Raw genomic sequence first — 57,671 nt, 5'->3', positions numbered from 1 at the left:
ATGTTACCATGTCACCGTATTCGGTAATACCTTGGAAACCAGCAACAACAACGATATTGCCTGCATCCAATGCTTCGAATACACGATTAGGATCTACACCTAAAATACGACCCTTATTAAAGTTATCACTACTTGTAATACCTGCTTGATCACCAGTTAAAGAAACAGCCTTTTGACCGCGTTCATTAAACGCCATAGCCATCAATGCAATCGTTACTTGTTCGCCAGTAGACAACAAGCGGTCCATTTCACGACCATATGGTTTAGATGTTACTTGTTTTGCCAAAGCTACCAAGTCATCTGTTGTATCCCCCATAGCAGATACAACTATTACAATGCGATCGTCCTCTTTCTTTTCATGAAGGACACGATCAACGATATTAAATATTTTTTCAGGTGTTGCAACAGAACTGCCACCAAACTTTTTGACGATTAATGCCACTATTATCCCTCATTTATCATTGTACTAAAAAATAACATGCATATACTTTACCACAAAACAAACCGCACTGTAAAGGGATATACAGGTATTTTTCCACCATAAAAGAACAAATTTCTTTTTATAGCGGACACATATTATATTTATAATCAATCGTTAATGTTCGTAACTTGTCATACGCTCCATACAAAAAAGACCAGCCCTAAGGCTGGCCTTTTACAGTTGAATACAATCTATTATTCAACTACGATAGCTTTTTCAGATTCCCATAAACCATGGATGTTGCAGTAAGATACAGCAATCAATTTACCAGATTTTTTCAAGGATACTGCCAATGTACCTGCGGAAACTGCATGTACAGGACCTTCGTTTGCTGTTGCACCGTCACCATGTACGTTGAAGGATAATTCGCCAACTTCATAAGGCAATTGAGTACCTTCAGCTACGAAGTACAATTTAATCCATTCAATGTGATGTTCTACAGTGTTTGGATGAGCAATGTCTTTACCAACGGATAATTTTACGTCGAATGCTTCACCTGCTTTTACTTTGTCAGCAGCTTCGATAACAGGAACGTGTTTTTCAGTAGCGAAATCGCCAGATTTAATGTAATCATGTACAGCCATAGTTAACCTCCTGGTTATAGTTATATACATACTTAATGTCTAAGAATATTAGCACCTTGTGCCTATGACTATATTATACATTTTCGATATAGTTTAGGCAAGGACTTTTTCGAAAATTTTCTATATTTAAAACTCAATTCCTTTTGCCGCTTTTATGCCTTTTTCGTAAGCGTGTTTTACTACGTTCATTTCGGTCACTGTATCAGCGATGTCGATGATTTCAGGTTTTGCATAGCGGCCTGTTAGGATAACATGTAGTCGTTCTGGTTTTTGTTTAAGCATATCTACAACGGAGTTAACATCGATGAGTTCATAGTTAATGGCATTGTTAATTTCGTCCATAACGATGAGATCCCATTTGTCGGAGTTGACTTCTTCTACTAGTGTTTTCCATGCTTCTTGAGCTGCTGCTTTGTGTTTTTCTAGTTCTTCTACAGTAACCTTATCTCTGTTGTAGTAAATAAAGCCTTTCCCCATGGATTTAATGGTAACCGCATCCCCCAGTTTTTTCAGACCTTCTAGTTCACCGTAACCATGACCACTTTTGATGAATTGTAAAATCAAAACTTTCAAGCCTTGTCCTACGGCGCGTAAAACAACACCTAAAGAGGCTGTTGTTTTTCCTTTCCCATTACCTGTATTTACGAGAATTAAACCACGTTCGCTCATTTCTATACTCCTATTATCTATGTCACACTATGTAGGGCTGCATCTATAGTTAATATAACAATTAAATACCAATATAATAGATTTATTTAGTATGACCAAAGGCTTCGCACACATCTACAAAATGCTTAGCTCCTTCAAGAGAACCAGCAAAGTTAAGATGTAGATAGGATGCTAAGACATTATCGGTAGCATACCCACCATCATAGGACTGCGGTTTGCGGCCCCCTTCTAAGTGAAAGGCCCAAGGGAAATCTTCAATGGTTGGTTCCATGGTGGAGAAATGGAATTCATGACCATGCAAAGCTGTTCCTGTATTGCCAAGTAATGTATTGCGTTTAGCCGTTGCCGTTACATATCCTACCTTTTGCAGTTTTTGTTGCATTACACAATTGGCAGGCACAACACCAACTGTATCAAACACATTACCACCAAAATCGTGAATGTGTTCACAAAGGTACATAAGGCCACCACATTCCGCATAAATAGGCATATGACGTTGATTGGCTTTACGGATTGATTCCTTCATGGCCGTATTTTCGGATAATGCCTGCAAGAACATTTCAGGGAAACCACCGCCAAATACGAGGCCATCTACATCAGGAATAACATTATCTTTTAATGGGCTAAAGTAAACTAGTTCAGCACCTTGTGCTTCAAGGGCAGACAAGCTGGCTGGATAGTAGAACGAAAAGGCTTCATCATAGGCAACGCCAATTTTTGTTCGTTTGGTAACCCCCTTGGTTGCATCAATCGGTGCCAGCATAGGTGCTGCACTAGCCGCTACCTTATAGAGTACCTCTAAATCTACCATAGATTCCACGGCATGCTGAATCGTTGCAATAGCCTCTGTAGGATCAACTTCTGTAACCGGTGTCAAACCAAGATGACGTTCAGGAGAATGCATGCGATCATCACGGCGTATAGCACCAATAACAGGAACGCCAATTTTTTCCATACCTTCGCGGACCATACGTTCATGATTATCAGAACCTAAACGATTCAAAATGACGCCTTTAAAATCCACATCCTTATCATAATCTCTAAAGCCCATGGCAATGGCTGCTGCACTTTCACCCATAGCCTTACAATCAATGACAAGTACAACAGGTGCGCCTAATTGCTTAGCGATTTGAGCAGTGCTACTCACACCTTCTCGACCACCATCATACAGCCCCATAACGCCTTCAATAATAGCCAGATCTGCATCGCCTGCCATGGATGCAAAAAATGTTGGCAATGTATCCGGGGGAACTAACCAAGAATCTAAATTGTAACTTTCACGGCCCGATGCAATTTTATGAAAGCCCGGATCGATATAATCCGGGCCCACTTTAAAGGATTGCACCCCATGGCCACTTGCTCGATACGCTGCGAGAAGGCCCGCAACAATAGTCGTTTTGCCGACACCGGAATTGGTACCAGCTATAACAACACGTGGAATGGGTACAGTATTCATATGTATTACCTCTTATTAATACTATCTATACGGCTTTCACTAAAATCATTCAGACATCAGAGTATAGTCAATTAACGATCTTTACGTTTTGCCAAAATTGTGGACAAATAGTTTAATTTCTTGTCCTTAGGCATATTATCAAGACCTACGAAAACTTGTTCATCAGGCAAGCCAACGCGAGAAATCATAACCGCGTCGTCAGCCATATTGTGTTTCAACAATACTTCTTGCACTTCATCAAAGTTTTTATACACCTTCATGATAACTGCATCATCGGCAACAGCCATAACAGCATCAATTTTTTCCTTAGGTGCAGTGGCTGGAACGATAGCCAAAACCTCTTCTTTTTCTACGATTGGATAGCCAAGATGGGACCCAATGGCACAGAATGCAGTGATACCAGGAATTGTTTCAATTTCAAAGCCTGTATTTTCAATCAAACGATATACGTACATATATGTACTATAGAACATTGGATCGCCAAGTGTTAAGAAAACAACATTTTTACCTTGTTCTAAATAAGATACGATAACTCGCTTAGCCTCTTCCCAACCTTCTTGTTGTGTAGCATCATCGAGCACCATTGGGAATACAACTGGAACGATTTCAGTATGTTCTTGAATGTATGGTTTTGCAATATTAAGGGCTACAGAACCATCTTTCTTTTCTGTTTTAGGTGTAATGATAACGTCTGCTTCGCCTACAATACGCGCAGCTTTCACAGTCATTAATTCAGAGTCCCCAGGACCAACACCTATGCCATATAATTTACCTTTCATGATGATTCTCCTATTCTATATTTCAATATGATTAACATTACTATTATACCTAATTTATTAAATATATTCAAAATGTTTGTGATAGTCTCACCTTATTTTATATTAGGTATCGCTGGTCGATGACTGCTCCGTTTACCATATATATCATCGATACAATCTTGAATATGTTGGCAATAGATATCTTGAATTTCTGTATATTCACCGAGGGCATGATGCATTTCTTCTACTTCATAACCAGCCTCTTTCAATACATTGACTACACTATCCTCTTCATCGCCAAATAAATCATTAAGCGCATGATCGCCAAGTACAAGGAGCAATGGGTGCACATAAATCTTATTAGGTTTCTTACCATCAAGCCATTCCCAAGGTACGGCCACATCCTCTACATAAGGAGCATTTTCCAAAGTGGCTACACGAACATGATTAAGGCCACTGCGAATCAATTGATATTGCAAATAACCATATGCAGAATTACCAGAGCCTAAACCACCATGACCAACTAATAATAAACCATCTTCATTACTGACGGATAAGGATGTAACAAATGTGTCGATTAAAATTTGATAATCATTCGGGTGTTCTTCTTGGCCCATATAGTATACCAATGGTCTGCCAACTCGCAATGTATTAAGTTCTTGTGCCCGTTCGTGATTTAAAATATTATGTTTCAACTTATCAAACTCTTCACCACCAGTGAAGTGCAATGGTTGTACATAAATATCTGTATATCCTTCACCAATGAGAGCATCTAATGCGCCTTGCTCTGTAGGAATTTCAATACCACGGTCTCGTAAACGCTTTACAATGATACGCGATGAAAAGGCTAAACGCACTTCATAATCTGTATATTTCTCTTTAATACGGTTTACAACAGCATCAATTTGATGTTCACGAGCGGAATCAACTGTTGAGCCAAAGGCCACTACTAATATAGCTTGTTTCATAACGGTCTCCTTATCAAATATAATTCACTATTCATCATACCACATGCATTGCTATAGTTGGATACCATCCCCCGTATAAAGGTAATATTATAATTAACTTTCATACCCATATAGATGGATAACAAAAAGCATCCGCCTCTAAAGGTGGATGCTTTTTGAAGATAGTGTGTATTTATGAGAGAGTTTATATACAACCTTACCAGAAGTAATTAAGAAATCATTCCTTGTGCTTCTATACGGGAAGGTCGAATAACAGTTTGATATGATTCGCGTTGAGAGCTACGTTTTCTATCAGACATACGAATCGCTTGACCTAAATGTTTCAAGAATAAATCTTGTACATATGGATTTTCACCTAGTCCTTCATTCCAAATATCTACGTTGTACCCTTGTTCTGTCAAAAGTGCATAAATAGAATCGGAACGATCACCGCCAAGATAATCCATTAAATGAGTAGAACCAATCAAAGCCAATGGTACAACGAGTACATCTTTATGACCCATTCTATCTACCAATGTTAAGGCCTGCTTAAATGTAGGGAAACCATTTGTAGTAAATACAGCTACATTAGGAGCAGAACCATACATAGCTTTCAATTGTAATGTGGAGAATTCCAATTGATTTTGACCATTTGCCATTAATAAAACGGATTTATTAAGAGATTTAGTATTAATATGACGCATGATGCCATCTAATGTAGCTTCATAATCATCAGCGTAATTTTTAACACCTAATGATGTTAATAAGGGTTTACCAATATTAACTTGAGAGAAATTATATTCACTGCTATGTAAGAACTTAAGTGCTTGCTTACGCATTTGTTGATAGCATTGATCCGCTACAAGAGTAATCGGTTGAATATATACCTCATCAATTCCCTTGCGGCTAAATTCTTGCATGACGTCGGTGAAAGAAGCAATCGTATCATCATATTTTTCATTCCACTTTTCCACTAATGCATCAGACAAAAATACGCGTCGAACCTCTACATCTCTGTATAAGGAACGAACTTTAGACTCTATAGTGCCAATGGATGTTTCCACTGCTTCTTTATAAATTGATCCAAAGGATGCAATGATTATACCTTTCATATGTGACCTCCATATACCCATATATATGAAATAATTTTCATAAATGAAAATTATTATCAACTACTATGTACTAATATATGTACTAATAATACAAGATTGGCGTATGAAAGTCAATGAGAAATATTATCATATAATTATTCACTATATATATTAGATTGTATTTAGGCGTTCACTCAGACTTACTTCACGTCGATTAAATAAGGAAAAATTAGGTGACTTAGCTTTCCAATATCCAGTAATTCGATCTCTCAACCAATCTTTTTCTTCACTTATTATATCGTCAGTACAAATGAAATTTATTTCACCAGGTAGGTTATCCCATAAAACTATATAATACACATGATTTAATATTATTACCTTCAATGCGATATCTACATCAATATTATTTCCACACCAATTAATAAATTTATCATTAACATTTTGTATATCTATTATAGGAGAATTTATTTGATGGGTAATCAATGTATATTTTGATGTAGCTGCCAAAAACTCTTCTTTGGTAAGCATTCTAAGATCTAAAGATGCATAATCCTCTATATTTTCAAACACTAAAGGACAGTTCATAAATTGCAACACAAAATCAGAGAATTCAATATAAATAATTCCATCACTAATTTCCTTTGTATAGGATAATATTTCAGTATTGTTTTCAATCAAATCCAACGTATAAATATTTTCTACAGTTTTATCTATACTACTTTTTAAAATTTTAACAGTTTCATTAGTAAAATTACTCTTTATCATTATTTACGACTCCTTATGATCAGAAAGGTGCAAATATCTCACTATGCTCCAACAGACTTCTTTCTCTTTACGAGTTTATAGCAACCACAAATCTATATGTCGCTATAAGTATAACTAGTAATTTTAAAACAAATGGCATCTCACTTTGTATCGACCACCCCACAAAAATAATATAAGCAAGTATGATGACTGCCCATTTGAACTTATTTTTATGGGCTATATTGATTCCCAGTAATTTACCATGCAGTCCTAATAGAATAATAGAATATATAAAAATACTTTTCTTTTTGATCCACATATTCTTAATGCTCGATTATATATAAGCTTATACAGTTTTCTTCTTCTATATACAGGTATTAAGAAAATACAAGCATATAAAAATGCAGGAAACATACCTTCTAAAACTGCTATAGAGAACTCATAATTAACATCTTGCAAACTACCTATAAAGAAGCCGACCAGTAAAATTAACGATGAAACCCATCTAAAACGTTGGTCATTTAAAAATCTTAATAATTGTTTCTCCACAGAAAATAAAATCCTCTCTATTAATTTAACATCTTATATAATTAATCATTTTAACAAAACAAAATGATAAATCCTATCATAAATATCGAATTACTTATAATTATACCGTCATAACCAATAAGAATATTTTTATAAAACATAAGATTATTCCTCATTTATTATGATTTTTTATAAAAAACGGTCGTATTATTTATACGTGTACAGGTATGGGGTTTATTGACATACATACCCTAGGTTGCTACGATAGATTATAGATAATATTGTTATGTCTGCATAGTCAGATGATGTTGTTTAATGAGGTGATTCACTTATGATTAGTGTAAAAAAACAAGCATTAACTGTTTCTGCTGCATTGGCGGCTTTCGCATTGACATTTGGTGCTCCTGTACTTGGTCACGCTGCATACCAATTAAATCCTGAAGTAAAAGACGCTACTCCAGCATTAAAAGAAGCTTCTGCAATCGGTGTTCGTACACACAATACTGAAGCTTTACAAAACTTGCCAAACAAAGATGCTATGGTTGTTATGAGCTTTGGTACAACTTATAAAGATACTCGTGCGAAAACAATCGATGCAACTGTAGATGCTATTAAAGCAGCTCATCCAAACACAAAAGTAATTACAGCTTTCACAAGCCATATTATTCGTGATCGTATCCAACAAAAAGAAGGTATTACTTACCCAACTCCTGAAGAAGCATTGGCTGAACTTAAAAAAGACGGTTACACTCGCGTTGCATTAGCATCCCTTGATGTAATTCCTGGTATGGAATACAACTACGATGCAGCAGTATATAATTTGTACAAAGATAATTTCAAAAAAATGACACTTGGTACATCTCTTATGTACTGGATGGGTCAAGAAAACCAAACTGACCAAGTTATTGAAACATTAAAAGCTGTTCAATCTCAATTCCCTAAATTAGGCAAAGAAGACGGTCTTCTTATCATGGCTCATGGTACTCCAGATCCTTCCAATGCTTACTATTCTGTAATTCAAGACCGTATCCATACTCTTGGTATGAAAAATGTATTCGTCTACACAGTAGAAGGTACTCCAAATCTTGAACAAGTTATCCCTCAATTAAAATTACATGGTATTAAGCACGTTACATTGATGCCATTCATGATGGTTGCAGGCGACCATGCAAACAATGACATGGCTGGTAATGAACCAGATTCCCATAAATCCATTCTTGAAAAAGAAGGCTTCAAAGTTGACACTTACATCCATGGCTTAGGTGAAAATCCTAACATCCGTAAATTATTCGTTGAACGTGCTAACGAATCCTGGGACGCATTACAAAAATAATCAATCTACAATTTAACTAGTATCGTTATATAACGTACATAGGAGTACATCATGAAAAAACTACTACTCTGTAGTCTTGCTTTGGTCATGATTGTACTAGCAATAGCTGGGTGTGGTAAATCCACATCCAGCTCTTCTGCTACTACAAAGGAACTCACATTTAATGGTGAAACCTATACTGTACCAAAGGATCCACAACGCATCGCCGTTCTTTCAAATTCTGTATTGTCCATGCTATACGCAGTAGATGGCAAGGCTATCTCCCGAGCTAGCACAACAGATAAACTAGCGCCAGAATTAGAAGCATTACCTGCATTAGGTCAAACGGCTAACATCAATATGGAACAATTGTTAGGTTTAAAACCAGATGTGGTATTGGGTTTGGAAAACCAACATAAAAAATATGAATCCCAATTACAATCTAACAATATTCCAGCCGTACTTTTCAATTACGATGGCATTAAGGATAATGTGCCAATGCTAACATTCCTTGGAGAGTTAACAAACCATCAAGATAAGGCTAAATCCGTTATTGCCACCTATGAAAGTAATATTCAAAAGGTTAAGGATGCCATTAAAAACCAACAACCTGCACGTATTGCTGTATTGCGTGCTACCGGTAAAGGTGTGACAGCTGAAACCGACGAAGCGGTAACTGCATCTATGGTCAAAGAATTAGGTATGACAAATGTTGTAACATCTCACCTAGATGGTACAACCAAAGATAAAACGGTACCGTATTCTCTTGAAACATTAACTGCTAATAACCCTGATATTATCTTCGTCGTTACCATGGGTAAAGAAGAAGAAATTACAAAGGCCATGAAGAAAGCTATGACAGATAATCCTGCATGGGCTAATCTTAAGGCTGTACAAAACAACCGTGTCATCTACTTACCATCTAAACTATTCCTACTTAACCCAGGTCTACAAACACCTGAGGCTATGGCTCGTTTAGTGAAAGAAGCATATGGCATTGATGTTACATTTTAACATATCCTAACATACTAAAGAGGGCATTCCCCATTTCGGGAATGCCCTCTTTCACTATTAGTCTAGCTATCTACTCAACTAAACCTTTTACGCGTACATATTGTTTATCATCAAAGGTATCGATTTGTACATCTACAGAGAATACATCTCTAAATAGTTCATCCGATACGATTTCTTTCGTGTCTCCAGCTGTCACTAAATGACCATCTTTTATAACAGCCATATAATGAGAATATTGTACGGCTTGCGTCAATTCATGGAGTACCATCAATACGGTTAACCCTTGTTCATCGTTTAATCGTTTTAACAATTCCATGATTTCTAGTTGATGGTTAATATCTAAGTATGTTGTTGGTTCGTCTAACACTAATAATTTTGGTTGTTGTGCTAAGGCCATAGCAATCCATACCCGTTGCCGTTCACCACCCGATAAGGATGGAATTAATTGATTCCGTAAATGATTCGTTTTGGTAATTCCTAATGCATAGTCAACGATTTCTCGGTCCTCTTTGGCCGTATTCTTCCACCAGGTTTGGTATGGATAGCGTCCACAATATACCAATTCTTCTACGGTCATATCCTTTGGCATATTAGGCACCTGTGGCAGAAACGCCATTTGACGTGCCAATTCATTTTGTGAATACGACTGTAATGGTTTACCTAAAATAGTCACACATTCACGAGGACTATGAATATATCCAATCATAGACCGTAAGAGTGTACTTTTACCACAACCGTTAGGCCCGATTAAAGTCGTTATTTTACCTACAGGGACAGATACATTAATATCATGTAAAATATGACGATTTCCGAGAGTGACAGATAACTGGTTTACATCAATAGCCGTATTCATTAGTTATCCCTCCTCAGTAGATATAAGAAGAATGGCGCCCCGAAGAATGCCATGATAATGCCAACCGGTACCTCAATTGGACTCCACATAACACGCCCTACCGTATCACTAACAACGAGGACAAGTGCCCCTAATAATGCAGAGCCTGGGAGTAAATACGCATAATCATTACCGATGATAAGTCGTAACATATGCGGTATAACGAGGCCTACGAAACCGATTAAGCCCGCAATACTAACGGCACCTGCTGCTAATAGAGCCGCAACAGCAGTCATAATAAACCGCGTTTGTTCTACCTTAAGGCCTAGCCCCTTTGCTGTTTCATCACCTAAACTTAAAATAGTAAGACGTTTGGCACCTAAACAGGCAAAAATAAGACCGACTAACGCGTATGGGAACAGAACCTCTACTTGAGGCCAACTGCGTGCAGCCAAGCCCCCTACCATCCAAAGTAAGGCTCCTTGCACACGATCTCCATAGAATACAAGCAGTGCAGAAATACCAGAGCCTAAAAAAGCAGCCACCGCAACACCAGCCAAGATGATACGGCTTGGGCGTACACCATTCTTCCAAGCAAGAGCATATACCATCAACGCCGCAGCCATAGCACCTATAAAGGCGACGAGAGGCACAATATGATCATAGCCAGGGAAAAGAATAAATATAATAACACCGGCAAGTCCGGCACCAGATGACACCCCAACAATTTGAGGATCTGCTAAAGGGTTCTTCATAACCGCCTGTAAAATGGCACCCGATACGGCTAAACAAGCACCTACCAATGCGGCAACAATATTACGAGGCAACCTAATATTCCAAATGATTTGCGATGCTGTATCTGTTAGCTCACTAGCCCACAATGTGTGCCAAATCTCCGATAGTGACACCGGTGTGGAGCCCCAAATCAGTGAGATAATCATGCTAGCTATGACAGCAATAACCAAGACAATAATAACTGATATACGAAATAGTTTTCGTTCATTCAGAGAGTCCACAGTAACCTCTCCTTTCACCAATACATGGTACTATCAGCACCCGTATTATACATATAAACCTCATAATAGATACAGTAAAACCCGAATCGCCAGCAGTATGCAACGATTCGGGTTACTTATTATTTAGATTCTTTGCCTTCTACGAAGAGCATATCGTTGCGTTTTACATCTGTGTAAAGTAATGCATTACATACGGATGCTGCAATTGGGCTACCACCCTTGTTACCTTTTACAGTGATATAAGGAACTGGGGATACTTCCATCAAATAATCTTTGGATTCAGCAGCGCCAACAAAGCCTACAGGAATACCGATGATAAGAGCTGGTTTAATACCTTCTTCAAGAGCAAGACGCAATACTTCGTACAATGCAGTTGGTGCATTACCGATAGCAACGATTTGGCCTTCTAATTGTTTGCCAAATGTGCGCATAGCAGCGATAGAACGTGTTACGCCCAATTCTTTAGCCATTTTAGCTACATTTTCATCTTTGATTAAGCAATGTACTTCATTACCACGAAGTTTAAGAGCTGGTTTAGAAATACCTGTGCGAACCATTTCTACGTCAGTGTAAATATCTGCACCATTGTCTAATGCTTCTATACCTTTTTGAACAGCATCAGGGCTCATTTTTACGAGTTGAGCATATTCAACGTCACCAGATGCGTGAACTGTACGAGATACAACGCGTACTTCATCATCGGTTAAACCTAAATCCTTTACATAATCGTAAATGATTTCCATACTTTTATCTTCAATGGCTTTAGGATTTTTAACGTAATCCATTAGTGTCCTCCCATAATTTGAAAAATTCATCATTCGATGATACCACAGGGCATTCTAGTTTCACCCGTGGACGATCGATAACAATAACGTGGATGCCAAGGTCGATGGCAGCCTGTAATTTCGTATCAGCACCACCTACGAGGCCAGAGTTTTTCATAACCACAACGCTCGCCTTTGTATCGTGGAACATAATACGGTTCATATCGTAAGAAAATGGACCTTGTACGGCAACGATACGCTTAGGGCTCACATTGAGGTCCTCCATCATTTGCAACACCTCAGCAGTTGGCAAAATGCGTGTCCATACTTCGCAGTCTTGTAAAGCTTCAGATTTAGCAAAGATGTGCATCGTTTTACTACCAGTAGTCAAATACACATGTTTGTTGTTTTCCTTTGCTAATGTACCTGCCAAATTAGCTGCTTCTATTTCATCCACTACGATATGCAACTTATCATAGTCTGGCAATGGTACCTCTTTTCGTTCAAACCGAACAAAAGGAATACCCACCACCTTGGCTGCATCTTGAGCCGTTGCGGTCACAATAGCCGCATATGGATGGCTTGCATCAATGAGTAGGCGCACATTATGCTCCTTAATCAACTGTTGCATAGCCTCTTGATCGAGGCGCCCCGTATGAACCGTAATACCGTCATGGGCAGCTAGTTCCGCCCCATATTGGCTCACGACAGTCACGAGAACCTCTTCACCGGTTCGTTCTTGGATATCTACCGCTAAGGTTCGACCATCCAAGGTACCAGCGATGACCCAAATCATAATTTGTAACCTCGAGGTGTAATCATGCGACCATTTTCAACATAGGTTTGGCTGTTACCAATGATAACAAGTGTTTGCATATCTACTTCTTCTTTTGTGAAGTTTTCAAGATCAGAAATCACCATATGTTGACCTGGACGACCTGCTTTTTGCACGATGCCTACAGGTGTTTTAGGGTCGCGGTATTTAAGAACGATTTCACGTACTTCATCTAAATGAGTTACGCGTTTTTTACTGCGTGGGTTATACAAGGAAATAACCATGTCCCCTTGTGCACAGAGGTCAGCACGTTTTTTAATTAGATCCCAAGGTGTCATCAAATCGCTAAGGGAAATAACGGCAAAGTCATGCATCAAAGGTGCGCCCAATACAGATGCTGCTACGTTTACAGCACTAAGACCTGGCACGATGTCCACGGAAGGGCGTTTGTCTGCTGGTACTTTGTTTGCTAATTCTAACACAAGGCCAGCCATGCCGTACACGCCGGAGTCACCAGAGGATACAACTACTACTTGGTGACCTTCTACAGCCAAATCGACGGCTTGTTGACAACGATCCACTTCTTGCATCATCGCTGTACCTACCGTTTGTTTACCTGCGATAAGGTCTTTAATCAAATCAAGATATGTTAAATAACCGACTACACGGTCTGCCGCTAAAATCGCTTCCCGTGCTTGTGGTGTCATAAATTCAGCGTCCCCAGGTCCAATGCCGATTACTTTGATGTTACCTGTGCAATGGCTACCGTTGTTTTGGGATACACCGTTTTGTGCTGTATTAATGTTTGGCTCTTGGCCGCTAGTAATGCTGTTGTCTCGCATACGTTTCCTACTCCTATTGTTCCTTTTACAAATGTGGATTCTTTTAAATCCTGTTCTTCTATAACGGGTGCTATCTCTTCTTGTGTGTAGAAATGAATAGCCCACCCTAATTCGTTTACGGCCTCTAATAGACCGACTTCATCTTGTTTCACGATAACCGATGCGGCTGTGACGATGCTTTTTGGTGAAAGCTTATGCGCCTGCAGAGATTGTGTAATGGCATCGAGTATGAGTTCCTTTGGCGTATCTCGGCGACAACCAATCCCCATCGTATACGTACGAGGGCGTAAGATGAGTTGCTCTGTATACTCAGGAATCATCTTATCTGTTATCACTACACGACGAACACCATCAGTCTCAGGCAATGTAAATACATCTACCACCTGAACCGTGCCATGCGTACCGATATGTGCTGTAGCAGATTGCGCTAAATGCTGTGCATTGACCAATGTGTTATCGATATAATAATTAACCGTTTCACCTGCGACGACAGCTGAGTTCACATCCACTAAGGTTTGGAAATCGTCGACCAACAGATGCTCGTGGCGCGCCAACACGTCAGGCGCTGGCAATCCATTAACATCCGTCGCCGTTGTAATAACCGGGTCCGCATCGATGGCCAGCGAAATGGACTGCGTCCATTCGTTGGCGCCCCCAAGGTGACCGGATAATAAACTGATGACATGATGACCGGCCTCATCCATTACGACGATGGCAGGATCCTTGGATTTATGTTCAATATACGGTGCAATCATGCGTACTACAATACCGAGTGCCATAATACATAATACTTGGTCATAATCCTTAAAAATCTGCCCTATATGATGTTTGAGAGAATCAAAATAGATAGCCTCACCACCAGAGGGACGGTTTTCTTTTTCATAACAATCCGCATGAGGGGCCACCAAAGATTTGATGCGTTGCCCCAGCCTAGCACCGCGTTCAGACACAGAAAGAATAGCTGTCCTATTCTTCTTTGCTCCTGTCATAGGTGAATCAGATTCTAGTTCTTTCATCACACTAGTCCTTAGCACTACGATACATGTGAGCAAAGCCCTTATCGTAAAGCTTAGATAATTCGTATTCGCTATCTAGTACATGACTAACAACGATCATAGCTTGACGTAATACGCCTTCTTCAGCCACGATATCCGCAATGGTTTCCAATGTACCGCGGATGATGCGTTGGTCTGGCCAAGACGCTTTCACTACGATAGCTACAGGTGTTGTTTTATCATAACCGCCTTCGATGAGTTCAGCTACTACCTTATCTAGCATTTGAACGCTAAGGAAGATACACATGGTCGCTTCATGAGCCGCCAACATGCGCAATTTTTCCTTTGGAGGCATTGGTGTACGGCCTTCCATGCGTGTAATAATGACGGTTTGAGATACATTTGGCAATGTGTACTCTTGTTTTAAGGCTGCTGCTGTAGCGAGGAACGAACTTACACCAGGCACCACTTCATAGGTAATACCCATGCCAGCCAAGGCATCCATTTGTTCTTGAATAGCACCATAAATAGCAGGGTCACCGGTATGTAAACGGACAACCTTTTTGCCATCTGCCACGGCAGCTTTCATAACAGCCAATACCTCATCAAGGTTCATAGTGGCACTGTTATGAATTTCACAACCTGGTTTACAAGCCTCTAAAATAGCAGGGTTTACCAAGGAACCCGCATAGATGACAACGTCGGCCTCTTGCACTAAACGATACCCTTTTCGCGTAATAAGCTCTGGATCCCCAGGGCCTGCGCCTATGATATGTACGTCAACCATATTACTCTCCTTCTGCGATACGCGTTGCAGATACAATAAAAATTGGACTCAATGGGTCCAACAAATGATATGGACCAGCCTTACGATAGCGGCTAATAGACATTTGGTAACCTTCATAGGTGAAAGGACGACCTTTCAACTCTTTTAAAATGGTATAACCCGTTTCCATCGTTACCGCCGTTACAACGAGGCGACCGCCTACCTTTAACAATCGTTGTACTTCATCCATAATGCCCGTCATACCGCCAGCACTGCCGCCGATAATAACCGCATCAAGCTCAGGTAAATCTTCCATACCTTCTGGAGCCTTGGATTTTATGACAGTCATATTATTTACATTGAATTTCTTCATATTTTCATGAATCAACTCAATGCCTTTATCAAAACGTTCAATAGCATATACATGACCTTTAGGAGCCGCTAATGCAGCTTCGATAGAAATCGAACCTGTACCAGCCCCCACATCAAGGACGATGCTATCTTCTTCGATGCGTGCCTCATTCATAACGGCTTTGCGAATCTCGCATTTCGTCATAGGCACGTCACCACGTATAAATTCCTCATCTGGAATTCCGAAAAAATGTCTCATCCTAGTACCACCATGACAGAATGTCCAAAGCCTTCGAGCTCAGTTAACACCTCTAGGGTAGAGTCTACGATTTTTTCATCATCGTAACTCAAGCGCTCTAAGGCTGCTGCTCTCGTTTCTTTTGGCCATCCTGCATCTATTAAAATACGCGCAATATGCGCTGGATTATATTCAGGATCCGTTAAGAATCCCATCTTTTTCCCCGCTTCATATACGAGTCTTTCAGGAGCTGGTTGGCGTCCGTGAAAGCTCATTAAATCCGCATCATGCCACACTTCGTTAAGGCGTGCAAAGGCAAATGTCATGGAACTAATGCCTGGCACCACTTCAATGCGTGTGGTAGGAAATTTCTTTTTCAAATACGGTAACAAGCTATAGTAGCCCGTATCACCACTGACCATAACCACAACATCATAATCGTGAAGTTCACGCTCAATTTGTTCGGATAACCAACTTAGTTTACCCGTTACAGGATATGTAATCTGACCGGGTTCTTGAAAGTCCTCCAAGGAGCGTTCACTACCTACCAAAACGGTAGCATGTTTAATTAAATCAAGGCCTTTAGGCACCACATAGTCAGGATTGCCCGGGCCAATGCCTACGATATACAAGGTATGTGCCAATGTTCTAGCTCTCCTATCTCTTTTGCATGCGTATCCATAGCCAAAATCTCACCCTTTAAGGTGGTAATAATGATACCTACCTCAGCCTCATTAGCAATATATCGTTCACTGCGCATAGATGCGCGGTCTACTACACGTTGGTATACACCAGTTAGGCCTTCTCGTTCTAATATAGGGAACGTGGATTCTGTAGTTTGGCAATTAAATAACTCTTCACACACCGCTTGGGATGCTCCTTCAAGAGCTGCATAAGCTACAATACTTTCCATGCGACCATCGCTCATGCGATTATGGGTATGGAAACTTCCGCTAGCAAGCTTAATGAGCTTACCGATATGACCGATGATCAAGATACGTTTAAAGCCAATATGAACGGCTTGCTCAAGCATAAATCCGATGAAGTTGCTGGTTTCAGCCATTTGGTTCTTATGGATACCAAGCACTTGTTCCGCTAAATCTTGACCGATACGCCCCGGTACCAGAACTGCCGTTTCGCAGCCATTGGCTTTCATTACCTTTAACTGAGGCACAAGAGAATTCTTAAACCCTTCTTCACTCATCGGCTTAACGATACCCGTTGTACCGATAATGGATATACCACCTTCGATACCCAGCGTATGGTTCAACGTCTTCTTAGCCAACACCTTACCATTAGGAACGCTTACTGTTACCGTCACACCTTGACCTTGCGTACAAAACTCTTCAAATACGAGTTTCATCATCGCTCTAGGGCCCGGATTAATGGCCGGTTGTCCAGGGGGCATGGCAAGACCGGGTTTTGTAACCGTACCGACACCAAAGCCAGCTCGAAAACGTAGCTTGCCTGTGTCATCAAGGGTCACCGTCGTTTCCACATCATTGCCATGGGTCACATCTGGATCGTCACCGCCATCCTTCATCACAGTCGCCTTTGCCTCTGTTTCGGATATGATTTCCACAGATTTAATAGGTACCTCAATGAATTGACCTTGCGGATTCTCAATGACAACCTTGTCCACAATATCGTGTTCTAAGAGGGCCAATAGACCTGCTTTCATGCCTGCCGTAGCACATGAACCGGTCGTATAACCACCCTTCATGTCCTCTACTCTCATAGCGCCTCCTACACCGATAGGGTTAGCGATTCACTGGAATCAATCTAACCCTATCTCTTATGCTTATATAATTAGGAACGGAAGTTAACGAATTGCAATTCAACCGGTACATCCAATTGTTTTAACATTTGAATAACCGCTTGCAAATCATCCTTATCCTTGCCAGATACGCGCACTTGATCCTCTTGGATAGACGCTTGTACCTTAAGCTTCATATTTTTGATTGCCTTTACTACTTCTTTAGCATTTTCTTTTGTAATGCCTTTTTTAATAGTAATCACTTGGCGTACAGTGGCACCAGCAGCAGGCTCAACCTTACCATAATCAAGGTTCTTAACCGCTACATTACGTTTAACCATTTTGCCTTTTAATACATCGATAATAGCGTTCAATTTATATTCGTCATCACCGATGATTTTAATGGTATCACCGTCAAGGCTAATTTCCGCTTTAGAACCACGGAAATCATAACGCGTACCAATCTCTTTCTTCGCTTGGTTTACCGCATTATCTACCTCTTGCATATCCACTTCGGATACAACGTCAAAGGAACAATCTTTAGCCATTTTATACCTCCTACACCTGAACCCGTTGGGCATGGGGTTCACGCATTATTTTCATCATCATCCACGTATTCATTGAATGGAATACATCTATATAATTATATCGTAAATTATCAATATTTACTAGGAATTCAAATAATTAGATTATGATGATTTTTCATTAATCTAAATACAATAATTATCTTCGTATCCTATTATCTTTATATAATCAACTAAAATACCCAATAGCAATATTTTAAAATCTATCACTATTGGGTATTAATACTACTTATATTTTATTTAATCGGTAAAACAATATTTTGACCAGTAGGTTTACTTGGATTCATAGCATTAGGCAAATCTTCCACTGTTGTATTTAGATCTGTATCAGTAGATACAAGAGCTACAAATTTTTGGCCAGGTTCATAGTAAATATTAGTCCCTTTCATGAACAAGCCACCAACCAAACTTACTGCAGCAGCAACGGCAACTGCTCCATTATCAGAATGGCCCTTTCCTTTAACTTCTGCAGTTAATGGAACATTTACACCATTAATAGTCTTAATGCTATCAATTTTAAACTCTAAACGACCTTTGCGTCCAAGCATACCATTTTTTCTTGCTTTTGTAATTGTCCCTAATACCTCTTGGTTTGCTGGAATAACAACTACATCATTGATTAGTAAATTTTCTATGGTCTTTAATCTAAAGGTATTTCCTTCTTTGCTTTTCTTAGAACTAATAGGATCGATTAATTCTAAATTTATATTTGTATCTTTAGGAATATACGCATGTCCAGCAGCAACAGATGATGTCTTTACAGTTGCCGTAGTTTCACCACTCTTTAACAACTGAATACGATTAACTCCAGATGGTAATTCTGTCTTAACTACAGATTCTTGCATCGCACTTGGTGCACTTGTATCTTCTGCTGAAGCAGTCAATGGTAATGCACAAGAAACACTAAGACAACCTACAACCAAAAGTTTTAATAATGCTTTAGATGTTTTCATATATTCCTCCAAAAGCAAATAAATTCACAAGACAATTTATAACTACAGTATAGCATATTATGAAAAATTAATGAATTCCTTCATTTATAGTTAAACAACATAATATACTAGGATGACCAATACAAAACTTTTATTATAATACAATCTATCTATAAAATCTCAATATCCTCATACTGTGGTTGTACAACCCACTCACCACGAAGATTTACAATTCCCCACTTACCTTGAGATTTTACCGGAGCAAAACCATGTTTAACGGGCATTGCAGAAGTGATCGTGTTATCACTAAATAATACTTTACCACTATCATCAATAAGCTTATAATCACTAGAAGTCTTATGTACCCAAGTATATGGTCCACTAAATTTGTTTATCCCCATATCTTTGGAGGTAGTCAAAATGACATTTCCTGTTGTCATATCGATTAACTGTTGATTATCACCACTCACGACAACCATATTAGTTAGGCTTACAAATCTAATAGAATCATAGGTAAACGGAATAACTTGTTTACCTGTATCCACGTCAAATACACCCGCTTTTTTATTATCTTTATTGATAAGTACTAACAATCCATTAATATCACTAAATTCACCTAAATCATAATTACCTGGTTGAATAATATAATTACCTTCACGATTTACGAACCCAATAAGACCTTGATTTTTCACAAGTGTACCGTAAGCAGTAATTGGCCAAACTGCATCATTTTTACTGTCGATAACAATTTTACCATCACGATTAATATAACCGCGCTTTACACCATCATATACAGGGTTCCATGCATCACCATAATAGATTCCGCCATGATTACTAAGGGTTATTCCTACAGCCATACTCAACAAGCCTCCAAGATTAAACTTGCTTATATGGCGTCGGAATTCTGCCAATCCATCATCATATGTGTCAATATCATTAGATGGTGCTTCAAATACAGTCTTACCTGTACCATCAATTGCTACATTTTTACCTTTAGCATCTTTTACAAAAGCACGATCTTCACTAAATTTCGTATATACTTCTTTAAATTGTGGTGCGATTACAGTATTACCTGATGCATCAGTAAAGCCCCATTTTCCTTTTACAGAAACGGCCGTATAAGAATCACTTGCATAGGTTTCCTTATGGTTTAACGAATTTTGATTCTTGTTTACAGTCTCATCATGATGATTAATAATTTGTTTAACCTGTTCATCTAAGGCATCTTTACCACTTGATAAAACGGTACCATCTACTTTAATATGTTCTAAAATTTTCTTTAACTTTACGAAGTATGTTCCGTCCTCAGCATAAGATGGATCCAACTCTTTATATTGTGGATCAAGCAAAACTTGACCATTAGTTCCTACAAGTCCCCATTTACCATTTTGCTTAACCTTAGCTAATTGACCCAGTTTAATAAAAGCACTATTACTTTCAGTAGCATCATCAATGTTTGCTTGGAGAGACTTAAATGCTTCTGGTGCTAATTTTTGAGTGGCTCCAATAATTGGTACGGCTACATAATCACCTAATTGCCCTACACCAACAGATACAGTTGTACCACTTGATTTAGTAGATACCTTTTCAGTTGTAGAAATATTAGTAGTAGATGTGGATGCACTATGTTGTTCACGTGTTACACGCGTACTTGTAGATGTTGGTGTATCATGATTTGTTACTGTTGTACTACTAGTGGATGTTGTACTAGATGCTGCAAAAGCACTAGTGGACATAGCCGCCAACACACATGCGACTAATAAAGATTTCTTGTTGAGTTTCATAAATCTCTCCTCTTATTACTCAAAGGTCTATACATATAAAAAATATATAAATAATTATTAATATAAATTATACTATACGAACCTTTATATATACAATAAATTGTGAAAAATTCTTCATCCATTATTTTTTTGCTATAATAGGACCTATGAAAACAGCAACCATAATCGACTTGATTGTAGATGCTAATATACACACGCAATCAATGAATCATATTATAAAACAACAGCATATTTCACAGCGCATGCGACGTCGTCTAAAAAATAATGGAATCATCACCATTAACGGACAATCGGCTACATGGGATACCCTTGTTCATGGCGGAGATCATCTACTTATGAAATTAGCACCTGAACAAGAATTTTCACGCACTCCAATGAATCTGGAAATCGTATACGAAGATGAGTATATCCTCGCTGTAAATAAAGCCGCCGGTGTTCTTATGCACCCTACCTCGACGGTACGCGATGGAACATTGGCAAATGGCGTTCTCTATTATTATGACGAAACTGAGCAGGCTCATGACTTTCACCCCGTCCATCGCCTCGATAAGGACACATCGGGCATCGTCATCATCGCTAAAACATCGGTAGTACAACACGCCTTTGATAAGCAACGCACAAAATTTCAAAAGGTTTATAACGCCATCGTTGAAGGCACTATGCCAAGTCAATCGCTAACCATTAATTATCCCATCGGACGTAAACCGGCTAGCATCATCGAACGATGTTGCACATTAACAGGCAAACCAGCTCGTACAGATGTAACGGTTCTTGCACGCCACACGGTGTCACAACTGGCACTAACAGATATGCATGCAAACACGCAAGAGGTTCTTACTCATGTGCAATGTGTATTGCATACAGGCCGAACCCATCAGATTCGCGTACACCTATCCCATTTAGGTTTTCCTTTAGCTGGTGATGATTTATATGGAGGTCATTTAGATCATATCCATCGTCAAGCATTACATGCTGGGTACCTAGCTTTCACCCATCCTATGACACAAGAGTATATAGAACTACGCGCCCCTATGCCAACGGATATGAAAGATTTACTATGTCTCTAACAGATTCATCTAGAAAACCTTATAAAATTGTGGTGCTTTATATCGTTTCTTGATATACTAACAATGAATAGATATGTATCATCATAAGTTGATGACAATACTTTCAAAATACATACAATCGGCTATAAAGCCAAGGAGGACAACATGCCATTAGTAACGACTACGGAAATGTTCAAAAAAGCTTATGAAGGCGGCTACGCAGTAGGTGCTTTTAACGTTAACAATATGGAAATCGTACAAGGTATCGTCGATGCAGCAAAAGAGGAACAATCCCCTCTTATTTTGCAAGTTTCTGCAGGTGCTCGCAAATATGCTAAACATATTTATCTTGTAAAACTAGTAGAAGCAGCATTGGAAGATAGCAATTTACCAATCGCTCTTCACCTTGACCACGGTGATTCTTTTGAAATCTGTAAAGATTGCGTAGACGGCGGTTTTACATCTGTTATGATTGACGCTTCTCACCATGATTTTGAAGAAAACGTAAAAATTACAAAACAAGTTGTTGAATACGCTCATGCGCACGGTGTTGTAGTAGAAGCAGAACTTGGTCGTTTGGCTGGCGTCGAAGATGACGTTAACGTATCCGATGCAGATGCTCGCTTCACAGACCCAGAACAAGCTGCTGAATTCGTAGCATTAACAGGTGTTGATTCCTTGGCTATCGCTATCGGTACAAGCCACGGCGCTTACAAATTCAAAGGCACACCATACCTTGACTTTGAACGTTTGGAAAAGGTTGGTAAATTATTGCCTAACTTCCCTATCGTATTGCATGGTGCTTCCTCCGTATTGCCTGAATTCGTAGCAAAATGTAACGAATTTGGTGGCAATATCCCTGGCGCACAAGGCGTACCTGAAGAAATGCTTCGCAAAGCAGCGCAAATGGCGGTTTGCAAAATCAACATTGATACAGACCTTCGCCTTGCTATGACTGCATCTGTACGCGAATACTTGGCACAAAATCCATCCGAATTTGACCCTCGTAAATATTTAGGACCTGCTCGTGACGCTATTAAAGGCATGGTAGCTCACAAAATTAAAGATGTATTAGGTTCTTCTCACAAACTATAATCTATGGCTAGTGGATTTGTAAAAGGAACCTTAATCTTAACCATTGCCGGTTTCGTAGTGAAAGCCATCGGTAGTATCAACTGGATTCTTCTCTCCCGTATCTTGGGCGGGGAAGGCATCGGGATCTACCAGATGGCCTTTCCTATCTATTTGTTATTATTACAAATTTCGAGCGCAGGTGTGCCGATTGCCATCTCTATTTTGACGGCAGAACGATTAGCATTACACGACTTTGGTGGTGCTAAACGAGTATTTAATATTTCTTTCACAATGCTGACCATTACGGGCTTTATCGCCAGCTTGGCCATGTACTTTGGCGCAGATTGGCTTATCTCTAGCGGTCTCATTGCTGAAAGCCGTGCCTACTACTCAATCATCGCACTTGCTCCGGCAGTATTCTTTGTAACGTGGATTTCCTGTTTCCGCGGCTACATCCAAGGTTATGAGATGATGACCCCAACGGCGGTCAGCCAAATCGTAGAACAACTATTGCGCGTTATCGTCATGCTCGGTGCAGCGGCCATCTTATTGCCATATGGCTTACCTGCTGCAGCTGGCGGTGCTAGCCTAGGTGCTGGCGTCGGAGCCTTTGGTGCCTTCCTCGTGCTCTTGTACTATTACTACAAATTGCCTAAGGCTAGTAGTACTGGTGAAAGCTACGATGGTCCACGCGAATCGGCCAAGGAAATTTTATCGCGACTGTTATCATTGTCCATTCCTATTTCCTTAGCCAGCATCATGTTACCATTAACGGCCAATCTTGATTTGCTCATCGTACCACGTCGCCTATTAGACGCTAATTTCCCGATGAATGAAGTAACAGAACTATTCGGTTATCTTACAGGTATGGCAGTGCCGCTCATCAACTTGGCTACCATTATTACAGCGGCCCTTGCTACGAGCATCGTACCAGCCATCTCTCATGCTTTTGCTAAGCGAGATCATGAAGGTATTTACGAACGTACTGCTGGTTCTATGCGCTTAACATTTATGGCAACCGTACCATTTACGGTACTATTATATGTACTTGCGGCACCAACTGTTACGTTGATTTACAATGCTCCTAAGGCAGAACTGGCAACACAAATCACAGCGTTCTCTATCTTCTTCCTCGGTGTACACCAAGTTACAACAGGGATTTTACAAGGCCTTAACAAGCCACGTATTCCGGTTATTAATATGGGGATTTCATTAGTAATCAAAGTCATCCTGAACTGGACATTAACGGCCATCCCATGGCTTGGTATCGGTGGTGCTGCCTGGGCAACCGTTGCTGATATTGGCTTTGCAGCCTTACTCAATTTGATTTACATCAAAAAATACACAGGCTACTTCCTCGATATTTCCCTTCTATGGAAAAATGTGGTCAGTGCCGGTGTCATGGGTATACTCATCTTCTTGAGCTACCACTACTTAATAGATATTTTACCAATGTGGGTTAACTTCATACTCACAGGTATCGAAGGCTTATTGCTCTACGTCATCATCATGGTTCTCTTAAAAGGACTTAATAAAAATGATGGGGCTAGCATGCCACTCATTGGTAGATTTTTTAGATAATTACATATACAAATAGTAAGAGGACCGACTCATTTGAGCCGGTCCTCTTTTTACTAAGCGATATATATGCATCGCTTAATATAATCATATAGAATCACAATCTATAATAATTTATTTTTTCTTGTTCAATTGTTCTGATATGTTTCGTTCAATTAAAAACTTTGGCATGCCTAAACCCAATTTAAATCTACCATAATCCTCTTTATTATGCTTATAATCTACATATTGAACGATATCACGTAATTTAAAATTGCTTACATGTACATCATGAGGTTTGACCATATAGTGAGTATAAAGATGCGTATCATCAAATACAGTCATCACAAACAAAGTATCCTTTTCGCCCTTAACTTCATAATAAGCACCTGGTAAAGCATCATTCCATACGGTAGCAAATTGAATAGACTTACCTTCATTTAATCGATCTGCACCAACAAATCCAATTAAAGAATGGTTCATTATATTCTGTTTCTTTGGATCGTCTCGTTTAAAAAGAGGTCTAACAGAAATAGACTCTTTAATTTTACCAGACTTAAAATACTCGACTTGGGAACCATTTTTAGTGATTTTTGTACCTAAGGATTTACTATTTTTTAAAATTCTGAACGTAAAAGGTCCTCTATGTACTTCAGAGGTATATTCTAATATATCACTAGCAGGTTTTACCGATGGCAATACGATGTTCGCCAAACCATTCATAGTTGCTTTGACTAATGTATCATCACCTTTAGAACTTATCTTTTTAACTACCCCTTTGGGAAGCATATACCCAATATGATAGGAAATCGTCGGTTGTTTTGGCATAGTAAAATTGATTGTTCCTTCTACCAAATCATTCTTATATACGATTGAATCCCATGTAGCCTTTTCAATGGTGGGATATGTAAAAGTATTAGCACCTAACACCTTTTCACTAATTTTTTTATTACCTGCTATTGGATTATATTTTTTATAAAATACTTCTTTCATAGCATCAGAATTCAGCTTACTATATGGAATGTTCGTATCTTCCCAATTATCACCCTTAGGCTGTGGTCTTAACTCATAATGCCACTCCCCATTATAGGTCATTACTCCACCTGCACTGATTAATTCTTTATGCTTCCCCATACTTCCCTTAGCCTGAGCTACAATGCTTGGTTGAGGTATAGTAAATTTTATATTCGCTCCGTTTTCTTTTAAGATAAACACAGTACTAGAGTATCTAACACCATGATTTAATTCTCTTGTATGATATATATCCATTGGTGTTTTCGACATATCATAATTAGGAATCGATTTATTATCTCTTGTAACTTTCTCTACAATTCTTTGATCCATTTGTCTAGATTGTGAGGTATTTTTTCGATAATTTTGATATTCATCAGCAGGTATAGATGCATCGGCGCCAGGAATATTTACATCTATCGCATAGGACTGTCCCATGCCAAATGTTAATCCAAGTAAACCTAATGCTATTACACGTTTCCAGTTCATACATTCTCTCCTCAATTTATACTCTACATTCTAAGACTCATTATACCTAATTATTAATTTTTTATCAATTTTCTATAAATTCATTTTAGAATCATCCAGTATTATCTATATTTACACAAACGCAATTCCTACTTGCATAATATGTTATAGTATATTATAGGAAAATGAATTATAATTATACTGTACTTGATGTACAGTATTTTACACATTGAGGTGATAGTATGAAAAAACCATTAATCGGAATTTCCGGCAATACGCTACGCGATACCAGTGGCGCTTATGTCGATTTAATCCGTTCTTACGTAAATCAAGATTATGTCCGTTCCATCGAGGAAGCGGGCGGTATTCCTATTATTATTCCTTTCACGGAAAATTTAGAGCAAGCAAAGGAAACCATCAATATTGTTGATGGCCTACTCCTTACAGGTGGTCATGATGTGTATCCGCTCAATTATGGCGAAGAGCCATTGCGAGGCATTGGTGATGTGTTCCCTGAGCGCGATCAATTTGATTTCGCCTTGCTTGCAGCAGCAGAAGCACGAAATATTCCTGTATTCGCCATCTGCCGCGGTTGCCAAATCGTGAATGTCTATCGTGGTGGTTCCTTGTACCAAGATTTGCCATATGACGAAAATTGCACGATTAAGCACAGCCAAAATCAAACGCCTGCATTACCTACGCATACGGTGGAAATTGAACCTGATTCTAAATTAGCGAAAATCATCGGCACAACTACATGGATTACAAATTCCCATCATCATCAAACGTGTCGTAATATTGGTGAAAGCTTAGTTGTTACAGGCCGTGCCAAGGACGGTACAGTAGAGGCATTAGAGGATACGAGTCGTCCATGGTTTGTAGCGACTCAATTCCATCCAGAAATGATGCATGTAAAAGATATTCATGCTAAAGCATTATTTAAAGCCTTCGTAGATGCTACTAAGGAGGCCAACTAATGGATAAGAAAAGTAAATTTGGATTTTGGAGTATCGTACTCCTCGGTATCAATGGTATCGTTGGCACAGGGATTTTCCTATTACCGAATAAGGCCTATGCCATCATTGGGTCAGCCAGTTTAGGTGTCCTTTTATTTGATGCGGTCATTGCAGGATGTATTGCCTTATGCTTTGCAGAGGCAGCTAGCCTTTTCACACGTAATGGTGGTCCTTATCTATATGCCAAACATGCATTAGGTGACTTTTGGGGATTTGAGGTAGGCGTCCTTAAATGGATTGTAACCGTTATTGCTTGGGCCGCCATGGCCGTCGGCTTTGCCACAGCATTAGGTGCAGCAGTGCCAGCCTTAAGTGGCGATTTTGCAAAGGATGTCATTTCCTTCATATTAATCGTAGGCTTAACAATCGTAAACATATTCGGTGTTAACGTGTCTAAGTTTGTTAATAACTTGATTACAATCTCTAAATTAGTACCTCTCGCCCTATTTATCGCTATTGGTATATTCTTTATTAACGGCGCTAACTTTACACCGGTATTTCCACAAGATACCTATGTAGATGGATCCTTTGCGCAAGCAGCTGTTCTTCTCTTCTTTGCTTATACAGGGTTTGAGGTTATCGCTATTGCCGCAGAGGATATGAAGAATCCTAAAAAGAATTTACCGCGTGCCATTATCATGTGTATGCTACTCGTATCAGTCCTATATGTGGCCATACTTTCCGTATCTATTGGTGTTCTAGGATCTGACCTTGCTAACACAAAAGCACCAGTACAAGATGCTTTCAATGTAATTGTAGGTCCAATTGGCATGTATATTGTATTGGCAGGCACATTAATTTCCATGGGCGGTATTAACTTTGCCGAAGCCTATTACGCCCCTCGTATCGCAACATCCATGGCCGAAGACGGCATGCTTCCAAGTGCCTTAGCTAAACGCAATCGCTACAATGCACCATATGTAGCAGCGATCGTCACCGCTATTGCCAGCGTACTACTCGCCTGGTCCGGTTCATTTACAACCCTTGCTGCTATTAGTGCGGTATCCCGTTTCACACAGTACCTACCAACATGTTTAGCAGTCATTATATTCCGTCGTAAATGGGCAGATAAAGAACGGTCCTACACAATCCCTGGTGGTTACACCGTTCCAATCATCGCCATTGCTACATCCCTTTGGATGCTAGGCCAAGCCCAAACAAACCAATTACTTTGGGGTCTAGGTGGCTGTATCGTCATTCTTCCGCTCTACATTTGGTACTGGCGCAAGAAAAAGGCTGGTATAATCAAAGAAAAAGAAGATATCTAATTACATTTTTGTATACAAAAGAGGCAGGAGCTCGCTCCTGCCTCTTTAAAATTAGAACAGGCCTGTTCTATCTCTAAACACACCTATATAAGGCCTCCATAAAATTAGTACAGGCCTGTTCTATTTCTCAACATACCTATATTAGGTCCCCGAAAAATTAGTACAGGCCTGTTCTATCTCTAAGTACACCTATATAGGGTTTCATAAAATTAGTACAGGCCTGTTCTATCTCTAAACACACCTATATAAGGTCTCCCAAAAATTAGTACAGACCTGTTCTATCTCTAAGCACACCTATATAGGGTTTCATAAAATTAGAACAGGCCTGTTCTATTTCTGAACATACCTATATAAGATCCCCGAAAAATTAGAACAGGCCTGTTCTATTTCTGAATACACCTATATAAGGTCACCCAAAAATTAGTACAGGCCTGTTCTAATTTTTATGGACATGTATGATGTACCGATCAATAATCCGTAAAAGGTTCTTCTTCTACAGGTTCGGTCAAATCTTCTTCGATATAACCGTATTCATCAATGGATTCTTCTTCGTCGCGCGTATCAATGTATATACTAATAACAGCTAATGCGCCATGTTCGTTAAGGCTCACGATAAGGCTCATAGGGCCATAGACCAAAATAAGATTATCGTCTTCATCACGAATGATATGTGGCACGGCAGCAAAGTGTTGATTCATAAGTTGATCAAAGTAGTCCTCTACATCAAGGCCATTTTCTAGTGTAATAGATTCTGCATCGCCTTTTTGGAACACTACCTTGGTATCTTCATCGATGAATTGGTAGAAATCATCGATATCAAAATTATCAGTTTCAAGCCATATGCTGAGGGCCGCAATCCAGTCTTTCACAGTGTGCGGCACAATTGGGAAACGATATGGTGTTTCATCTAAGGATAAACGAAGATCATCGTATTCAAACGCATAATTTTCTTGGCTAGAAACGATACGGTCAATACGGCCATCTTCATTGATATCAACAAACAACATATACGCGTATTGGTCGCCTTCTTCATAGGCAACGGTCAAACCGTGACGGCCCTCATGAAATAAGGCGCCTTCTTCGTATACCGCTGTAATATGCATCACACGACAGATAACAGGTACATGGTCAGATTGGATGGAATCAACCATGGCCGTTAAGAATTCTAAGCTTTCACGTTTATTACGAGCAATAATGCCTCGTCCCGTAGAAACATATTCGCAATCATCATCGAGTATGGCTTCAATACCATGAAGATTTGCGGATTCTAACGTGGCTTTCATCAATAATAAAGATTGTATTTCAGTCATACTAATCCTCCAAAATTTTTTAACTAGTATACTAATTGTATCATAGACTAATTTAAAATTCTCGGTTCATGTCATATAATGGAATAAGATTATATAGATTTTGGAGGTCCCCATGAAATATACAACTATCGTATTCGATTGTGACGGCACATTGCTAGATACGTTAACAGATTTACGCAATGCGGTGAATTATGTATTGTGCGCTCATGATTTGCCAGAACGGTCTGTTTCCGAGGTGAAAGCAGCCCTTGGCAACGGCGTTGCACATTTGATGCGTCAATCACTGCCAGATTCCATTTCGGAGGCTGAATTCAACACCTATCTCGACGAATTTAAAGCATACTACGGAGAACATTTACAGGATTACACCGCACCATATCCTGGCATGCTTGATGTATTAGACACATTACGTGCTAAGGGATATAAACTCGCCATTGTTTCTAATAAAATCCAAGAAGGTATTACTCCATTAAATAAGGAATACTTTGGTGATCGTTTATCAGTAGCTATTGGCGAACGCCCTGGATTACAGCGTAAACCAGCACCAGACATGGTACTACAAGCATTAAAAGAATTAGGTTCCACACAAAGTGAATCCATCTACATCGGCGACTCGGAAGTAGATGTGGCGACAGCTAAAAACTCTGGCCTATTATGTATCGGCGTTACATGGGGCTTTAGAGACGAACAATTGCATAAAGATTTAGGCGTTACACATATTGCCCGTAAAGCAGAAGATATTGTAACGATTATCGAAGCGCTTAATGCATAAGAAAACGACTAGTACCATATACATATGTATATGGTACTAGTCGTTTTCTTATAAAATTAATGATATTATATCTAATTAAACTAAAGATTTACGAACCTCATTACATAAATCTATACAAATATCCACCTCTCGGCCCTTAAGCCCTAATGGTATATCTAATACTAAATCTAAACCATAATCTTCAGAAAAAGAAAATCCTGGTCCTACCCGTTGTAAAGCATCATGAAACTCTTGTAACTGTTCTGGGATATTAATTAGAGCCTTAACTAATTCACTTCTCCTTGGTCCTAAATAAACAGTAGCCAAATCGTATAAATCCCGAGGATGTAAAGATGCACCTCTAAAGAAAACCTTCTTAGTTACAATCTCTATATCATCATCCACAAATATATTCTGATTAAATACATGCCGTTCACTCTCCATAAATCGATCCTTCTACAGTACTAACAGCCGGGATATGCTTTACTTTGTTATATAATTGTTCCATTTCGAATGGTGTAATATTTTGTTCTACCATAAATTTACGTCTATTTTCTGGTTTTACCTCTCTAAAGAATTCAATCACATATCTCTCAAATTTTCCTAATTCTACACCTGATTTTATTAAATTAACAAAATTAACTATAGGTAAACGTTTATAACGAATACTAATTTCACGCTCTACAAATTCGGATACTGTTATCTTTGGAACAAACGCCATGAAATCACCTCTTTTCTAATTTAATAATATATCCCTATTAATTTAATAATAGCTTCTTTAAATATTATAGGTCAACTGTTACTCCTTATTTATTCCATTATACATCAAACTAACATACGTTTAAAATTCAAATAAAAATACCACATTATAAAAATAAAATCTTCTTATAATGTGGTAATAATTAATCTTTACATCCCAAACAGTGTTAATATTTCCATAATAACTGGTATAACGAATACGAACAATACGGAGCTAATGGTTACGAGTCCTGTGGCAAATGGCAAATCAGAACCTGCTTCATTCGCTACGATTGGCAATACGGCGATTACCGGTCCTGCAGATTGAACGATGAATGTAACGACCGCAACGGGATCCAATGTAATGCCCATGAGGTATTTTGTAGCATATATAACGCAGAACATGATAAACGGTGCTACGGCAAAACGGCCAATGATACCACCGATAGAGTCCTTATTTAAACGCATGCTTTTAAGGCCCGCATCATGTAATACGATACCAATATATAGCAAGGATAATGGTGTTACCATATTTCCTATATAGTTCAACGTATTATGTAATACCGTTGGCAATGGAATCTCAGCATATAAGAATATTAACGCCAAGAAAAAGCCCAATAATGGCGGTGGCAATAATTTTTTCCAAGAAAACTTGCGTACCAAGGTGCGAAAGCTTTCACCATGGCTAGCACCATTCGTAGGCAACGGATCAGCTTCAATGAGGAATACGCCGAACATCCACACGGATATGGTGTTGCCGATGTAGTACAGCAAGAAAAACGGTAATGCATCAGGCCCAAACAATGCAATCTGTACAGGTAGTCCAATAAATAAACAATTATCGTTAACTACCATGTTAATAAATATGCCACGCCGTCCCCGTGGGACATGTACAATTTTCATCATAATAAACGCAATGATGTATGACACTACATAGGTCATCATCACGACAAGTAATCCATACCGCAAGTCCCACAAATCCGACGTTTGCACATTGTGAAGCACGGACATAAATACGCCGACCGGCAAAATGACGGACATGATGAGCCTCGATAGATTCGAGCTAAATGTATCATTAAACATGCCCCGCCCTTTTAAGAAATATCCAAGAGATATGAGCAAGACGATAGGCATGATACTTTGTAATGAAGTAAGAAAAACCATATAACCTCCTACATACTTTATATGTAGTATATCACAAAAGAAGACCCCCGAGTTTCGTAACTGAACCAAAATCTACTGTGCCCATACATTTCTCCAATGGTCAAGAATTATGTTAAATCCATATGCAATACCCAATTTTTAGAGGAATTAAACCAATAAAATCGGCTACGATTTGTAACTATCCTTGTAAGTACTCACTTATCTAATTATGCATTTTAAGCATTGTTACCATTACCTATGGTGTTGATTCAAAAGTGTGATGTATGTTACATTTATGAGGCAGTGCTTTCATGGCACCTATAGTTGTAGTTAGTTGATTGAGAAATGAGGAACACATGGAAAAGGAAATTAAACGAGTTGAAATGAGCGAAAATGTTGCTGACCCGACAGGTCTTGGTTTACTTGGTCTTGCGATTGTATGCTTTGTAGTATCTACATCCCGCGTTGGCTGGTCTGGTCCAACAACATCTGTTATTGTCCCTTGGGCTGTTTTATTAGGCTCTTTAGCACAATTAATAGCGAGTTATTTTGATTTCAAGAAAAATAATCCTTTCGGATCTGTTGTATTCGGTGCATACGGTTTATTCTGGTCCGCCATGGCCGGCGTTTGGTTAATCCAAATGGGCTCCTTCGGTCCTGAAATCCAAAAAGGTTTCGATGTAACACAATTGGCATTCGCCTTTGTGGGCTTCTTAATCTTCTCTATCTTTGGCACCATCGCATCTTTGAAAACCAACAAAGTTGTATTCGCTATTATGCTATTAATCTGCTTTCTATTCTTCGGTCTTGCAACAGACCTATTCTTAGGTGGCAAAACAGGCTTCTTCGCCCTTGCAGCATGGTCTGAATTATTCATCTCCCTCTTGGGCTTCTACGGTTCTGGTGCCGTACTTGTAAACAAGGTATTTGGCAAAACTGTATTCCCTATGGGTAAAAGCATCCTATAATAGTTGGAAAACTAGATAATACAATTAAAGGTCTATATATTACTGAGTTGTAATATATAGACCTTTTTCATTACATATGTACCTTTAATTTATTTATAGCTAAACTGCGCATCCATAATCATTTCTCGCAGTTGCTCAATGCGTACACCATTTGGCAATCTATCTCTATAGAACTGCAATTTATAATAGTATCTAGTTCCTTCATAATCAGTAACTAATACCATGTCCGTCCTATTCTTTAATGGCCAGCCATACATAAATTCAGCTAGTAAACTGCGCACACCATCATTATTAACCTCTATTACATCATCCTTAATAGGCAATACCATCTTAACAGTCGGTTCAGGAATCGTTCTATCTTTAACAAGATTCTTAATCTCATTATCCAAGGACATACTACTATCATCAATAGATTTAGCCTTAACATGCATAAATACCCCATCAGAGGTTCTAAACACCCTACCATCAATATCTTTTGTTTCGCCCTGCGTTTCAATAGCATCCTTTAATACGCGGAATTGATATGGTCCGAAGAATTTTGTTTCTGTAAAAGCATCTAACGATTCATCATATTGACCATTATGCTCATTCGTAACACGTATCATTGGTGTTGTATCAATTGCTTGTGAAAGCACTGGTGTCGCTAGCAATACCCCAAGGCTGATAGCATATATAATTCGTTTCATCTCTACGCCCTCCACGATTATCGATGATACGGATAATCCTGTTCAATATCCTCTCTATAATCATCTTTATACCGGATTTCATCAATCTCTGCTGGAGTCAACACACGACCTTCAGCATCAACATATTCACGAAACTCATTAAAATATACCCCTTCTATATCTGAAGGTTCTAATTGTGGTTCATACGATTCAATATTTCCGTATGTACGATTAACTTCGTCTAATATGCGATTCTGTTTCTCTATATCCGCATCACTATCTGTTTGATTATTCGATGATCTAGATTTTGCAATAAATGCAATGACGATGACGGCAATAACTAAGTACAACATAGGCATCTCCTACAATATGACTACTATATTATTAATTGTAACATATTGGGTTATATAAATTTAAAAATCAAGTAAAAAAGGTTCCTATTGGTCACCTAGGTGACTATTAGGAACCTCTAATCTATTTACTTTTACACTTGACATCGTTATATTGAACTTGAGGCCTCTAAATGGGTCCAGTCTTTGCTAATCTTCTAGAGATTGGCGGTGATCAATATGAGTACATACAAAGTATTATCGTTAATGATTTCCTTTGGCATACTTGTAGCGACCATTATCATGGCTGCAAAGTGATTGACCTCTAGCTAAAAGCTAGCTTTCTAATCGTGGCATGAAAAAAGGCCCGACAGAGAAGTCAGACCGTTTCTTCAATTTTTTACTTTAGAAGCGAAGTCTGGCGTCGAAACCATTTATGCCTCACTTTGATATAAATTATATCATATTTAATGAGGGAAAGAAATCTCATGTGATTTCTTTCCCTATTAATATCTATTATTTATTTACAATCAAGTTAAATACGTCAATAGCATCAGAGTTTTTACTATGTGGTTGTAATACATTTACATCGATTAACATATTACGTAACTGTGCTTTTGTTATACCTTGATCTAATTTTGTATATTCAATAACATTAATAAATCTAACCTTATCATTTTGTGTGATAAATAGCATTAGACCACTACCATCAAAAAATTCTTGTTCAAGAAAAATCCCAGGACTACCATCATTCCAAACTAAGTTGTAATGATATGATTTGATAGTATTAGAATTCTCTGTACTGTCTTGCCCCAAAGAAAGTATATCATCAACATAACCATACGGATCCTCACTATTACTTGTAGGTCTGCTAACATAATCTACATGCTGTAAAATCGTATCATTATAATTATAGACTTTAATTTGATGTCCTTCTAATACTTCATCACTCACTAAGCTATCTTTTAATACCCTATACGAAAATACATTAGTATCATTTGGTATTATCTGTTTAGAATATGCATTCATATCGGCTAATGGAGTTATAGATGGTAATACATAATTAACTAATAATTGATTTGCTATATCTGAAGATGGATGATTATCCGCCTTAGGTTCAATAATAAAACCTAAACGATATTGAACATCAGGTTCCTTTTCATAGACAAATCTAATCATATTACTCCAGTATATATCTTTCGACTGTTTTTCTTTAAAACTAGCTTGTTCCCAATAGGAATCTCTTAATCTAGGATAAGTAAAATCTGCCCCCTGTACTGAATCTTGCTTTAATACCATAGTGGACTTTTGATTTTTTATACTCCACCATATCCGGTTTATTTTTACTAGCTTCATATGACTCACTCACCATCTTAGTCTTATCTAATTTTATATATTCATCTGAAAAGACATAATTTTCATAAGCATTTGAAGCAACACTTGGGTCTGCACCAGGAATATTTATATCGATAGCTTGAGCAGATAAACCAATAGAACTCAATATAATAGAACTTAATAATAATCGCTTTAGCATATACATATCTCCATACAATACTAGTTTTAATCGTATTGTAACATATTAAGTTGAGTGAATTTATGAAAGTCAAGCAAAAAAGGTTCCTATTGGTCACCTAGGTGACTATTAGGAACCTCTAATCTATTTACTTTTACACTTGACATCGTTATATTGAACCTGAGGCCTCTAAATGGGTCCAGTCTTTGCTAATCTTCTAGAGATTGGCGGTGTTCAATATGAGTACATACAAAGTGCTATCTTTAATGATTTCCTTTGGCATACTTGTAGCGACCATTATCATGGCTGCAAAGTGATTGACCTCTAGCTAAAAGCTAGCTTTCTAATCGTGGCATGAAAAAAGGCCCGACAGAGAAGTCAGACCGTTTCTTCAATTTCAATTACTAGAAGCGAAGTCTGGCGACCAAACCATTTATGCCTCACTTTGATATAAATTATATCATATCTAAGCACGGAAGGGAATTGAACAATTTCCTTCCGTGTTTCATTTATAAACCTTCGTGGTACATACGAATAGCATAAAACTCTTGAAATACAGGTGGTTGATCCTCCATAAAATTTCTCATAGAAATGAGTCTACGTTTTCCTACACGTCTATCTAAAACTGCAAAGATACGTACAATTAGATTATCACTAACCAAGCTCTTATCTATGTTTTGATTCTCAAATTCATCAAAAGCCTGATAAAAGCATCGCTGATCAAATACGCCTAATTCTAGTGCTGTATTGTCTATAAACGGAAAACCTTCATGCATTCTCTGTTCATAGGTATCATCTTTAGGAAACAGATGGGCCTTCACATATTGATTCCAATAATTGCCTTTTATAATTTCCTTACCATTATATCGTATAGCAGCCCGCCCCTCATGATCAGGCGATTTACTATAAGTGGTAACAAAATATTGAATATATCCTCGCAAGCTGATAGCAAGATATTCTGTTTCTAACTTATGCCGTATTCCAGACCACGTAGCCATAGGATTCACACCTCAACACACGAAACAAATATACACATTACTTAAAAGGATAATCCTGCTCATAGTCCTCTTGATAATCTAGTTTATGACGAACCGCATCAACTTCATTGGGACTTAGTACATTTCATATTACTATTATTGTATCATAGCAAATCTACTTCACCCTTATAGGTATCTCCTAAGTTTGCAATCTTAGCATCTGAAATAATACTATGCAATAATCCCTCGTTCACCATCTTCTCTAACTAATAACGTAATTACATATTGTGTATTAGGCTCATTCGGCAAAGCAAAAGAAATATCATTGGCCACAAAACTTGGTTTTTCCTTTGTTTTCATAGTACTCCAACGACCATTTATAATATTCGCTCTTTTGAAAGCTGTAAATGGCAATGTATAAGACAGCCCACCTTCTGGAGTATGCATATGTATCTCTGTTACAGCATTATATTGGGCTCTAGATATAGAATAGTTTAAATTTCTACGTTTGACATCGCTATATTGAACTTAAGACCTATAAATGGGTCCATTCTTAGCTAACTTTATAGAAATTGGCAGTAAGATTTCCATCAATTGAATCATTAGTATGATATAATATTAGATTATTAAGTTATGTATTTGAAAGGAGAATTATATAATGCAACAATCATGGAAAATTGCATTTGCCTACATAGGTGTTATTGTAGGTGCAGGACTCTCGAGTGGACAAGATCTTCTACAATATTTTATAAGTTTTGGCCAAATAGGTCTTATTGGTGTTCTATTACTAGGTCTATTAAATGCCGCATTTGGTAAAATCATGCTTTCTTTGGGGAGCTACTATCGTGCAGACAATCATGAAGAAGTTTTTACACAGATTTCCCATCCTATTATTACAAGAATACTTGATTTTGTACTAATCTCTGGTAGCTTTATTATGGGATTTGTTATGATTGCTGGCGCAGGCTCAAACTTAGAACAACAATTTGGATTCCCTTTTTGGCTTGGTGGATTAATTTGCTCACTTTTAATCATAACCGTATCATTTATGAACTTTGACAAAATAACCAGTGTTCTAGGTGTTTTTACTCCTATCATGATTGTTATGATATTCATCATTACAGGCTACTCTTTTATTGGTAAAAGTCATGATTGGACTACATTAGAGGCTATAGCCCACACAATCAAACCAGCCACAAGCAATGTATGGTTTTCTGTCATTAATTATTATTCTCTATGTGCTATGACAGCTGTTTCTATGGCCTTTATTTTAGGTGGTTCTGTTGTTCGTATTGGTATTGCAGAAAAAGGTGGCACTCGTGGTGGCCTATTAGTCGGATTAGTTGTTTTTATAGCTGCTATCTCTATTTTTGCAAATCTAGATACAGTAAAAGATGCAGATTTACCGATTCTTGCTATTGCTAATCAAATTCATCCTTGGCTAGCATATATATATGCAATCACAGTCTTTTCACTTATTTTTAATACAGCATTCTCTCTTTTTTATTCTATTGCTAGACGTTTTGCCAACGGCAGCACAAAAAGAATGAGAATTGTTATTATTTCTGTAGTAATCATAGGATATATATGTAGTTTCTTTGGTTTTAAAGATTTGATTAGTATCCTCTACCCAATTCTCGGTTATATGGGACTATTACTCCTAATTATTCTTATTTATGGCTGGCTCCGTGATCGTAAAGATATCATTATGGAAAAACTCTTCCGAAGAAAGATGCTCCATTTATCATTAAAAAAACATAGTCCTCACAAAAATCTTTCAGAAAAAGAACGCGAACTATTCCATACATTAGGTGATATTAGTCAAGCAGATACAAAATCTCTTAAAGAAGATATTCATAATGAAGCAAAAGAAATACTTTCAAATACGGAAACAGTTCAAGAGCTAAAAGACTATGTAGAAGAGCATCTCTCAATAGACGAAGAAGTTATACATCAAAATATCAATATTCTACAAGAACAACAGGAAGAATCAAAATCAACTGAATCTTCTAAAGATAGACCTATCAAAAAGTCCAATATAAATAACAATGAAGTAAAATGAACAACGAGGAAATAATGACAGGTGTGGAATTAGAAATTATACTAAAAGCTGGAAAAATACTACTTAGCAGTGGCGCCGAAATCAGTCGTACAGAGGATACTATGAACTACATAGCACGAGCTATGAATTTTAAAGATTTAGAAGCCTACGTATCCAATAGAGGTATTTTTGCAACTGCTAAGAAAGCTGATGGAACTGAAATTACTCGTATTTGTAACGTTCCTGAAGTCGATATTAACCTCAGCAAAATTGAATCTGTTAATGCTCTCTCCCGACGTATCACACAAAAAAATATTACTATTGAGGAGATTGAAAGTGAACTTAATCAAATTGATACCATGTCAGACTATTCTTTTTTTTGGAGATTAGTAGCTTATACGTTAGGAGCTTCGGGCTTTAGCTATGCAATTGGTAGTTCTATAACAGACTCTATAATTGCCGGTATTATAGGTTTGGTATTAGGTATCTATGTGTGTTCCATCAAACGCATACTTAGCTCTGATGTATTGATTACCATTTTAAGTAGTATTCTAATAGCCTTATTGGGTAATCTCTTTATCCACTTTGAACTAGGATCCAACCTATCAGTTATATTACTAGGAGCCATGATTGACATTGTTCCCGGAGTTCCTTTCGTCAATGCTATTAGAGAGTATAGCCAGAATAACTATAATACAGGAATAACCCTTATGATGGGCGCGTTACTTACCTGTATTTCAATGGCTGTAGGGGTCGCAGTAGTACAATCACTACTCTTCAACACACAAATGATTCCTCTTTATACCTCTAATTTAGATACTAATTCCTTAACCTCTATGTTTATGCGTAGTATAATGGCTGGTATTGGTACTACAGCATTTGCAATCTTATTCCGTGTAGCTAAACAACATTTTATCGATTGTACAATATTAGGATTTATCTCATGGTTCTTGTTCTTAACATTATCTTCACTACAGTCTAATGTTATGCTCTCCATATTCATCAGTGGTTTTATCATCGCCATAGCATCAAGAATATTGGCTGTTAAACGGAAATGCCCTGCTATAGTTTTCCTAATGACTAGCTTATTCCCTTTACTACCAGGGCTCAGCTTTTATCGATCCATTTATTATATGCTAATGGGACAAGAAACTATTGCCATTAGCTTCGCAAAAGAATCCTTTTTGATAGCTTTTACAATTGCTATATCTATCGTAATTGTAAAACATATAAAACCACCACGAATCAAAAAATACACTTATAAGTAATATAACCCTATAATAAATTCATGTAAATTAAAGCATTCTGTAATAGTTTAGTAACATAGTGACTTATATCACCGACAAAATATATTGTCAATTGGTATATTTATTTCATCTTCCTACTGGGCTGACGGATACGTAGAATTGACTACATGCACAGTAGCACACATCGTGTGATAGCCGACCGTCTGGGCAAGCTTTTGTTCAGATGGTCTTTTTTTATTGCCATCTCATAGCAAATGCTTCTTTATCAATTTTTGATAATCTCACGTATATGAAAGGAGTTTTTTTATGAGAAATCGTTGGCTTATCGCACTTGCAGCTATTGGGCTGCACATATCCATCGGTAGCGTGTATGCATGGAGCGTGCTCACGCGCCCTATCATGGTAGATATGGGATTTACCTTATCACAAACAACCTGGACTTTTTCACTAGCCATTCTAATGCTTGGTCTATCTGCAGGTTTTCTTGGATCCTTTGCAGAGAAGATTGGTCCTAAAAAAAGCGGTCTCCTCGCCATGTTATTTTGGGTAGCAGGTCTATTCGGTACAGCCTATGCACTTAGCATCCATAGCCTTACCTTACTATATCTATTCTACGGTATCATTGGCGGTATTGGACTAGGCATCGGCTACATCACACCAGTTTCTACGCTCGTAAAATACTTTCCAAATCGTCCTGGATTTGCTACCGGATTAGCTATAATGGGATTCGGATTTGCCTCACTTATTGCAGGTCCTCTTATGCAGTACCTTGTGGCTCATGTGGGCTTAGTAAATAATTTCATTATCCTTGGTATCACATATCTTATAGTTATGAGTGCTTCTTCCCTTTATTTGAAAGCACCTACGCCAAAAGAACCGACACGCTCTAATCAAGATAAATCTACCATGTACGTACATAATCACGGTATGCTAGCTAATGATGCTATGAAAACATGGCAATTCAGTGCTCTATGGTGGGTCTTCTTTATTAATATTACCTGCGGTATTGGGCTCCTATCTCTAGCATCCCCAATGGCACAAGAAACCATTGGCATGACACCAGCAGCTGCGGCCTCTCTAGTCGGTATTATTGGCATTTTCAATGGTGGTGGTCGCATTCTATGGTCCACTATCTCTGATTTCCTTGGACGAGCACAAACTTATATATTATTCTTTATCATGGAAATCATTGCCTTCTATTTACTGTCCCAAACCAATAGTGCATTAACATTCCAGATTTTAATACTCCTCATTATTACCTGTTACGGCGGAGGCTTCTCCTGTATGCCAGCATATCTTGCAGACCTCTATGGTATACGTCAACTCTCTACCATTCACGGCCGTATCCTAACAGCTTGGGGCTTAGCCGGCATCGCTGGTCCCATGATTGTATCGTACTTCCACGAAGCCGGATATGGCTATTCCATGGCTTTAGTGTGCTTTGCAGTTTTATTTGTATTAAATACAATAATTGCTATAGTCTTAAAAATGTATGGCAAGAGGGACCTTCATAGCTGACATCTACATTTAAACATGAAAAAAGGCCCGACTGTGAGGTCAGACCGTTTCTTCAATATTAAAATTCGAGAAGCGAGAGCTGGCATCCGAACCATTTATGCCTCACTTTGATATCAATTATATCATAAAAAATCTACTTCGCCCTTATATGTATCACCCAAGTTTGAAATTTTCGCATCAGAGGCGATTCCTGCTAGTGCTGGCAAACTCTTTCGATTTGCATCATATTTATAATAGATTGTATGTATATAAAGATTATGTGCATCTTGCGTGCTAAATCGCCATTCACTAGTACCATCTTCATATTCAAATGTTACCAGCACGCCAGGAACACCATCATTCCATATATACGTATGGCTACCACTACGCATATTCTTTCTAGTTTTTAACTGTGCTTCAGAGATTGTGACAATGTCAACAAGATTAGCCCAGATTTCCCCCTTATGCTCAACAGGATATACTTCTATCATCTGCGAAATACCTGTAGGATCCTTATATATTTTAATATGCTCATTACCGGATGCTTCCTCAACGGCATCATTTAACACCCGATAATTATAGTTATTAAAGCTTTCAAAATGACTATCCTTATTTAACCGTTCTAATGAAGTAATATTAGGCACAATGTAATTAGCAATAATATCCTCTATGCCCCGTTTACCAATACCTCGCTCGCCATCCTCTCTAACCATCAAGGTAAGTACATATTGCGTATCAGGCTCATTATTTAAGGCAAAAGAAATATCATTCGCTACAAAGGTAGGATTGCCTTTAGTTTTCATGGTGCTCCAACGGCCATTAATAACCCTTTCCCCTTTGAAAGTACTACCATCAATACTGGATATATCAAACTGATCTTGATTCATATGTGACCATTTTTCCTGCAATGCAGAACGCACATAGCCTTGCTTTAATTCATTATAGGGTTTGCCCAAATACTGAGCACTTTGCTCATACGGATGATTATCCACAACTAAACTAGTATAAATAAAAGGATGGTTAAATGTATACACTAATGTATTAGTATCTTTCACATTTGGAATAGGTGCAGATTGTGTGCCACCTTTGAAAGCTGGAAACGGCAGTGTATAGGAAAGCCCGCCCTTATCAGTATGCATATGGACTTCGGTTACAGCATTATATTGGGCACGCCACATAGAATAGTTTAAATTTCTACGCTGCTCAGCATTCATCTCATCAACACGATATAGCAATCTAGCCGCATCACTAACCTCCGCAACACTAGTAGCATTATAGATTCGTTCATTAAGAATACTATCCATCAAATCATTCTTATAAAAATCAGCACTAGAATGCTTAGATTTTGCATTATACCCAGGCAACTCATTAGCATTGCTGCAACCACTCAAACACAGTATAGCAATCAGACCACCGAATAACAAAGATTTTCTAAACATAAGATCTCCTCAATACACACTAACTATATTTTGTATATTGTAATGTACTTATATAGTAATAAAATGATAACAAAAGAGGTTCCTATTGGTCACCGGGGTGACTATTAGGAACCTCTAATCTATTTACTTTTGTTATTAACAAGACTATATTGGGCTTGAGGCCTCTAAATGGGTCCAGCCTTTGCTAATCTTCTAGAGATTGGCGGTGATCAATATGAGTACATACAAAGTGCTATCTTTAATGATTTCATTTGGTATACTTGTGGCGACCATTATTATGGCTGCAAAGTGATTGACCTCTAGCTAAAAGCTAGCTTTCTAATCGTGGCATGAAAAAAGGCCCGACATTGAGAGTCAGACCGTTTCTTCAATTTTAAAAATCAGAAGCGAAGTCTGGCGTCCAAACCATTTATGCCTCACTTTGATATAAATTATATCATATCTAAACACGGAAGGGAATTAGACAATTCTCTTCCGTGTTTTCATTTATAAACCTTCATGGTGCATACGAATAGCATAAAACTCTTGAAATACAGAAGGTTAATTCTCCATAAGTTCTCTCATAGAAAGGAGTCTACGTTTTCCTACACGTCTATCTAAAATGGCAAAAATACGTACAATTAAATTATCACTAGACAAATTTTTATCAATATTTTGATTGTCAAATTCTTCAAAAGCCTGATAAAAACACCGCTGATCAAATACGCCTAATTCTAATGCTGTATTGTCTATAAACGGAAAACTCTCACGCATTCGCCTATCATAAGTATCATCCTTTGGGAATAGATGCGCTTTCACATATTGATTCCAATAATTACCCTTAATAATTTCCTTCCCATTATATCTTATAGCCGCCCTGCCCTCATGATCAGGTGATTTACTATACGAGGTAGCAAAATATTGAATATGGCCTCGCAAACTAGGTACTAAATATTCTGTTTCTAATTTATGTCGTATTCCGGACCATGTAGACATACTATTTACTCCTATCGGGCTACATGAGAGCCATTTGTTAAGCTTAATAGATCATCTAACTCTAATGCATTATCTATTCTGTATTGCACTTCCTCTTTCATATTTTTCCCTTTTAAACACATAATCGAAATGTACATTCTTATATCATCATTTTTGTACATTCTTAGAGTATCATTTACACCTTAAAGAGACTCTTACAAAATTAGTCTAAAATAAAATATAAAATTTATTATAACCCTGATACAACAAAAGCCTATCTAAATAAATATTCAAATATCAAATTTAGCTTTTCCTGAGAATAGATTAATAATATTTAAAAGATTACCTCTTGTATTACTGTCAATATTAAAATAATTTAACATCAAATTATCTATACTGTTCTTACTAGATAAGTAATTAATTTCATGATTAAATAATTCGTTGTAACAATACTCTAGTGCTCTCTCTAATAACTCTTCTCGTTCAGAAGATAAATCTTGATTTGCTGATAAAATGAAAAACAATGCACTTCTTCTAAATCTATCTTTTTTTAATAGTCCTTTTATAATCTCATGTTTCTTTCCCGAAATAAAATCTTTAAATTCTTCCACAGAATAAAGCTTTAAAGCTAATAATATAGGGGTAAAAACGGCATATAAAGAGTCTAATTCCTCAGAAAAATCATTATTTTGATATATAGTATTTATATAGCTATGAAAGGCTATATTAACCTGTTGATTAAAACGTTGAATATCTCTTAGATTAAATTCAAAATATTTGGCACATGCTATAGAAATATCATCAATACGGTCTGTCCCTGTTTTCTGCCATAGGTATTTATAATATTCATCTGTAGAAATAGTTGGTACTGTAAGTCTTAAATCTATAAATCGATCTAAATACTTCCAACCATTGAAGCCATCTCCATAATATTGCTTTATACAGTATTGAAATTCACTTAAGTTTGTAGAAAGCACAAAAATTACTTTATCATTATTAAAATAATGTTTTATTATCTCAAGTAGTTCAACAGCAAAACTAGGCCTACAGCGGTCAAGTTCATCTATAAATACAACTAATTTATCATATTGACCCTCACATATATAATCTATAAAAGAGTCAACTTGATTATCCATTTGTTCTATAAATTCCAACTCTGAAAACCGCTCCTCATCATTAACTCCACATAGCTCTTTGGATCCTTTAAAAATCAATTCCGCATCAATCGGTGTAACCCCTTTAACAATATGTGAAGCACCTTTTAGTAGTGATTTTATAAAACTCGTCTCTTCTTTAAAATAATCAATTCCACCAAAAGTAAGTATCATGGTTCTTAGTAGAGTAAAAAAAGGATTATTAGACTTATCATGCTTCCAAGCATCATAATAAAAGGCTTTATATTTATGCCCTATAAAATTGTCTAATTTTGGAGATGTGCTATTTAATACAGTTTTAAAATCACTAGTAATATTTTCACTAGCAGAATCTAAAAGCCATTTTACCTGATGAACAAAATGCGTTTTTCCACTACCCCATTCACCATCTATAGCTATAACTCCACCCTTCTCAATATTTAATAACATGTAGATAAAATTATGAATATGAGTATTTCTATTAAGAGTATTATTGATATAACTTTTACGTAAATTTTCTGCAGAAAAATCACTTGTATGCTTTTGTATATCCATATAGACCCCCTTATATATGGCTGCTAGTAAAATACCTATTTTATGCAGGCATTACTTTTTATCTGCTCAACTATATTTGCAATTTCTTCTATTTCAACAGGCTCAAAAAGTTTCCAAAAATCAAACGGTCTATCAAGTGGAGGTGCCGTTAACATATCCAGAGATTCCATATATCCATTAACCGCAATATAGTTAATAACTTGTTTAATAAAGTTAATTTGATCACTATTCATAGACTTGGTATTAATTAAATCTGAAAAGGCTTCTTCAGCAGCTTGTGGGCTCATCTTTACAATATCTCTAACAACTAGTCCAAACTCTTTACCTTTAAAGCGTTTTTCATAATCATCTTTACTACCTAATTCATGAATAAAAATATATTCCAATGCTTTATAGTCTTCTTCATTAATCGGATTATTATTAATAAGTTTTTGAATGGTTGGATGATCTTGATGCGTTAAGAAATATGACTCAACTTTTTCTTGATAGCTTTCGAAAACTTCAGGCATAAGAGTATCGCCTTCTCTAGTTAATAATACTGAGTCTGTAATTGTTGTTACAATAACCCTTCTTTCTGCAACATCAAGAAACTGAATTAAATCTCTGAGTTCTTTTCGTAGATGATTTAGCTGTAATGCATCAACAATTTGCCAATATGTATCTTCTTTTATTAACTTCAAAAAATCTTGTTTTTTTCTAATTTGTTCGATACTAATTTTTTGTAATAAAGTATTCGAAAGACTTATTACACGTTTTTTAAAATAGTCAAGAGATTGACCATTAAAGAGATTTAAAATTCCTTCGTATACAAAGTTGTCAAATCCTCGTGCCAAATTCTCTTTAACATCAGCACAAATTAAAGGGGCAATATAAGTAATTAAGTCATGCTCATCAATCTTTGATAAATAATCAAATGACGTTTTTACACTATATTTATCTACATATTTTAACTGTAAACGGACAACCGGTTTTGTTACTTCTAAATCAGTAATTTCTTTATAGCACTCATCTACAAGTTCTGAACGCCAGCTTTGATATTCTTCACTGCCATATTTTTCAGTTTGTAGTCGTGCAATAATTTGAGCACGCTTAGCAAAGATTCTTTCACCTAATGTAGCACTATTCCCTTTTACTTCTACCGTATTTTTTTGATTTCTAAAATACTCAAAATTTTTACAGTAATCAAAGATATAGAAGTACTTCTTACCTACATAATCACCATTATTTTTATCAAAAAACTCCATTTCTGGACAGAGTCGAGTGCCACGACCTATCATTTGCCAGAATTTAGTCTTTGATTTTATACGTTTAAAAAATACCAAATTAACACATGCTGGTACATCAATTCCCGTGTCTAACATATCGACTGAAATGGCTATATCCGGTTCACCATCTGAAAATTTAAACTGGTCGATTAAATGTAATGCATGTTGATCAGAGCTAACAATAACACGTGCTTTCTTCCCTTTTGAAGAGCGATATAACAAATTAAATCTCTCTTCAATTAAATAAGCATGCTTTTTATTCTGAGCAAAGATAATTGTTTTACCTAAAGAATCTCCATTATGAGTCTTTATACCATTCTGATCCAATTCTTTGAGAACATGATCTATTGTATCTGTACTATAAATAATAGAATTTACTTCTGTAGCAGAATAATCGCCTTGAAATTCTCCCGCTTGCTCCATAGCTTCATCTTCTAGTCGTTCCTGGTCTTCTTTTGAAAGTTCATCATAAACAATACCATCGGATAAAAACTTTGATTCTATCTCAAAGTTATAATATGGAACTAAATAATTATCTCTTATAGCCTCGTCATAGCTATATGCATATGTAGGAACTCCGTTTTCAACCTCAAAGAAATCAAATGTATTTCTATCCACTTCCGATTTAGGTGTAGCAGTTAAACCAACAAGAATAGCATCAAAGTATTCAAATATAGCTCTATATTTTTTGAAAATACTCCGATGGCTTTCATCTACTATAATTAAATCGAAATGACCAGGTGTAAATAAGCGTTTACCTTCTCCATCGAGTGACTTTTCAATGGCATTTAATATTGTAGGATATGTTGAGAAAACTATACGGGCATTTTTATCATCTTTGCTTTCACAAAGATTACATAACGATGCAGACGGTAAATGTTCTCTAAAAGCATCATTCGCTTGACTTACTAATGCAATTCTATCTGCTAAAAATAATACATTCGTCACTTGGTTACTTCGGAAAAGCACATCAACTAAGCTTACTGAAGTTCTAGTTTTACCTGTGCCAGTTGCCATAACAAGTAAGCTTCGTCTAACCTTATTTTCAAGATTTTGACAAACAGCCCTAATCGCTTCCTTTTGATACGAGCGTGCTGAAATATTATCATTAATTGGAATAGTACTTAAAATAGGCTTATCTAGTTTTCTACGTACAATAAGTCGTTCTAGATCACTTACACCATATACACTACTTACACGCCGCATATTCCATTCAAAATCATCCCACATATGTGTCTCATATCCATTTGATAGGAAAATAATCGGACGTTGCCCATATTTACGTTCTAATGCATTTGCATAAGCTAATGCCTGTGTCTTACCATCATTTATATTGCGGCTAGTTTTCTTGGCCTCTATTAATGCGAGTGGCTTACCATCACGCCCTATTAACACATAATCTACACTAAGATTTGAACCACCTGGAATGTATGGATTTGCGACCTTAAACTCTTCAAACACATTTTTATTAGGGCCTTCAAACTCCCACCCCATTAATTTAAGATCAACATCGATTATACATCTACGTGTTTCAGCTTCTGTTTCAGGAACTTTAGGTAAACTACGATTTACAATATGCTCAGATTTAGAGGCAGATAATAACTTTGAAAGCTTTTCAATTTCTAAGTACAGATTGTCAATTTGTTGAGCATTTTGAGCAATTAAACTTTCTTGCTCTTTGATTTTCTTAACATCTACTGGAACTATAGCCTTAGGAATTGCACTCTCATCAAATGTACGCTCTACATAATTATAACCATAACAATAATCAATCCATTCAATAAAATTAAATAATGCTTGTAGTGAAATAATCGCTGTTCTTGGCAAAATTTTGGTATCAGAATGGACAGCCAAATTCCCCATTTTTACAATTGGTTGTAATTCACGCCACAAAGATTCAGGCAACTCATCTTTAAAGGACTTAGCATGTAACAGTGATTGAAGATTATCTTTATAAGGCATAATTATGCTAGTATCCGCTGTATATACCCATTTGACAGCTAATTCTAACGCCTTACGACAACCAATTGCACACATAGATGGTGATGAGTGAAATACACGCTCCGCCTCAATAGCTGCATCTGCAAAAACTTTATATTCAACTATTTCATTAAGAAAATCAAAATTAGCCATATATAATCCCCTATACATATAACTTCATCTGTTTTATATAATACTTAGTTTAATTATACACCATTTAAGCAAATTTCAATTTGTTGATTTGCGATAAAAACTGAATATACTGATTCTGTAATTCGATTGGCGGAACTATAATTGGAAACAATTCAATATGAGACTTATTTAATTGGCGTTTATCAATTCCACCCACGCATACTGTTCTAATTAGATTTTTATACGCCTCACTTGTTAGTATAGACAGTATAAAGTTTGGATTATACTCCGCCTTCAATCTAACTAAGTATACATGTCCATTTATATTTGCTTGAAAATCAGGACCAGTATATAATGCACATCGTCCTAAACTACTGTTCTCTGTATTAAAGCGTCCTGTTTTCGTAATCAATAAATCATTTTTTCGTAACCTTGTTTCTTTCATCTTTTCATTAAGTGATTCACTAATATGTACAACATCATCTAAATCCAACCTATTATTCCAAACATTTTGGCTTCGAATAAACAATACCCCATGATTAATATAGACTCGACTTCCACCTTGAGGAGTATTTCCACTCGTTATTTTAATAGATATCTCATGCAAATTCATAGAAGCCCATTTTTTATTATTAATTACTGGATCACCAAACATTTCTACAAATCGGGATTTGACAATATCATCAAGTAACAATAATTTCTTTTTATTGTTATTAATAATACTACTTAATAAGTTTAATTTACGCTTTATCACTCTTTGTATAATAATATCTTTATTTATTGATATCTCAAAATCAGAAAACTGTGTTTTATTAATAATTGGTACTACTGCAGAATTACAAATTCTCTGCAGCCTATCTTTATTAAAAAGTAAATTATAAGCAATATACTCTATATCATAATGAGGTTTAACATTTAGACTATTAATTTGCTGATTAAATGCTACTTTTTGAGACGTTATCCCAACTTTACCAATTATTCCAATACAACTAACTAAAATACAATTCGATCCGACTATTCTTGCTTTTCTTTCGGCTTTATTAGATATAAAGCTATTTGCTTCCAATTCAAAGTGACTTTTAAAACTATCTGGTTTTATAAACGGAATATCATTCGAATCATAATATTCATTAACTTTCATACTAGGAGTATTTCCTGTCATAATATCAGCCAATTCACCAAGTTTAATTTTCATTTATCTCACCAAATATGAATTTGATTATCCAATAAATTTTCTATGAGATATTTTTACATTGGATTGATTAACCATTGCATAATGCATTGTGGTATCAATTTGTTGATGCCCTAATAACTTCTGTACTTGTTCAATAGGCATGCCTTTATCAATAGCCCTTGTTGCCATAGACCGTCTAAACTTATGAGGATGTACCCTCTGATCTAATAAAGCTAATCGGCCTAACTTTCTAAGTCTTATTTCTACACCACTAATTTTTAATCTTTCAAAAGGACTATCTAAGGTAACAAATAAGGCTTCATTATAATCATTTCTTTGTTCCAAGTATCGTTTAAGATGAACTTTAGTTTTAGCATCAAAATAAACCTTACGTTGTTTGTTTCCTTTACCATAAACAATACATTCTCTTTCTTCAAAATTAATATCATTTATATTAAGGTTTACTAATTCGCCTACCCGGATACCTGTTGAGTATAAAAGATCTATCATTGCTAAATCACGAATATGTAAGCATGAATCTCGAAGTTTTTCAATACATTCTTCTGATAAAGTTTCTTTAACTTTACTACCAGTTCTTATTTTATGAATCCGTCTAATCGGACTTTTAATTATATAATCCTCCGCTTCAAGCCATGAGAAAAAACTTGAAAGATTTCTTCTAATATTATCTACAGTGGTTTTACTACAATTATTAATTAATTGATATTCTGCTAAATAAGCTCTTAACTCATCAGTATTAACCTGGCGTAATGGTGTAACTATTATACTAAGCATATGCTCAATAGTAGCTTTATAATAAGCTAAAGTTCGTTCTGAACACCCTTCAATCCTTTTAGCAGAAATAAACATATCCATATACTCAATATTAGTATATGGATATGTTTGATTATTTTGTGTATTTAATTTCTTCTGTAAAACAATTTGTAAAGTATATAATTCTTTAGCAGACAAAACTTCACTCATATCATGTAATATATCATTGATTAATTGTTGCATAGGTATACCTCTTTTCTTTTTATATTAGTATACCAAAAGAATATTAGCCAAAATATTCTTGCATTAATGAGTCCATTAAGAGTTGAGCCTTATCAATAGACTTTTGAACATCAGCTTTCAATTTGTTGATTTGTAAAGCAAATTTGATAAATAATTCTTGTTCTTCTTGTGAAGCAATAATAGGTATCAACATGTTTTCTAGGTGAGATTTAGAAATAATCCCCTTTAAACTCATTTCCACATTAGCTATGATACTAGGCTTAAATAATTTTAATAACCAATAAATATATAATGGATTAATATTATTTTTCAAAACTATAGCGTTAATCTGCTGATTAAAGGCCACAGATCTATCACAAATTCCAACATTACCTATACTTCTTATACTTCCTGCTATACATGTCATAAGCAAACTATCCTTAGGTGCAACTCGCCCCTTTGCTGCACCTTGTTCAGACAAAAACTCTTTTGCCTGAGAAATATATAAATTAGTACTAATAATATTATCTGACTTTATCCATTCAATATAATCCCCATAATATTCAGGTGATTTTCTACTTGGCGTATTGCCAGTAATGATTTTTGCAATAGAGGAGAATTTAACACTTTTATTGAGTGCCACCATATTCGGATCTCCAAACATTTCAACAAATCGGGATTTGATAAGTAAATCATATTGTTCTAAAACTTTTTTATATGTCCTTAAATGGCTATCAATCAACTCTAATATTTGTCCAATATGTTTTTGCTCACTATATTCTCGTACTTTAACTTTTCTTTTTTTATAATCTTTAAAATATATATGTGGAATTGTTGCTCCTGTATTAGCTTTACCTAAATCTAAATATTTAATAAGATAATACAAATACTTTAAATCAACATTTTCTTTGGGAAATATATATTGAATGGTACCAATAACAGACGAATTTGCAGGCAATTGCATAACCCGACCTACACCAGCGCCATCTTTAATAAGACCTAAATAAGGCTTGCTTTGATGAAAAAAGTCAACTTTAGTTATTTCACCAGGTGCACCATATACTGGATAAATACCACTATCAAACACTAAATCTTTTTGAGCTAAATTTGATAATCCTTTATCACATAATTCAGCCAATTCTATAAATTCCATTCATCTCACCAAATATGAATTTATTCATTTAACAATCGTTCTAGCTCAGCTGTATCAGCTATGATTTGTTCATTTAATGCTTTAATATTAGCTAATATTTCGCTAGTTGGAGGATATTCGACCGGGATATATTCAATCTCTTTATATTTATTAATAGATAAATCATATCCATTATCCACGATTTCTTGTTTAGGCACTAAGAAGCTTTGTTCAGTACGCTTCCGTTCACTTTCACTATCAATATGTTCAAAACGATCAATAATATCAGCAATGTCATTGTCTTCAATAGGTTGTCGCTTATCATCTAAACTAAAACCATCTGCTTTCATATCATAAAACCAAACATTAGTAGTTCCACCAGCTTGAGTTTTCGTAAAAATCATAATTGCTGTAGACACTCCTGCATAAGGTTTAAAAACCCCCGAAGGCATAGATATAATAGCACGCAAATGATGATTCTCAATAATTTCTTTTCGTAGAGCTACGTGTGCTTTAGATGAACCAAATAGAACTCCATCAGGTACAATACAGGCACAAGTACCACCTTTTTTCAAAATTCTTAAAAATAGTGCCAGAAATAAGAGCTCTGTTTTTTTTGTGTTATTTGTAATACTACGCAATTCATCGTTAATTGTTTCTTTATCTAAACTACCTTTAAATGGCGGATTAGCCAAACAAATAGTATATGCATCATGTATAGTATTTTGTTTTGATAAACTATCTTTATAATCAACCTGAGGATATTTGATAGAATGTAACATTAAGTTCATTGCAGAAATACGAAGCATTGTTGTATCTGTATCAAATCCACTAAACATATTACTTTCATAATGTTTCCAATCAGCTTTGTCCATTTTTTCACTATGATAAGCTCGAACATATTCCGCAGCAGACACCAGAAATCCAGCTGTACCACAAGCAGGATCACAAATTATATCCTGTGGTGTAGGCTTTAATAATTTGACCATCATTTCTCGTATATGTTTTGGTGTTCTAAATTGTCCATTCGTTCCAGCCGTAGATAATTTTGAAAGCATATATTCATACAGGTCACCTTGCATATCTAAATTCGCAATGTCATGAGTATATAAATCATCTAATCCAGTGATAATTTTTTCAAGCACTTGTGCAGTCGGAACTATAAATGTAGCAGTAGACATATGTTTAGAAAAGAAATCAAAACCATCCTTTGTTTCATCCGTATCAGGAATTGGTATTAGCTTGCCATGTTCATCAAAATCTGGTAACTTCCCATGCTTCATAGCCTTAATCGCTGGGAATACAAAATTAGAAACAATATTATAGATTTCATCAGCATTTCTAAATTTAAAATTACTCCAACGCATAGCTTGTCCAATATCCGACTCTGGAAAAATCAATTCCACATCTGCACCAAGTAAAGTCTTATTCCGGATATTATTAATTTCTTGATCATCTAATGCACGTATAAACATTAAATATGTAATTTGCTCAATTACAGATAAAGGATTAGTTAAGCCTGCAGCCCAGACATTCTCCCATATCTTATCTACTTTATTTTTAATTTCACCAGTTATCATATGCATTCCCCTATAAATAGATTACATGTTTCTTTCATAATAACATAATTTTTATCCTAATAATATCCATTAAAATAACTAGCTATAAACTTATTAATACACGCCTAATCAGTCAGTCATTTATAATACACCATAATATATAATATTATACAAATAAAATACCACATCATTCAGAACCCAAAATGCTCTATATGATGTGGTATTATTTTCTTTACGATCTATTTCATCACTATATACAAAATGTAATACTACTTTTCGGATTCTTCAATTTCGGAAAACCATATTTCTCCAACGCATGTAAAATCTTTTGAATAGTCTCTTTGGTATTATCTTTAGACACAGGTATAGAACTTACGATATATATGATTCCCTCAGCTTTTGCAGGATAAATACTTACAACACAATCATGACTATGTATGATGCGAAGCAGGTATACATCATAGGTAGACTCAATATAAAAATCAAACTCCTGATTTTCATGTATTACATCAGGTATGTCGTGTACTAGCGCTACTATACAATCAGATATCTGAAAAGAATCTTCATCAAAATGTACTCTAAATTATGTTTTCGTTTCATTCGTTCAAGTCGTTCCTCTATCATGTTTCACCACATCACTAATTAGTCGTCCTAAATCAATAGCATTTTTAGATGTAATAACAGGTTTACCAGTTCTAGCTTCAATCGATTTACGTGCATCACCAGCAATAGAACCACCATCTTGAGCAACTTGTTTATTCTCGTCTAATCCTTGAGGATTAATTGCCTCTGCAATATCCTTTGTAGCCGTTTCGGCTAACATATTTAAGATAAGTTCTGTAGTAGACATATTATCTCGTAGATTTTCTTTTTTTAGCCCCTTAAAGTCCTTATATTCTCTAGTCGTCATTCCAGACCAAGCTTTAGAGATTTCATTCGTTAGGATAGCATATTCATTACCAGCTTTAACACCATGATCTTGCCAAGTATCAGTTAATTCTTTACGAACCTGAATGGCCTGTAATCGTTGATTAATCCATTCTCGGCTATAACCCTTACGCACATATGATTCTAAAGCTCTATCAATCGTGAGTTCCGGATCAATGATTTCATCAATACGCTCTTTACCAACTTCGGCCAACCACATTTTAAACGGTTCCGCTTTAGGAGAAGGCACAGATTGGATTATACGAAAAATACCTTGCATATCGGCAACATCTGTTAATCGCATTTTACCATCTGGAGCTTTCAATTTTAACTGTCGACAAATTGTCGACAGTTCACTTTTCTCTTCTTCTGACATACGTTTTTTCACACGATACCAATAGTCACGCGGATTATTGCTTTCAGTCAGAGAACCTATCATATCAACTACACTAAAATACCACTCTTCCCTTTCATTATCCCACACAGAACGAATTTGACTACCTTCAAATATCTTTACATCATCACTCATACATCTTCCTCCTCTCTTTAAATACAAATATATGTTCTATATTATTATCTATAGTATACGCCTTTTAGCATAAGAAATAAAGATATTTTCTAGAAAAATAGAACTCTTTTTTAACTTTCATCACACATAAAAAGCTCTCTATCGCGAGGTATATACCTCACAACAGAGAGCCTATAGTTACATGAAAAAATCTAACCTATGGTGAGAGTCACTTCACAAGGTATTTTTAAATTCCTTACATTATCTATTATTTCGTATTCTTAATATCAACCGTCGCCATGTCTTTTGGCATCTTAGCCCCAAGTCCACTTTGGAATGTGTTATAGTAGTCCTTATTGTTATTAGTGTCTACATATTGCACAATATCTCGCAAATCTTTTTCGACCAAAGAACTCGTATTATAGGTCATAATAAAGTGATTGTATACATATTGTTTATCATGGGATATTAACATATATATCGTTGTTTTAGGGCGCTTAATTTGCATATATACGGATGGCATAGCATCATTCCATACGGTAGCAAATTGGATTGGCTGGTGCATCGAATACTTGTCAGTTAGAATAATACTGCGTACAGCTTTCGGGAAAATCTTCTCTGGATGTTGTATATCTTCAGCCTCAACTGGCATAACCATGATACCTTCTCTATACTGATCGCTATCGTATACGTACATGTACGAATCATTTTTATCTTCCCGAATCATTTTACTTGTTTTTAGTGTTAAGAATGTAAAATCATTAATTGTTAATGCTTTGCTTTTTGAAAATATATCCTTCGCTGGTTCAATGGATGGTAATACATAGTTTACCAACGGAGACATTATCATGTCTTTAGTCTTATCAACACCTTGAGCTTTTAACACGCTAAACTGTTTTCTAGGCATAAAATTATAACCCACATGATACGAAATCGTCGGTGTATTCTTCATCGTAAAATTAAGGCTCCCCACCATTGGTGCATCCTTAGCATACGTGATATCCCATGTCGCTTTTTCAACCGTAGGATACGTAAATTTACCAGCATATAATGAATGGTCATCACCACGAAATACGCCAGCTGTTTTCTCTGCGATAACTTTCATATCATCAACAGTCAATTTGCTATAAGGAATCTTACTATCCTCCCAATTATTGCCTGCTGGTTGATGACGCAATTCATAAGCCATCATACCGTCGGGGCTCATAATCATTGCATTTCTGAAAGCAGGTGTACCATCTGCAATCTTCTCAGTATTCCCATATCGACTCGAGTAAGGCATGGTGAATTTTACATTGGCTCCATCCTCTTTCAAAATAAATATTGATGAAGAAAAATCTAATGCATGGTTCAACTCACGATTTGAATAAATGATATCATTTAAATCAAATTCGCCATTACCTACCACTTGTTTGGGCATATATGTTTTTATATCCTTTTCAACATCCCGTTCCATTTGCTGCGCATCCGCATCAGTCTTGCGATAATTCTGATACGCATCCTTTGATACAGTTGGATCTGCGCCAGGTATATTAATATCAATTGCATGACCACCCAATGTAACACAACTTAAACAAAGCGTAGCCATCAATACACGTTTCATCATAATAACGCTTCCTTTCACATAAACTCTCTCAAATAGTATATATATATAGAATATCATATTTCGTTTGACTTATAGTAGTATAATATAAGTATAGAAACTAGGAGGTGATTACTATGAAATTTACTAAACGTATACTCATTATGACTGCTTTAGCCGTGACTGCTGTAGTGTCCACAGGATTTGCTTATGATTATGTATGCAATAATTCTCAGTACAATTGCAATACTAACACACAATACAACTGCAATAACAATGCTAACTATGCACCATGTAACAATAACAACCAAAACTATTGCGGTCCAAACTCTAATACTAGGGGATGCGGCGGATATAGAAGATAAGATATTAGACATGACAAAAGCCTATAGTACGATTTTCGTGGGTTATAGGACAAAAAGTGTGTGTGACTAATCCCAATAAGTTGGAAAATCTGTAGACATATGTAGCTCATTCCAAACAGGAGCATCACCCCA

Annotated in this window: 57 protein-coding genes and 1 riboswitch (1 of these 58 running past the window's edge); of the genes, 15 read left to right on the top strand and 42 right to left on the bottom strand. The window is 36.7% G+C overall.

Annotated elements, in window-relative coordinates; translation table 11 throughout:
- The 8 genes from HMPREF1151_RS03425 to HMPREF1151_RS03390 form a co-directional block, all read right to left on the bottom strand.
- Positions 1-442, bottom strand: the 5' portion of a protein-coding gene (locus HMPREF1151_RS03425; RefSeq protein ID WP_005379181.1) for an aspartate kinase. 788 nt of this gene lie to the left of the window's left edge; the window shows 442 of its 1,230 coding nt (coding positions 1-442); the start codon lies at positions 440-442; its stop codon lies beyond the left edge, outside the window.
- A gap of 233 nt (positions 443-675) precedes the next feature.
- Positions 676-1,065, bottom strand: coding sequence for a class II SORL domain-containing protein (locus HMPREF1151_RS03420; protein WP_005379218.1), 390 nt, complete (start codon positions 1,063-1,065; stop codon positions 676-678).
- Between the two features lie 126 nt (positions 1,066-1,191).
- On the bottom strand, positions 1,192-1,734 hold the full coding sequence (gene cobO / locus HMPREF1151_RS03415) for a cob(I)yrinic acid a,c-diamide adenosyltransferase (RefSeq protein ID WP_005379263.1): 543 nt from the start codon (positions 1,732-1,734) through the stop codon (positions 1,192-1,194).
- 82 nt (positions 1,735-1,816) lie between these two features.
- A complete protein-coding gene (locus tag HMPREF1151_RS03410; RefSeq protein ID WP_005379270.1) occupies positions 1,817-3,190 on the bottom strand; it encodes a cobyrinate a,c-diamide synthase in 1,374 nt (457 codons plus the stop codon).
- Between the two features lie 71 nt (positions 3,191-3,261).
- A complete protein-coding gene (cobI, locus tag HMPREF1151_RS03405) occupies positions 3,262-3,969 on the bottom strand; it encodes a precorrin-2 C(20)-methyltransferase (RefSeq protein WP_005376046.1) in 708 nt (235 codons plus the stop codon).
- A gap of 92 nt (positions 3,970-4,061) precedes the next feature.
- Positions 4,062-4,916 (bottom strand): sirohydrochlorin cobaltochelatase, encoded by an 855-nt coding sequence (locus HMPREF1151_RS03400; protein ID WP_005379229.1) that lies wholly within the window; start codon positions 4,914-4,916, stop codon positions 4,062-4,064.
- 209 nt (positions 4,917-5,125) lie between these two features.
- A complete protein-coding gene (locus tag HMPREF1151_RS03395) occupies positions 5,126-6,007 on the bottom strand; it encodes a sirohydrochlorin cobaltochelatase (RefSeq protein WP_005379180.1) in 882 nt (293 codons plus the stop codon).
- Between the two features lie 150 nt (positions 6,008-6,157).
- Positions 6,158-6,751, bottom strand: a complete 594-nt coding sequence (locus tag HMPREF1151_RS03390) for a hypothetical protein (RefSeq protein ID WP_005379221.1) — start codon at positions 6,749-6,751, stop codon at positions 6,158-6,160.
- 838 nt (positions 6,752-7,589) lie between these two features.
- On the opposite strand from HMPREF1151_RS03390, the gene HMPREF1151_RS03380 reads away from it, so the two are divergent.
- The gene (locus HMPREF1151_RS03380; RefSeq protein WP_005379176.1) at positions 7,590-8,591 is read left to right on the top strand and encodes a sirohydrochlorin cobaltochelatase; all 1,002 of its coding nucleotides are present in this window, start codon (positions 7,590-7,592) and stop codon (positions 8,589-8,591) included.
- A gap of 51 nt (positions 8,592-8,642) precedes the next feature.
- The gene (locus HMPREF1151_RS03375) at positions 8,643-9,584 is read left to right on the top strand and encodes an ABC transporter substrate-binding protein (RefSeq protein WP_009661242.1); all 942 of its coding nucleotides are present in this window, start codon (positions 8,643-8,645) and stop codon (positions 9,582-9,584) included.
- A 70-nt stretch (positions 9,585-9,654) separates the two neighbouring features.
- Here the strand turns inward: HMPREF1151_RS03375 and HMPREF1151_RS03370 are convergent, their stop codons facing one another.
- From HMPREF1151_RS03370 to HMPREF1151_RS03310, 13 genes are all read right to left on the bottom strand, one after another.
- Positions 9,655-10,437 carry an ABC transporter ATP-binding protein gene (locus tag HMPREF1151_RS03370; RefSeq protein WP_005379227.1) on the bottom strand — a complete coding sequence of 261 codons (783 nt, stop codon included), beginning with the start codon at positions 10,435-10,437 and terminating at the stop codon, positions 9,655-9,657.
- On the bottom strand, positions 10,437-11,432 hold the full coding sequence (locus HMPREF1151_RS03365; RefSeq protein WP_005379268.1) for an iron ABC transporter permease: 996 nt from the start codon (positions 11,430-11,432) through the stop codon (positions 10,437-10,439). The genes HMPREF1151_RS03370 and HMPREF1151_RS03365 overlap by 1 nt, the downstream gene beginning before the upstream one ends.
- A 119-nt stretch (positions 11,433-11,551) precedes the next feature.
- Positions 11,552-12,217, bottom strand: a complete 666-nt coding sequence (locus HMPREF1151_RS03360) for a precorrin-8X methylmutase (protein WP_005376263.1) — start codon at positions 12,215-12,217, stop codon at positions 11,552-11,554.
- Positions 12,204-12,992 (bottom strand): precorrin-6A reductase, encoded by a 789-nt coding sequence (gene cobK, locus HMPREF1151_RS03355; RefSeq protein ID WP_009661287.1) that lies wholly within the window; start codon positions 12,990-12,992, stop codon positions 12,204-12,206. Before cobK ends, HMPREF1151_RS03360 begins: the two co-directional genes overlap by 14 nt.
- On the bottom strand, positions 12,989-13,678 hold the full coding sequence (gene cobJ / locus HMPREF1151_RS03350) for a precorrin-3B C(17)-methyltransferase (RefSeq protein ID WP_005376261.1): 690 nt from the start codon (positions 13,676-13,678) through the stop codon (positions 12,989-12,991). Before cobJ ends, cobK begins: the two co-directional genes overlap by 4 nt.
- 29 nt (positions 13,679-13,707) lie before the next feature.
- Complete coding sequence (locus HMPREF1151_RS03345) at positions 13,708-14,829, bottom strand: cobalt-precorrin 5A hydrolase (RefSeq protein WP_009661123.1); 1,122 nt, start codon at positions 14,827-14,829, stop codon at positions 13,708-13,710.
- A gap of 4 nt (positions 14,830-14,833) precedes the next feature.
- Positions 14,834-15,595, bottom strand: a complete 762-nt coding sequence (gene cobM / locus HMPREF1151_RS03340) for a precorrin-4 C(11)-methyltransferase (RefSeq protein ID WP_009661195.1) — start codon at positions 15,593-15,595, stop codon at positions 14,834-14,836.
- 1 nt (position 15,596) lies between these two features.
- Entirely contained in the window at positions 15,597-16,184 is a 588-nt protein-coding gene (gene cbiT, locus HMPREF1151_RS03335; RefSeq protein WP_005382722.1) for a precorrin-6Y C5,15-methyltransferase (decarboxylating) subunit CbiT, read from the bottom strand.
- Positions 16,181-16,807: a precorrin-6y C5,15-methyltransferase (decarboxylating) subunit CbiE gene (gene cbiE, locus HMPREF1151_RS03330; protein ID WP_009661150.1), complete on the bottom strand. Its 627-nt coding sequence runs from the start codon at positions 16,805-16,807 to the stop codon at positions 16,181-16,183. The genes cbiT and cbiE overlap by 4 nt, the downstream gene beginning before the upstream one ends.
- The gene (gene cbiD / locus HMPREF1151_RS03325; RefSeq protein ID WP_009661161.1) at positions 16,783-17,901 is read right to left on the bottom strand and encodes a cobalt-precorrin-5B (C(1))-methyltransferase CbiD; all 1,119 of its coding nucleotides are present in this window, start codon (positions 17,899-17,901) and stop codon (positions 16,783-16,785) included. The genes cbiE and cbiD overlap by 25 nt, the downstream gene beginning before the upstream one ends.
- A gap of 71 nt (positions 17,902-17,972) precedes the next feature.
- On the bottom strand, positions 17,973-18,467 hold the full coding sequence (locus HMPREF1151_RS03320; protein WP_009661289.1) for a YajQ family cyclic di-GMP-binding protein: 495 nt from the start codon (positions 18,465-18,467) through the stop codon (positions 17,973-17,975).
- A 272-nt stretch (positions 18,468-18,739) separates the two neighbouring features.
- Complete coding sequence (locus tag HMPREF1151_RS03315) at positions 18,740-19,456, bottom strand: hypothetical protein (RefSeq protein WP_009661093.1); 717 nt, start codon at positions 19,454-19,456, stop codon at positions 18,740-18,742.
- Positions 19,457-19,605: 149 nt separating this feature from the next.
- Positions 19,606-21,219, bottom strand: coding sequence for a WG repeat-containing protein (locus HMPREF1151_RS03310; protein ID WP_009661149.1), 1,614 nt, complete (start codon positions 21,217-21,219; stop codon positions 19,606-19,608).
- A gap of 146 nt (positions 21,220-21,365) precedes the next feature.
- Between HMPREF1151_RS03310 and HMPREF1151_RS03305 the strand changes: the two genes are divergently transcribed.
- The 3 genes from HMPREF1151_RS03305 (at position 21,366) to HMPREF1151_RS03295 (ending at position 24,920) form a co-directional block, all read left to right on the top strand.
- Positions 21,366-22,286, top strand: a complete 921-nt coding sequence (locus HMPREF1151_RS03305) for an RluA family pseudouridine synthase (RefSeq protein WP_009661243.1) — start codon at positions 21,366-21,368, stop codon at positions 22,284-22,286.
- A 144-nt stretch (positions 22,287-22,430) separates the two neighbouring features.
- A complete protein-coding gene (gene fba, locus HMPREF1151_RS03300; RefSeq protein WP_005376256.1) occupies positions 22,431-23,360 on the top strand; it encodes a class II fructose-1,6-bisphosphate aldolase in 930 nt (309 codons plus the stop codon).
- A 3-nt stretch (positions 23,361-23,363) separates the two neighbouring features.
- On the top strand, positions 23,364-24,920 hold the full coding sequence (locus HMPREF1151_RS03295; protein ID WP_009661104.1) for a polysaccharide biosynthesis protein: 1,557 nt from the start codon (positions 23,364-23,366) through the stop codon (positions 24,918-24,920).
- Positions 24,921-25,031: 111 nt separating this feature from the next.
- Here the strand turns inward: HMPREF1151_RS03295 and HMPREF1151_RS03290 are convergent, their stop codons facing one another.
- Positions 25,032-26,396, bottom strand: a complete 1,365-nt coding sequence (locus HMPREF1151_RS03290) for a hypothetical protein (RefSeq protein ID WP_009661173.1) — start codon at positions 26,394-26,396, stop codon at positions 25,032-25,034.
- 221 nt (positions 26,397-26,617) lie between these two features.
- On the opposite strand from HMPREF1151_RS03290, the gene HMPREF1151_RS03285 reads away from it, so the two are divergent.
- Together HMPREF1151_RS03285 and HMPREF1151_RS03280 are read left to right on the top strand one after the other, a co-directional pair.
- The gene (locus HMPREF1151_RS03285) at positions 26,618-27,352 is read left to right on the top strand and encodes a gamma-glutamyl-gamma-aminobutyrate hydrolase family protein (protein ID WP_009661064.1); all 735 of its coding nucleotides are present in this window, start codon (positions 26,618-26,620) and stop codon (positions 27,350-27,352) included.
- Complete coding sequence (locus HMPREF1151_RS03280) at positions 27,352-28,659, top strand: APC family permease (RefSeq protein WP_009661074.1); 1,308 nt, start codon at positions 27,352-27,354, stop codon at positions 28,657-28,659. Before HMPREF1151_RS03285 ends, HMPREF1151_RS03280 begins: the two co-directional genes overlap by 1 nt.
- 467 nt (positions 28,660-29,126) lie before the next feature.
- On the opposite strand, the gene HMPREF1151_RS03275 is transcribed toward HMPREF1151_RS03280, so the two are convergent.
- Positions 29,127-29,969, bottom strand: coding sequence for a hypothetical protein (locus tag HMPREF1151_RS03275; RefSeq protein WP_009661044.1), 843 nt, complete (start codon positions 29,967-29,969; stop codon positions 29,127-29,129).
- Positions 29,970-30,081: 112 nt separating this feature from the next.
- On the opposite strand from HMPREF1151_RS03275, the gene HMPREF1151_RS03270 reads away from it, so the two are divergent.
- Complete coding sequence (locus tag HMPREF1151_RS03270; RefSeq protein ID WP_009661163.1) at positions 30,082-30,741, top strand: HAD family hydrolase; 660 nt, start codon at positions 30,082-30,084, stop codon at positions 30,739-30,741.
- 75 nt (positions 30,742-30,816) lie between these two features.
- Here the strand turns inward: HMPREF1151_RS03270 and HMPREF1151_RS03265 are convergent, their stop codons facing one another.
- The 3 genes from HMPREF1151_RS03265 to HMPREF1151_RS03255 form a co-directional block, all read right to left on the bottom strand.
- Positions 30,817-31,164 carry a hypothetical protein gene (locus HMPREF1151_RS03265; RefSeq protein ID WP_009661183.1) on the bottom strand — a complete coding sequence of 116 codons (348 nt, stop codon included), beginning with the start codon at positions 31,162-31,164 and terminating at the stop codon, positions 30,817-30,819.
- The gene (locus HMPREF1151_RS03260) at positions 31,154-31,441 is read right to left on the bottom strand and encodes a hypothetical protein (RefSeq protein WP_005382706.1); all 288 of its coding nucleotides are present in this window, start codon (positions 31,439-31,441) and stop codon (positions 31,154-31,156) included. Before HMPREF1151_RS03260 ends, HMPREF1151_RS03265 begins: the two co-directional genes overlap by 11 nt.
- 188 nt (positions 31,442-31,629) lie before the next feature.
- A complete protein-coding gene (locus tag HMPREF1151_RS03255; protein WP_009661089.1) occupies positions 31,630-32,622 on the bottom strand; it encodes an AEC family transporter in 993 nt (330 codons plus the stop codon).
- Between the two features lie 335 nt (positions 32,623-32,957).
- Between HMPREF1151_RS03255 and HMPREF1151_RS03250 the strand changes: the two genes are divergently transcribed.
- Complete coding sequence (locus HMPREF1151_RS03250; protein ID WP_009661165.1) at positions 32,958-33,569, top strand: acetate uptake transporter family protein; 612 nt, start codon at positions 32,958-32,960, stop codon at positions 33,567-33,569.
- An 89-nt stretch (positions 33,570-33,658) separates the two neighbouring features.
- Here the strand turns inward: HMPREF1151_RS03250 and HMPREF1151_RS03245 are convergent, their stop codons facing one another.
- Both HMPREF1151_RS03245 and HMPREF1151_RS03240 read right to left on the bottom strand, forming a co-directional pair.
- Positions 33,659-34,255 (bottom strand): hypothetical protein, encoded by a 597-nt coding sequence (locus HMPREF1151_RS03245; RefSeq protein ID WP_009661066.1) that lies wholly within the window; start codon positions 34,253-34,255, stop codon positions 33,659-33,661.
- Positions 34,256-34,272: 17 nt separating this feature from the next.
- Entirely contained in the window at positions 34,273-34,587 is a 315-nt protein-coding gene (locus HMPREF1151_RS03240) for a hypothetical protein (protein ID WP_009661144.1), read from the bottom strand.
- Between the two features lie 216 nt (positions 34,588-34,803).
- Between HMPREF1151_RS03240 and HMPREF1151_RS09975 the strand changes: the two genes are divergently transcribed.
- Complete coding sequence (locus HMPREF1151_RS09975; RefSeq protein ID WP_227041506.1) at positions 34,804-34,881, top strand: putative holin-like toxin; 78 nt, start codon at positions 34,804-34,806, stop codon at positions 34,879-34,881.
- A gap of 198 nt (positions 34,882-35,079) precedes the next feature.
- Here the strand turns inward: HMPREF1151_RS09975 and HMPREF1151_RS03235 are convergent, their stop codons facing one another.
- Together HMPREF1151_RS03235 and HMPREF1151_RS03230 are read right to left on the bottom strand one after the other, a co-directional pair.
- A complete protein-coding gene (locus HMPREF1151_RS03235; protein ID WP_232198006.1) occupies positions 35,080-35,862 on the bottom strand; it encodes a hypothetical protein in 783 nt (260 codons plus the stop codon).
- A complete protein-coding gene (locus tag HMPREF1151_RS03230; RefSeq protein WP_009661063.1) occupies positions 35,813-36,097 on the bottom strand; it encodes a hypothetical protein in 285 nt (94 codons plus the stop codon). Before HMPREF1151_RS03230 ends, HMPREF1151_RS03235 begins: the two co-directional genes overlap by 50 nt.
- A 218-nt stretch (positions 36,098-36,315) precedes the next feature.
- Between HMPREF1151_RS03230 and HMPREF1151_RS09970 the strand changes: the two genes are divergently transcribed.
- The gene (locus HMPREF1151_RS09970) at positions 36,316-36,393 is read left to right on the top strand and encodes a putative holin-like toxin (RefSeq protein WP_227041506.1); all 78 of its coding nucleotides are present in this window, start codon (positions 36,316-36,318) and stop codon (positions 36,391-36,393) included.
- 192 nt (positions 36,394-36,585) lie between these two features.
- Here HMPREF1151_RS09970 and HMPREF1151_RS03225 read toward each other — a convergent pair whose 3' ends face one another.
- Complete coding sequence (locus tag HMPREF1151_RS03225) at positions 36,586-37,074, bottom strand: hypothetical protein (RefSeq protein WP_009661305.1); 489 nt, start codon at positions 37,072-37,074, stop codon at positions 36,586-36,588.
- A gap of 210 nt (positions 37,075-37,284) precedes the next feature.
- The gene (locus HMPREF1151_RS03220; RefSeq protein ID WP_009661224.1) at positions 37,285-37,500 is read right to left on the bottom strand and encodes a hypothetical protein; all 216 of its coding nucleotides are present in this window, start codon (positions 37,498-37,500) and stop codon (positions 37,285-37,287) included.
- Positions 37,501-37,711: 211 nt separating this feature from the next.
- Between HMPREF1151_RS03220 and HMPREF1151_RS03215 the strand changes: the two genes are divergently transcribed.
- The 3 genes from HMPREF1151_RS03215 to HMPREF1151_RS03205 all read left to right on the top strand — a co-directional run bounded on the left by HMPREF1151_RS03215 (position 37,712) and on the right by HMPREF1151_RS03205 (position 41,859).
- Positions 37,712-39,115, top strand: coding sequence for a membrane protein (locus tag HMPREF1151_RS03215; protein ID WP_009661113.1), 1,404 nt, complete (start codon positions 37,712-37,714; stop codon positions 39,113-39,115).
- Between the two features lie 14 nt (positions 39,116-39,129).
- Positions 39,130-40,362: a threonine/serine exporter ThrE family protein gene (locus tag HMPREF1151_RS03210; protein WP_009661097.1), complete on the top strand. Its 1,233-nt coding sequence runs from the start codon at positions 39,130-39,132 to the stop codon at positions 40,360-40,362.
- A gap of 107 nt (positions 40,363-40,469) precedes the next feature.
- A riboswitch (ZMP/ZTP riboswitch) is annotated at positions 40,470-40,557 on the top strand.
- Between the two features lie 90 nt (positions 40,558-40,647).
- Positions 40,648-41,859 carry an OFA family MFS transporter gene (locus tag HMPREF1151_RS03205; RefSeq protein WP_009661069.1) on the top strand — a complete coding sequence of 404 codons (1,212 nt, stop codon included), beginning with the start codon at positions 40,648-40,650 and terminating at the stop codon, positions 41,857-41,859.
- Between the two features lie 122 nt (positions 41,860-41,981).
- Here HMPREF1151_RS03205 and HMPREF1151_RS03200 read toward each other — a convergent pair whose 3' ends face one another.
- Entirely contained in the window at positions 41,982-43,277 is a 1,296-nt protein-coding gene (locus HMPREF1151_RS03200; RefSeq protein WP_009661216.1) for a hypothetical protein, read from the bottom strand.
- 214 nt (positions 43,278-43,491) lie between these two features.
- Here HMPREF1151_RS03200 and HMPREF1151_RS09965 point away from each other — a divergent pair, with 214 nt between their 5' ends.
- Positions 43,492-43,569 (top strand): putative holin-like toxin, encoded by a 78-nt coding sequence (locus HMPREF1151_RS09965; RefSeq protein ID WP_227041506.1) that lies wholly within the window; start codon positions 43,492-43,494, stop codon positions 43,567-43,569.
- A gap of 248 nt (positions 43,570-43,817) precedes the next feature.
- On the opposite strand, the gene HMPREF1151_RS03195 is transcribed toward HMPREF1151_RS09965, so the two are convergent.
- From HMPREF1151_RS03195 to HMPREF1151_RS03155, 9 genes are all read right to left on the bottom strand, one after another.
- Entirely contained in the window at positions 43,818-44,252 is a 435-nt protein-coding gene (locus tag HMPREF1151_RS03195) for a hypothetical protein (RefSeq protein WP_009661240.1), read from the bottom strand.
- A gap of 269 nt (positions 44,253-44,521) precedes the next feature.
- Positions 44,522-45,919, bottom strand: a complete 1,398-nt coding sequence (locus HMPREF1151_RS03190; protein ID WP_009661050.1) for a KAP family P-loop domain protein — start codon at positions 45,917-45,919, stop codon at positions 44,522-44,524.
- 35 nt (positions 45,920-45,954) lie between these two features.
- The gene (locus HMPREF1151_RS03185; RefSeq protein WP_009661059.1) at positions 45,955-49,317 is read right to left on the bottom strand and encodes a DEAD/DEAH box helicase family protein; all 3,363 of its coding nucleotides are present in this window, start codon (positions 49,315-49,317) and stop codon (positions 45,955-45,957) included.
- Between the two features lie 64 nt (positions 49,318-49,381).
- Positions 49,382-50,491: a restriction endonuclease subunit S gene (locus HMPREF1151_RS09720; RefSeq protein ID WP_009661147.1), complete on the bottom strand. Its 1,110-nt coding sequence runs from the start codon at positions 50,489-50,491 to the stop codon at positions 49,382-49,384.
- 24 nt (positions 50,492-50,515) lie between these two features.
- A complete protein-coding gene (xerA, locus tag HMPREF1151_RS03175; protein ID WP_009661248.1) occupies positions 50,516-51,487 on the bottom strand; it encodes a site-specific tyrosine recombinase/integron integrase in 972 nt (323 codons plus the stop codon).
- Positions 51,488-51,530: 43 nt separating this feature from the next.
- Entirely contained in the window at positions 51,531-52,619 is a 1,089-nt protein-coding gene (locus HMPREF1151_RS03170) for a restriction endonuclease subunit S (RefSeq protein ID WP_009661046.1), read from the bottom strand.
- 20 nt (positions 52,620-52,639) lie between these two features.
- The gene (locus HMPREF1151_RS03165; protein ID WP_009661115.1) at positions 52,640-54,178 is read right to left on the bottom strand and encodes a class I SAM-dependent DNA methyltransferase; all 1,539 of its coding nucleotides are present in this window, start codon (positions 54,176-54,178) and stop codon (positions 52,640-52,642) included.
- A gap of 583 nt (positions 54,179-54,761) precedes the next feature.
- Positions 54,762-55,613, bottom strand: coding sequence for a BRO family protein (locus tag HMPREF1151_RS03160; RefSeq protein ID WP_009661211.1), 852 nt, complete (start codon positions 55,611-55,613; stop codon positions 54,762-54,764).
- Between the two features lie 247 nt (positions 55,614-55,860).
- Positions 55,861-57,198, bottom strand: coding sequence for a hypothetical protein (locus HMPREF1151_RS03155; protein WP_009661102.1), 1,338 nt, complete (start codon positions 57,196-57,198; stop codon positions 55,861-55,863).
- Between the last annotated feature and the right edge of the window lie 473 nt (positions 57,199-57,671).

This window comes from Veillonella sp. ACP1, from assembly GCF_000286635.1.
Classification (GTDB): domain Bacteria; phylum Bacillota; class Negativicutes; order Veillonellales; family Veillonellaceae; genus Veillonella; species Veillonella atypica.
Note: the sequence above shows the minus strand (reverse complement) of the source record. Positions and strands in the feature narration are given on the sequence as shown.

Excerpts from the sequence above, each read along its gene's own strand:
- HMPREF1151_RS03420 (WP_005379218.1), bottom strand. The coding sequence starts at position 1,065 with ATGGCTGTACATGATTACATTAAATCTGGCGATTTCGCTACTGAAAAA.
- cobO (WP_005379263.1), bottom strand. The coding sequence starts at position 1,734 with ATGAGCGAACGTGGTTTAATTCTCGTAAATACAGGTAATGGGAAAGGA.
- HMPREF1151_RS03410 (WP_005379270.1), bottom strand. The coding sequence starts at position 3,190 with ATGAATACTGTACCCATTCCACGTGTTGTTATAGCTGGTACCAATTCC.
- cobI (WP_005376046.1), bottom strand. The coding sequence starts at position 3,969 with ATGAAAGGTAAATTATATGGCATAGGTGTTGGTCCTGGGGACTCTGAA.
- HMPREF1151_RS03400 (WP_005379229.1), bottom strand. The coding sequence starts at position 4,916 with ATGAAACAAGCTATATTAGTAGTGGCCTTTGGCTCAACAGTTGATTCC.
- HMPREF1151_RS03395 (WP_005379180.1), bottom strand. The coding sequence starts at position 6,007 with ATGAAAGGTATAATCATTGCATCCTTTGGATCAATTTATAAAGAAGCA.
- HMPREF1151_RS03390 (WP_005379221.1), bottom strand. The coding sequence starts at position 6,751 with ATGATAAAGAGTAATTTTACTAATGAAACTGTTAAAATTTTAAAAAGT.
- HMPREF1151_RS03380 (WP_005379176.1), top strand. The coding sequence starts at position 7,590 with ATGATTAGTGTAAAAAAACAAGCATTAACTGTTTCTGCTGCATTGGCG.
- HMPREF1151_RS03375 (WP_009661242.1), top strand. The coding sequence starts at position 8,643 with ATGAAAAAACTACTACTCTGTAGTCTTGCTTTGGTCATGATTGTACTA.
- HMPREF1151_RS03370 (WP_005379227.1), bottom strand. The coding sequence starts at position 10,437 with ATGAATACGGCTATTGATGTAAACCAGTTATCTGTCACTCTCGGAAAT.
- HMPREF1151_RS03360 (WP_005376263.1), bottom strand. The coding sequence starts at position 12,217 with ATGGATTACGTTAAAAATCCTAAAGCCATTGAAGATAAAAGTATGGAA.
- cobK (WP_009661287.1), bottom strand. The coding sequence starts at position 12,992 with ATGATTTGGGTCATCGCTGGTACCTTGGATGGTCGAACCTTAGCGGTA.
- cobJ (WP_005376261.1), bottom strand. The coding sequence starts at position 13,678 with ATGACACCACAAGCACGGGAAGCGATTTTAGCGGCAGACCGTGTAGTC.
- HMPREF1151_RS03345 (WP_009661123.1), bottom strand. The coding sequence starts at position 14,829 with ATGAAAGAACTAGAATCTGATTCACCTATGACAGGAGCAAAGAAGAAT.
- cobM (WP_009661195.1), bottom strand. The coding sequence starts at position 15,595 with ATGGTTGACGTACATATCATAGGCGCAGGCCCTGGGGATCCAGAGCTT.
- cbiT (WP_005382722.1), bottom strand. The coding sequence starts at position 16,184 with ATGAGACATTTTTTCGGAATTCCAGATGAGGAATTTATACGTGGTGAC.
- cbiD (WP_009661161.1), bottom strand. The coding sequence starts at position 17,901 with ATGAGAGTAGAGGACATGAAGGGTGGTTATACGACCGGTTCATGTGCT.
- HMPREF1151_RS03320 (WP_009661289.1), bottom strand. The coding sequence starts at position 18,467 with ATGGCTAAAGATTGTTCCTTTGACGTTGTATCCGAAGTGGATATGCAA.
- HMPREF1151_RS03315 (WP_009661093.1), bottom strand. The coding sequence starts at position 19,456 with ATGAAAACATCTAAAGCATTATTAAAACTTTTGGTTGTAGGTTGTCTT.
- HMPREF1151_RS03310 (WP_009661149.1), bottom strand. The coding sequence starts at position 21,219 with ATGAAACTCAACAAGAAATCTTTATTAGTCGCATGTGTGTTGGCGGCT.
- HMPREF1151_RS03305 (WP_009661243.1), top strand. The coding sequence starts at position 21,366 with ATGAAAACAGCAACCATAATCGACTTGATTGTAGATGCTAATATACAC.
- fba (WP_005376256.1), top strand. The coding sequence starts at position 22,431 with ATGCCATTAGTAACGACTACGGAAATGTTCAAAAAAGCTTATGAAGGC.
- HMPREF1151_RS03295 (WP_009661104.1), top strand. The coding sequence starts at position 23,364 with ATGGCTAGTGGATTTGTAAAAGGAACCTTAATCTTAACCATTGCCGGT.
- HMPREF1151_RS03290 (WP_009661173.1), bottom strand. The coding sequence starts at position 26,396 with ATGAACTGGAAACGTGTAATAGCATTAGGTTTACTTGGATTAACATTT.
- HMPREF1151_RS03285 (WP_009661064.1), top strand. The coding sequence starts at position 26,618 with ATGAAAAAACCATTAATCGGAATTTCCGGCAATACGCTACGCGATACC.
- HMPREF1151_RS03280 (WP_009661074.1), top strand. The coding sequence starts at position 27,352 with ATGGATAAGAAAAGTAAATTTGGATTTTGGAGTATCGTACTCCTCGGT.
- HMPREF1151_RS03275 (WP_009661044.1), bottom strand. The coding sequence starts at position 29,969 with ATGACTGAAATACAATCTTTATTATTGATGAAAGCCACGTTAGAATCC.
- HMPREF1151_RS03270 (WP_009661163.1), top strand. The coding sequence starts at position 30,082 with ATGAAATATACAACTATCGTATTCGATTGTGACGGCACATTGCTAGAT.
- HMPREF1151_RS03265 (WP_009661183.1), bottom strand. The coding sequence starts at position 31,164 with ATGGAGAGTGAACGGCATGTATTTAATCAGAATATATTTGTGGATGAT.
- HMPREF1151_RS03260 (WP_005382706.1), bottom strand. The coding sequence starts at position 31,441 with ATGGCGTTTGTTCCAAAGATAACAGTATCCGAATTTGTAGAGCGTGAA.
- HMPREF1151_RS03255 (WP_009661089.1), bottom strand. The coding sequence starts at position 32,622 with ATGGTTTTTCTTACTTCATTACAAAGTATCATGCCTATCGTCTTGCTC.
- HMPREF1151_RS03250 (WP_009661165.1), top strand. The coding sequence starts at position 32,958 with ATGGAAAAGGAAATTAAACGAGTTGAAATGAGCGAAAATGTTGCTGAC.
- HMPREF1151_RS03245 (WP_009661066.1), bottom strand. The coding sequence starts at position 34,255 with ATGAAACGAATTATATATGCTATCAGCCTTGGGGTATTGCTAGCGACA.
- HMPREF1151_RS03240 (WP_009661144.1), bottom strand. The coding sequence starts at position 34,587 with ATGTTGTACTTAGTTATTGCCGTCATCGTCATTGCATTTATTGCAAAA.
- HMPREF1151_RS09975 (WP_227041506.1), top strand. The coding sequence starts at position 34,804 with ATGAGTACATACAAAGTATTATCGTTAATGATTTCCTTTGGCATACTT.
- HMPREF1151_RS03235 (WP_232198006.1), bottom strand. The coding sequence starts at position 35,862 with ATGGTATTAAAGCAAGATTCAGTACAGGGGGCAGATTTTACTTATCCT.
- HMPREF1151_RS03230 (WP_009661063.1), bottom strand. The coding sequence starts at position 36,097 with ATGCTAAAGCGATTATTATTAAGTTCTATTATATTGAGTTCTATTGGT.
- HMPREF1151_RS09970 (WP_227041506.1), top strand. The coding sequence starts at position 36,316 with ATGAGTACATACAAAGTGCTATCTTTAATGATTTCCTTTGGCATACTT.
- HMPREF1151_RS03225 (WP_009661305.1), bottom strand. The coding sequence starts at position 37,074 with ATGGCTACGTGGTCTGGAATACGGCATAAGTTAGAAACAGAATATCTT.
- HMPREF1151_RS03220 (WP_009661224.1), bottom strand. The coding sequence starts at position 37,500 with ATGCATACTCCAGAAGGTGGGCTGTCTTATACATTGCCATTTACAGCT.
- HMPREF1151_RS03215 (WP_009661113.1), top strand. The coding sequence starts at position 37,712 with ATGCAACAATCATGGAAAATTGCATTTGCCTACATAGGTGTTATTGTA.
- HMPREF1151_RS03210 (WP_009661097.1), top strand. The coding sequence starts at position 39,130 with ATGACAGGTGTGGAATTAGAAATTATACTAAAAGCTGGAAAAATACTA.
- HMPREF1151_RS03205 (WP_009661069.1), top strand. The coding sequence starts at position 40,648 with ATGAGAAATCGTTGGCTTATCGCACTTGCAGCTATTGGGCTGCACATA.
- HMPREF1151_RS03200 (WP_009661216.1), bottom strand. The coding sequence starts at position 43,277 with ATGTTTAGAAAATCTTTGTTATTCGGTGGTCTGATTGCTATACTGTGT.
- HMPREF1151_RS09965 (WP_227041506.1), top strand. The coding sequence starts at position 43,492 with ATGAGTACATACAAAGTGCTATCTTTAATGATTTCATTTGGTATACTT.
- HMPREF1151_RS03195 (WP_009661240.1), bottom strand. The coding sequence starts at position 44,252 with ATGTCTACATGGTCCGGAATACGACATAAATTAGAAACAGAATATTTA.
- HMPREF1151_RS03190 (WP_009661050.1), bottom strand. The coding sequence starts at position 45,919 with ATGGATATACAAAAGCATACAAGTGATTTTTCTGCAGAAAATTTACGT.
- HMPREF1151_RS03185 (WP_009661059.1), bottom strand. The coding sequence starts at position 49,317 with ATGGCTAATTTTGATTTTCTTAATGAAATAGTTGAATATAAAGTTTTT.
- HMPREF1151_RS09720 (WP_009661147.1), bottom strand. The coding sequence starts at position 50,491 with ATGAAAATTAAACTTGGTGAATTGGCTGATATTATGACAGGAAATACT.
- xerA (WP_009661248.1), bottom strand. The coding sequence starts at position 51,487 with ATGCAACAATTAATCAATGATATATTACATGATATGAGTGAAGTTTTG.
- HMPREF1151_RS03170 (WP_009661046.1), bottom strand. The coding sequence starts at position 52,619 with ATGGAATTTATAGAATTGGCTGAATTATGTGATAAAGGATTATCAAAT.
- HMPREF1151_RS03165 (WP_009661115.1), bottom strand. The coding sequence starts at position 54,178 with ATGATAACTGGTGAAATTAAAAATAAAGTAGATAAGATATGGGAGAAT.
- HMPREF1151_RS03160 (WP_009661211.1), bottom strand. The coding sequence starts at position 55,613 with ATGAGTGATGATGTAAAGATATTTGAAGGTAGTCAAATTCGTTCTGTG.
- HMPREF1151_RS03155 (WP_009661102.1), bottom strand. The coding sequence starts at position 57,198 with ATGATGAAACGTGTATTGATGGCTACGCTTTGTTTAAGTTGTGTTACA.